Here is a 57,671-nt window from a genome sequence, read left to right as displayed (position 1 = left end):
GCGAGCCCGCGGTGGTGATCATCTCCCGCAGCAGCCAGGAGGGTGTGGTGGTCAACCTGCCGAGCCTGTGGGCGCCGGTCGACATCCCGCCGCCGGGCTGATCGCGCCGTTTCCACGTTCTGGGACGGGTCGTGTTCGCCGACCGGATATCGCACACTGGGTGGCCGTCCGCGCACTGCGGCTCTTCAGGAGGCGAACCCCATGACCGCGACCGATTCGCCCGTGGACAACGGTGTCAATGTCGAGGCTCTGCTCGGCGCCCGCACCGCCTTCGCCGACGCCCCGGAGATCGCGAACTTCCGGTGGCGCGCGGTGAACTCCTGGGTCAAGGGCACCCACAGCCGGTCCAGCGTGGAGACGTTCTATGGCTTCGGGGAGGAGCAGCGGCACAGGACGACGTTCGAGTACGACGCGGACCACCCGGAGGCCTTCGCCGCCGAGGACAACGGCGTGACCCCGGTGGAATACGTACTGGTCGCGCTGGGCAGCTGCCTCACCGCCGGGGTGGCGGCGGTCGCCCAGCAGCGCGGGATCCAACTCCGTGCGGTGCGGGCCACCATCGAGGCGGACCTGGACCTGCACGGCATCCTCGGCGCCGACCCGGACGTCCGGAACGGCTTCAGCGACGTGCGGGTGAACTACAGCATCGACGCCGACGCGACGCCCGACGAGATCAAGGCGCTCGTCGCGCAGTCCCAGAAGCGGTCGGCGGTGTTCGACATCCTCACCAACCCGACCAACGTCGCGGTGGAAGTCGACTGACCGCTCGTGCCGAAGGTGACGACGCTCGTCGTCGGCGCCGGCCATTGCGGGCTGGCCATGAGCCGCTGCCTCGCCGAACGTTCGATCGACCATGTGGTCCTCGAACGCGGCGAGCTGGCCGACTCGTGGCGTACCCGGCGCTCGGACGCGTTTCGGCTGCTCACCCCCAACTGGATGATCCGGTTGCCGGGCAAGGCGTACACCGGTGACGATCCCGACGGCTACCTGACGGCACCTGAACTGGTGCGGTTCATCGATGACTACGCCACGGTGAACGGCGCTCCGGTTCGGACGAACACCCCGGTGACGTCTGTGTCGCCCTGTGACACAGGATTTCTGGTCCGCACCAACCACGACGTGTGGGAGGCTCGCACGGTCGTGGTGGCGTCCGGTGCGTGTGCCGTCGCGCGGACACCTTCGTTCGCTGAGGCGATTCCGCCCGAGATCGTCACGCTGACCGCGCTGGACTATCGAACGCCGGATCAGCTGCCGGAGGGCGGCGTGCTTGTCGTTGGCGCGTCGTCGAGCGGTATCCAGATCGCCGACGAGCTACATCGTTCCGGCCGTCCGGTGACCCTGGCGGTGGGGGAGCACGTTCGGATGCCGCGGTGCTACCGGGGTCTGGACGTCCTGTGGTGGATGGACGCGGCCGGGCTGCTCGACGAACGGTACGACGAGGTGCCCGACCTGCTCAGGGCCCGGAACCTGCCGTCGATGCAACTCGTCGGGTCGCCCCAGCGGGTCACCCTGGACCTGAACGCGTTGAGCCGCGGGGGAGTGCGGCTGGTCGGTCGCGTCGCCGGCGTGCGGGACGGCCGGGCCCAGTTCTCCGGTTCGTTGCGGAACGTGTGCGCGCTCGCCGACCTGAAACTGGGTCGGCTGCTTGATTCCTTCGACGACTGGGCGGCGTCCGCGGGGTTCGACGACTGCGGGCCGGCTGAGCGCTTCGCCGAAACGGAGGTACCCGCGTCACCAGCGCTGACGCTCGACCTCGGCGAGATCAACAGCGTCGTGTGGGCCACCGGTTTCCGGCCGGACCTGACCTGGCTGGACGTCCCGGTGCTGGATCGCAAGGGCCAGGTCAGGCACGACGGTGGCGTGACCGCGTGGCCCGGCCTGTACATCATGGGAATGCCGTTCCTGCGGCGCCGCAAGTCGACCCTGATCGACGGTGCCGCGGCCGACGCCACCGAACTCGCCGACCACCTGGTCGGACACCTCGACTCGAGCACCAGGGACGCCCGTTGGGAACCCGCTGCGTCCGCAGGCCGACTTGACCGTCAACCGGAGGTCGGACTCCCCTAAGGGGAATGTCGGCCTGCCGTTGGATGTACGGGGAGGTGGCGGTCCACAAGACTTTCGCCATGATCACAGCATCACCGGCGATCGAGCCCGTCGCACGAGGACACGTCCGCCGTACGGTCTCGGTGCTCAGGCAGCGCGTGCCGTTCACCAGCACTGTTGTGCTCGCCATGCTGCTGCTGGCCGTCCTGACCGGGGCGCTTTGGAGCGCCGCCGCTGACCGCGTGGTCTACCCCTTCGTCGCCTACGGAGCGCCGTCGTTCGACGCGGGCCGGTGGTGGACGATGCTCACCGGACCGTTCTTCGCGGTCATCCCCTGGTATTACCTGCCGATGGTCGGCAGCTTCGCGCTCTGCGTGGGCTTCGCCGAGTGGCAGATGGGGACGCGGCGTGCGATGGCCGTCACGATCGGTGGTCAGATTGTCTCGGTGCTCGTCGCGACCGAGTTCCTCGCGTTGTGCCGCGACTCCGGCTGGTTGTGGGCCGAGCGGCTGGCGGGCAGCCTGGACGTCGGGTTCTCCGGCGGGGCGCTGGCCGCGGTCGCCGTCGCCAGTGCGACGCTGAGGCCGCCGTGGCGGTTGCGGTTGCGGGCCGGGCTCTGGGTGTACGCCGGGGTCGCGATCGTCTATGTCGGCACCCTCGCCGACCTCGTGCACTTCTTCGCGCTGCTGCTGGCGATCCCGGTGGGGGGATGGCTCGTGGGTGCGCGCCGGGCGAGGGAGACGGCGAGGCCGAACGTGCGGGAGTGGCGGCTGCTGACCGTCGCCGGCCTGCTGCTGCTCACCATCGCCGAGGTCGTCATGTACTTCGTGCCCGTCGCCGGCCCGTTCGGCTCCGCGGACGGGGTTTCGCTGTCCGGGCTGGAGTTGGTGGTCCTCGTCCTGCTGGTGGTCCCGATGCTCAACGGGCTGCGCAAGGGCAGTCGTGTCGCGTGGCGCTGGGCCGTCGCGCTCTCCGCCTTCGTGGCGCTTCAGGGCGTCGTGCTCGTCACGTTGATCGGGCTGACCAACGTGCTCGGCAGCGAATACGACACGGTGGGTCTGCCGCTGTACTTTATGGACAGTCTGTTGTGGATGGTTGAACTGGGCGCGCTGCTTGTCGTGCGGCACGCCTTCCGCGTGCCTTCGCGGCGCCGGTTGCGTCGCCGCACCGAGGAACCCGGGCAGGCGCTGGCCCGCACGCTCCTCGGGCAGCACGGCGGCAGCACGCTTTCGTGGATGACGACGTGGCCGGCCAACAGGTATTTCGTCAGCGAGGACGGCGGGTCCTACCTCGCCTATCGCCGCCACGCCGGTGTCGCCGTCGCGCTCGGCGACCCGATCGCGCCGGACGGCACCGCGGCCGCGACGATCACCGAGTTCACCACGATGTGCGAGAACTCCGGCCTGGTGCCGTGCGTGTTCTCGGCGACCGAAGCCACCGTCGCGGCGACGCGCGAACTGGGCTGGCAGCACGTCCAGGTGGCTGAGGACAACGTGCTCGACCTCGCCGACCTGGAGTTCCGCGGCAAGGCGTGGCAGGACGTCCGGACGGCGCTGAACAAGGCCGCCAAGCAGAACATCGAGTTCCGGCTGGTCCGCCTGGCCGACCAGCCCGAATCCATCCTCGCCCAGGTCCGGGCACTGTCGGAGGAGTGGATGTCCGGCAAGGGCATGCCGGAGATGGGCTTCACCCTCGGCGGGCTCGACGAGGCGATGGACCCGGCGACCCGGGTCGGTGTCGCGGTGGACGCCGAAGGCACGGTCCACGGCGTCACGTCATGGCTGCCGGTGCACACGGGCGCGGGCAAGGTCAGTGGGTGGACCCTGGACGTCATGCGCCGTAGCGCGCACGGCTTCCGTCCGGTGATGGAGTTCCTCATCGCGTCGGCCTGCTTGGCCTTCCGGGAAGAGGGTGCGCGGTTCGTGTCCCTTTCGGGCGCGCCGCTGGCCCGCAGCCGCGAATGCGGCCCAGGCCACGTGCTTGAGCGGGCACTGGAGTCGTTGGGCAAGCTCATGGAGCCGTACTACGGGTTCCGCTCACTGCACGCCTTCAAGGCGAAGTTCCAGCCCCGGCGCGTCCCGCTGTACCTGGCCTTCCGCGACGAGGCCGACCTGCCGCGGATCGGGCTGGCACTGAGCCGCGCGTACCTGCCCGACCTCCGGCTGCGCGAACTGACCAAGCTGGCCCGGAAGATGTCCAAAGGACCAGCGGTGTCCGGCCAAAGTCGGATGAGGACAGTGTTGGCCGGGCAGCCTCTGCCGACCACCGCCCACTGACCGCGGCCTTACATTCGGGATCTCAGCACGTCGATCTCGCAGCCTGGCGAGGACGGGTCGAAGCCGTGTTCGACCAGCCAGCGGAACGCCAGCAGGCTGCGCAACGACCACCACCCGCGGATCACGTCGAGGTCGACGTCGGTGCCGTAGCCGGCGACGACGTCGTCGAGGTGCTCCTCGTGGCCGAGGGTCAGGATGGCGAGGTCGAACAGGGCATCGCCTTGCGCCGCCTCGGACCAGTCGAGCACGCCGGTGATCTCGTCACCGTCGACGAACACGTGGGTGATCTGCAGGTCGCCATGGATGAACACCGGTGTCCACGGCCGGAGCGCGGCCTCGGCGACCTGGCGGTTGCGCGTGACCAGGTCGGTGGGGAGGACGCCGTTCGTGACGAGCCACTCGCACTCGCTGTCGAGATCCGATGCGATCTCGTCGACGCTCCGGCCGAGCCGCGGCGGCAGCGGCGCGTCGTGCAGCGTCCGTACGGCGGCGCCCGCCGCGGCCCAGGCCGCCGGCGACGCGGTCGACGGCTCGCCGAGGCGGCCGAGTGGCGTGCATGGGAGGGCGGCGAGCGCGAGCACGGGCGGCTTGCGCCACAGGATCTCCGGAGTCGGGATCGGCACCATGGCCATCGCCTCGACCTCGGCGTCGACGCGCGTCTGATCAGCGTCGATCTTCAGGAACACGTCGCCGACCCGAAGGGTCGCGCGCTCGTCATGGGCGACAACGACCTTGACCTCTTGCACGTCGACCATCATCGCCGGGAACGGCCACCGACGTCACCCGGTTTATCGGGCGCTGTCATCCTCATGCGCGAAGTCCGCCGGGTCCATCCGCATGCCGTTGTGGAACGCCACGATCTGCCCATCCCGGAAGACTTTGGTCTGCACGGCATGCCATTCCCCGGCCCGGGGCCCGTCGAGGACCCGCAGCGTCGACGCGGTGTGCGCCAGCACCAGGCCGTCGCCGATTGGGCGGCTGTCGGTCAGCCAGTACTCCAGCAGGCTTCCCCGGTAGATGGTGTCGAAGATCTTCTGGTGCTCCGCGGCGATCACGTCCCGCCCATGGTGGACGCGCCCCACCACGTCCACGAGGTCCGCGTCGGGCGCGAAACTGGCCGCCCACGCGACGCCGTCGCCCGCGTTCCACGCGCGCGCCATTTCGGCGAGGGTCTCCTCAATACTCACGATCCACCCCATGTTCTTGATACGCTAGATCAGCGTTACAGTAGTTGGAACAACGTTCTAAGTTGGAGCATACATGCCCGCGGACCTTCCTGGCATCGTCCGGCTGCGAGACCGGCGCGAGGCGATGACGCTGCGTGTGATCCTCACCGCCGCGCGCCGCCTGTTCGCCGAACGCGGCTACGCCCGCGCCCCCATCCGCCTGATCGCCCAGGAAGCCGGCGTCGCGCCACAGACCATCTACGCGCACTTCGGCTCGAAGGCGGGCGTGCTGGGCGGCCTGGTCGACCTGCTTGACGACGAGGCGGGCCTGCCCGACCTGATCGCCGCCGCGGAGCGGATGACCGACCCGGAAGCGCTACTCGGCCTGCTGGCCACCGCCAGCCGCCAGATCCAGGAACGCTGCGGCGACATCCTCGCCATCATGGGCTCCGGCGCCGCCGTCGACCCCGACATCGCGGCCACCCAGGCCGAAGGGGCCCGACGCAACCGGCTCGGCGTCGAGATGATCATCGAACGAGTCCGCGGCGTCGGCGGCCGCGTCACCCCCCACGCCGTCGACATCGCCGTCGCCCTGATGAGTGGCGGCGTCCACAACAGCCTCGTCACCGACGCCGGCTGGTCCCACGACGACTACGAGGCCTGGCTCAGACACACCCTCGCCACCACCGTCCTGAGCGCACCTACCACAGGGTGGACGGTCCCGTGAGGACCCAGCCGGCGTCGGTGGGCTTGATCCAGAAGCCCAGTGCCACCTCGATGATCCGCGCGCGATAGGTGACCTTGACGTAGAAACTGCCGCCAGCGTCGCCCCAGGCGAAGTCCGCGAGATCGAGTTCGCCGAGCCAGGACAAGTCCTGCTCCCACTCGTCGGCAGCACGTTCCTCGTCGCTGCTCGCCCCGACCGAGCCCTTCCACAGCGACTTGAGCACGTGCCGGACTGATGTGTGATCGACGAGTTGCTCGGCCTCAGGGAACCGCCCAGCCCGCAGCAGGCTGAAGTAGCGGCGAACGGTCACTTCGACGTCGGTCCTGTCCGGGTGCTCTGGCCAGATCTGCACTGTCGAGACTGTAAACGGTGAATGACGCCGCTGGGCATCGCGGGTGGTGCGGGCTGGAGGTTCGCCGGTTGGGCGAGCGGGAGAAACGGGCTACTGTCGTTGGGAACCCTGGTTCTGGGAGGACGCGATGGTGCGCCGGATCGCCTTGTTGGTGGTTGCCGTTCTGTTGGGTGGGGCGGTTTCGGTGTCGGCTGATCCGTATGGTGGGGGCCTTCGGGTGGAGGTGGTGTCGGGGCCCGCGCAGTACGTCAGTGGTGGTGCGGCGCGGATCCGGGTGACGCTGCCGCCGTGGGCGCCGGTCGCCGCGACGGTGACGGTGAACGGAAACGACGTCAGCAAAGCGTTCACGCCGGACGACCAAGTCCCGCACGCTCTGGAGGGCGTCGTACGGGATCTCCCGCTGGGTGTCAGCACAGTGGAGGCGCGATCGCGGCGATGGGACCGCGCCGAGGTGAAGCTCGTCAACCACCCGGTCACTGGCCCGATCTTCTCCGGTCCGCAGCAGCCTGACTTCTTCTGTTCCACACCCGCCCACCTCGCCGGATTCGACCTCACCGGCCCGTTCCTCGACGCCAACTGCTCGCTCGCCACCCAGGTCGGCTACTACTACCTGACCACCGGCGGAGCCTGGAAGCCCTACGACCGGGCCGCCCCGCGCCCGGCCGACATGACCCAGACGAGCACCGGCGTCGACTTCGTGATCCGCTGGGAACGCGGCACGATCAACCGGTTCATCTACTCGATCGCCGTGCTCGACCCGGACGGGAGCGGCCCGTCGTCGCTGCCGCGCTGGAACCGCAAGCTCATCTACTACTTCGGTGGCGGTGTCGCCATCGGCCACTACCAGGGTTCCAACAACGCGAGCGAATCCCGTTACATCTACGGTCTCGGGCAGGGTTACGCGATCGCGTGGTCGACCGGCACCAAGACCAACACGCACTACAACCTGGTGCTGGGCGGCGAAACGGCGCTGATGGTCAAGTCGCGGTTCGTGACCGAGTACGGCGACCCCAGGTTCACCATCGGCCTCGGTGGTTCGGGCGGTGGCATCCAGCAGTACGTGTACGGCCAGAACCACGCTGGTCTGCTTGACGGCGCGGTCCCGCAGTACTCGTTCCCGGACATGGTCACCCAGACGATCCATGTCGGCGACTGCGAGTTGCTGGAGCGCTGGATGGACCAGAAGGTGTTGGCGGACCCGGCGTCGAAGTGGCGGACGTGGACCAACCGGACCTTGGTGGAGGGTCTGGCGTCGTCGGACACCGTGGCCAACCCGTACCAGCCGTTGACGCCCTGGCTCGCGGCACCCGGCTCGACCGAGTGCGTCAAGGGCTGGCGCGGGTTGTCGCCGTTGGTGTTCAACCCGAAGTTCGGCACCGCGCCCGGGATCACCCCGGAGCAGCAGGCGAAGGTCGAGTGGACGCACTGGAACGACGCCGTCAACGTCTACGGTCGCGACCCGGTCACCGGCTTCGCCCGGTCCACCTGGGACAACGTCGGTGTCCAGTATGGGCTCAAGGCGTTGGTGGACAAGCAGATCACCTCGGCCGAGTTCCTGGACCTGAACGCACGGGTGGGCGGGTGGAAAGGCCCGGAGCAGGCCGTGCAGGAGGGCTGCCCGTACATCACCACCGCTTGTCCGTCCGATGTGGACGTGTGGAGTGCCCGCAACGCGACCGTGCCGGACGCCAACGGCGTGGCCCCGCGAACCGTGGGAAGTGTCGACGCGATGCGCGCGGCATACCGGTCCGGGCTGGTGTTCGACGGCCGCATCGACATCCCCATCCTCGACTGGCGGCACTACCTCGACGGCGAGCTGGACATGCACAACGCCCGCCAGTCGTTCGCGTCCCGCCAACGGATGGTTGACCGCAAGGGCAACGCGGCCAACCAGGTCGTCTGGTTCACCGACGCCCGCCCGGCGCGGACGTTCGACCAGACCCCGATGGCTCTGTCCGTAATGGACAAATGGCTGGAGAACCTCCGCGCGCACCCGTGGCTGGGCGTGGTGGGCGCCAAACCCGCGGAGGCCGTTGACAGTTGCTTCGCCACCGACGGATCACTGCTCTACCGAGGCGCCGACGCGTGGCGAGGCATCCTCGACCGCGCCCCGGCCGGCCCCTGCACAGAGCGGTTCCCGATTCACGGCACGTCCCGCACGGTCGCGGGTGGCCCGTTCGACGAACAGAACTACAAGTGCGCGCTGCAACCCGTCGAACTCGCCGTCGCCCGTGGCCTGTACGGATCGTGGCGCCCCAGCAAACCCGAGTTCGACCGCCTGCGCCAGATCTTCCCCACTGGCGTCTGCGACTACAGCCGACCGGACGTGGGACGGCCGCGCGGGTAAAGAGGTCTACTGGCGGAAGCCTTGAGTGCTCTCTCGGATCTTCAGGGTGAACGGGGCCTGAACGTCTTGGGGTTGGGCGGGTTGGGGGCCGCGTGGGCCGACTCGGCGGTCGGCGAGGCTGAGTGCCGACTCGGCGATCGCCGCCTTGTCCGGAGCGATGGTGGTCAACGAGGGGAAGCCGTAGGCGCCTTCGGCGATGTCGTCGAAGCCCGCGACGGCGACCTGGTTCGGGATCGCGACGCCGCGTTCCAGGCCGGCGCGGATGGCGCCGATCGCGAGGAGGTCGTTGCAGCAGAAGACCGCGTCGGGTGGTTCTGGCAGTCCTAGCAGGTGGGCCATGGCCGCGGCCCCGTCGCCTCGTTGGTAGTTCTCGGCGGGCACCACAAGCTCTGGGGCGCATGGCAGGCCGGCCTCGGCGAGGGCTTGGCGGTATCCGGCGACGCGGAGCGCGGCGGTGCCGCCTGCTTTGCCGGGCTGGTCGCCGATGAGGGCGACTCGGCGGCGGCCCAGGGTGATCAGGTGCTCGACGGCTGCCTTGGCCGCGGCGACGTTGTCGATCGCCACATGGTCCGCCGGGCCTGCGATGTCCCGTTCGCCGAGCAGCACCAGGGGGGTCGCGGGCGAGGCGTCCAAGAGGTCGTCGGGTTCCATCGTCAGCGGACTCAGGATCGCGGCGTCGATCCGCTGCGGCCCCATGGACGTGATGACGGCCCGCTCGCGGTCGCGCAGGCCGTGGGTCTGTTCGACGAGCACCGTCCAGTCGCGCTGGTGTGCCGCGGTGATGACGAGGCCGGTGAGTTCGGCGAAGTACGGGTTGTCCAACTCCGGGATGGCCAGGACGATGAATCCGGTGCGGCCCTTGCGCAGGTTGCGCGCGCCGACGTTGGGCTGGTATCCGGTTTCCTTGATCGCCCGCTCGACCCGCTCGCGGGTCTCCGGGGTGATGAACGGGTAGTCGTTGACGACGTTCGAGACCGTCTTGATCGAGACGCCGGCCAACTCCGCCACGTCCTTGAGCGTCGCCAACCCTCGCATCGACCACCCTCCCTGGTTCCGCGCCATCGGGACTTTACCTCTTTACAACGTTGAATACAACGATGTAGAACTAGGCAGGCCTGGTTTTGGCGTGTGTCGGGGGTCACATGGGCGTCACACGTCTGGCCGACGACAGAAGGCGAGGTGTCATGAAAGCGCACGTGAACGTGGCCCTGGCGGTGGTCGCCGCCGCCGGGCTGCTGGTGAGCTCGGGCTGCGGCAGTTCCGGTTCCGACGCCGGTTCGGGCCCGGTGAAGCTGACCCTGCTGACCGGGTTCACCGGTCCGGACGCCCCCGCGTACCAGGCGCTGGTCGACGACTTCAACAGTGCCCATCCGAGGATCCAGGTCACCATGGACGTCCAGCCGTGGGACGCGATCGGCCAGAAGCTGCCCGCCGCGTGGGCGACCGGTCAGGGCCCCGATCTCGCCACGCCGAACTTCGACCCTGGCGTCATCTTCAACTACATCAGGACCAACTCCGTCCTGGCACTGGAGCCCGCGGTCGGCGACGGCGACACGAAGATCAACGCGTCCGCGTTCCCCAGCGCTGTGGCCAAGGCGTTCACCGTCGACGGGCATCTGTACGCGGTGCCCGCGAACCTCGCGTCGGTCGCGCTCTACTACAACAAGGAGATGTTCAAGGCGGCCGGCATCGCCGAGCCGCCCAGGACCGCGGACGAGTTCGTCGCCGCCGCCAAGAAGCTGACGATCGGCGGGGCCAAGCCGACCCAGTACGGCATCTCGCTGGCCGACCACCAGACGATCCAGATGTGGCCGATCCTGCAGTGGATGGCCGGCGGCGACATCGCCGGGGCGGATGGCTGCGCGACGATCAACTCCAGCGCGAGCGTCCAAGCCCTGCGGACCTGGGCGGACCTGGTCGCGAACGACCACGTCAGCCCGGTCGGGCAGACCGGCTCCGACGCCGACACGCTGTTCTCGGCGAAGAAGGCCGCGATGGAGCTGAACGGCCCGTGGGCCGCCGCCGGATTCCGCAAGGCAGGCGTCGACGTGGGCATCGCGCCGGTTCCGGTGGGCTCCGCGGGACCTGTCACCGTCGCGTCGACGGTGCCGTTGATGGTCGCCAAGAACACCAAGCACCAGGCCGAGTCGCTGGAGTTCCTGAGCTGGTGGACGGGCAAGACCGCGCAGGCGACGTTCTCGAAGAAGTCCGGGTTCCCGCCCGCGCGCACCGACGTCACGGTCGCCGACCCCGCCGTCGAGGTCTTCGCCAGCGGGCTGCCCACGGCCCGGCCGTACCTCAGCGGGCTCGCCGCGGCCACCAAGATCGACACCGATGTCTACGCGCCACTCATCGGCGAGATCACGCGCGGGGCAGACGTGCGGAAGGCCGCGGACACGGCAGCCGCGGCGATCAACAAGCTTACTGGTTGCCGCGGCTGATGGTCACGCTCGACGAATCCGTGGCCAGCACATCGACACCGGTGCGCGCGCGGCGCCCGGTGCGGTTCAACCCGGCGTACCTGTTCGTCGCGCCCGCACTCGTGCTCGCGGTCGTCTTCATCCTGTGGCCGATCGTCCAATCAGGATGGATGAGCCTGCACGACTGGACGATCGGCGCGGACTCGCACGCGTGGCTGGGCTTCGGCAACTTCGTCGAACTGTGGCACGACGACCGGTTCTGGAACGCGCTTCGGGTGACGCTCGTGTACACCGTGTTCGTCGTCGCCGGCCAGATCCTGGTCGGCTTGGCGCTCGCGCAGTGGCTACGGCGGACCACCTGGTACACGATGCTGCTGCGGTCGGCGTTCTTCTTCCCGACGATCGCCTCGCTCGCGGTCACCGGCATTGTCTGGAAATTCCTGCTGGACCCGCAGATCGGCCTGGTCAACGGGTGGCTCGGCAACCTCGGCTTGGAAGGCACGGCGTGGCTGCAGGACACCGCGCTCGCGCTGCCCGCGCTGATCGCGGTCGGGATCTGGAAGAACTTCGGGTTCTCCATGATCGTCCTGCTTGCCGCGGTGCAGGGGGTGCGCGCCGATCTGGTGGAGGCCGCCAAGCTCGACGGGGCCAACGCCGTCCAGCGGTTCCGGCACGTGACCCTGCCCGCGGTGCGCCCGGCGTTGCTGTTCACGACGGTGATCGGCACGATCAACGCGCTGCAGCTGTTCGACCTGAACTACGTGATGACCGGCGGCGGGCCGGTGTTCCACACCGAGTCGATCGTCATGTACCTCTACCAGCGCGGGTTTGTCGACTTCCGGCTGGGCTACGCCAGCGCCATCGCGTGGGTGCTCTTCCTGCTCATCCTGGTTGTCTCCGTCGTCCAACTCCGAACCCTGAGGTATCGCGATGACGACTGACGTGCAGGCTCCACCGTGGGTCGGTCCGCTGCTGCGCAACGCGAGAATCGGCGGTCGGGTGCTCGCCTGGATCGTGCTGACGGTGGCCGCTGTCGCCACGATCGTCCCGTTCCTGTGGATGCTGGGCGTCGCCTTCCGCAGCCCGGCCGACCTGTACGCCGATCCCGCACGGCTGTGGCCGGACCACTGGACCGGCGCGGGCGTGGAGGCCGTGCTCACTCAGTTGCCGTTCGCTCGACTCGCGGTCAACAGCATCGTGTTCGCGGGCGGCACGACCGTCCTACTGCTGATCATCGACTCGCTGTGCGCCTACGCACTGGCCCGGCTACGGTTCCGCGGCCGCAACCTCGTCTTCTGGACCATCCTGGCCACCCTGATGGTGCCCTTCCAGGTCATGCTCATCCCGCTGTTCCTCACCGTGTTCGATCTGGACTGGCTCAACACGTTCCAGGGACTGATCGTCCCCAGGGCGGTGAGCGCGCTCGGGATCTTCATGCTGCGCCAGTTCTTCGTGAAGATCCCGCCGGAGCTGGACGAGGCGGCCCGGGTCGACGGGGCCGGACCGCTGCGGATCTACTGGCAGATCATCCTTCCGCTGGCCCGGCCGGCCCTGGCGTCGCTGTTCGTGCTCCAGTTCATGGCGCTGTGGAACGACTTCCTGTGGCCGCTGGTGATCTCGAGCACCACCGAGATGCGGACCCTGCCGGCCGCGTTGACCCTGTTCTCCAGCCAGTCGGGGGTCGACCACGCGGCGATGATGGCGGGCGCCGCGATCTCCCTGTCCCCGCTGGCGATCGCGTTCCTGGTCGCCCAACGCTTCTTCACCGAGGGCATCGCCACCACCGGCATCAAGTGACTCGAAAGGAAACCCTCTTGCCTACCGCACAGGTCACCCTCGACCCGGCCTTCCGGATCGCCCCGGTGGGACGCCGGCTCTTCGGCTCGTTCGTCGAGCACATGGGCCGCTGCGTCTACGGCGGCATCCACGAACCCGGGCACAGCGAGGCCGACGTCGACGGGAACCGGCTGGACGTCCTCAAACTCGTCCGCGACCTCGGCGTCAGCGTGGTGCGCTACCCGGGTGGCAACTTCGTGTCCGGCTACCGGTGGGAGGACGGTGTCGGGCCGGTCGGGAACCGGCCGCGGCGACTCGACCTGGCCTGGCGGTCGATCGAGACCAACGCCTTCGGCCTCAACGAGTTCATGGCCTGGTCGAAGCTCGCCAAGCTGGAGCCGATGCTCGCGGTGAACCTGGGCACCAGGGGCATCCAGGAGGCCTGCGACCTGCTGGAGTACACCAACCACCCGGGCGGCACGCGGCTGTCGGATCTCCGCCGGGCACACGGCGTCGCCGAGCCGCACAACGTCCGGCTCTGGTGCCTGGGCAACGAGATGGACGGCCCCTGGCAGATCGGTCACACGACCGCGGACGCCTACGGCCGGCTCGCCGCCGAGACGGCCAAGGCCATGCGGCAGGTCGATCCGACCATCGAACTGGTGGCGTGCGGCAGCTCCAACGCGGACATGCCGACCTTCGGATCGTGGGAGGCCACCGTGCTCGACCACACCTTCGAGCACGTCGACTACATCTCCCTGCACGCCTACTACGAGCAGAACGGCGACGACCGGGCGAGCTTCCTCGCGACCGCCGCGGGCATGGACCGGTTCATCGAAGGCATCGTCGCCACCGCCGACCACGTCGCGGCGAAGAAGAAGTCGCGCAAGCGGCTGATGCTCTCGTTCGACGAGTGGAACCTGTGGCAGCAGAGCCGCTTCGGTGGTCACACGAACCTGTCGTGGGAGCAGGCCCCCCGACTGATCGAGGACACCTACACCGTCCAGGACGCCGTCGTCTTCGGCAGCCTGTTGATGTCCCTGCTGCGACACGCCGACCGCGTCGCCATCGCGTGCCTGGCCCAGCTCGTCAACGTGATCGGGCCGATCCGCGCGGAATCCGACCGGCCGGCCTGGGCGCAGACGATTTTCCACCCGTTCGCGCTCACCGCGCAGCACGCCCGTGGCGACGTCCTGCGTGTGGCGACGACCACCGACCTGTACGACACTGCCGAGCACGGCGCCGTGCCGTTGGTGGATGTGGTCGCCACGCACGACAGCGAGAGCGGCCAGGTCACTGTGTTCGCGATCAACCGCCACACCAACGAACCCGCTCGGCTCGACATCGATCTCCGCGCGTTCGGCGACCTGGTCGTGGCCGAGCACCTCTACCTGGGCGGCGACGACCTGGACGCGGCCAACTCGATCGAGACGCCGGAACGGATCGCCCCGGTCCGCGCCACCGGACACACCATCGACGGCGGACACCTGCGGGCTTCAGCGCCGCCGGTGACGTGGAACATGCTCCGGCTCGTCCCCCGACCGGCGTGACCGTACGACAACGCCGCCCTCTGGTTCCGACGCGACGAGCCCGGTAGGAACTGTCCGATCGGGACAATCCCTGCCGGGCTCGTTGTTGTCGCCGGCCCTGGTCACGGGCCGGCTGATCCGGTACTGGCCTGTTTCCCGCCCTAGCGGGGCTTCCGCAGCAGGAACAGGTAGGAGCCAAGGTGGTCATGGAAGAAGTCGCGGATCAACGGCATCACCGGGTCGAACCCAGCGACGAGTTCGGCACCGTAGGCTTCGACGATCTGGTCCTTGTTCCTGGCGTAGAGGTGTCCCATCAGCTCGCCGATGAACGCGACGTTCTGGGTCATGTCCTCGACCTTGGTCAGCTCGAAGCCCGCGTTGGCCGCCAGCTCCATGATCTTCGCCGGCGTGGTCGGGTACACGGTGTGCCAGGTCTGCTGGTACGCGCTCATCTGCTCGGCGGAAGGAGTCCCGCGGAGAACGAAGTCGCTGACCAGGAACTGGCTGCCCGGCCGCAGTACCCGGAAGGCCTCGTCGTATCCCTTCTGGCGGTCGGACAGGTGGCAGAACACCTCGAGCGACAGAGCGGCGTCGAACGATTCGTCCGCGAATTCCATGGCCATGGCATCGCCGTAGGAGAACGCGGTGCGGTCGGCGACGCCCCCTTCCTTGGCCAGTTCGACAGCCTTGGCGATCTGGCTGTTGCTGACGTCGATCCCGGTGACCTGTGCGCCGGTCTGCTGGGCGAACCGGATCGCCGGGACACCTGAGCGACAGCCGATGTCCAGCAGGTGCTCGTTCGCCTTCAACCCCAGGGTGTTGATGTGGTACGCGATCGTCTTCTCTTGCGTCAGGTTGGCCAGTTCGAGGAGCGTGGTCGCGGGCCGACGTTCACCGGGCAGGGTGAACATACTCATGTGCAAGCTGACATCGCTGGCAATCAGTGAGTGGAGGTCGGCGAACTGGTCGTAGGCGATTCCGACGTCCTGGGGGTTTGGTGTGTATTCGCCGACAGCATCAGTTGTCGTCATTGTTGAAGCTCCCTACTCGTTCAAGAACTTGTCCCAGGTCAAGGCAGTTTAACAATTGCGGGCACAAGCCGGAAGAGAAACCTTCACGTTCTTGGGTATGACGAAATCATGTGAATTACGGTGGCAGTGCGAAATCGGTACTGCTAAATCGGCGGTGTTACCTCGGCGCGACTACCGGGGTTCGCGGCCCGAACATATTCTGTCCGGGCCGCGAACCCGGCCGTGGGTCTTCCGGTTCCCGGGGCTGTGGGTTGATCAGTCGACGACCGGCACGTCGACCACCGGTACCGCCGGTCCGGCGGGCTGGCTGCTGCTGTTGCCGCCGAGGTGGGACCGCAGCAACCTGGTGACAGGTACGCCAAGCAGCGCGACCACGGCGATGACCAGGAACGCGACTGTGGGCTGATCCACCAGGAATCCCACCACGGTCGCCACCACCAGACTGCCGACGTTGCCGCACAACCAGATCAGGCCAGTCGCGGTGCCCTGCGCCCCGCCGGCGCGCCGTTCGGTCAGCTCCAGCACGATCGGCAACGACGGCATCAGCAGGAACCCGATGACGAGCAGGGAAAGCATCCCGGTGGACGTTCCCGGCGCGAAAGCGAGCGTCACACACCCCAGCGCGGCCACCGCCACCCCGGCGACCAGCAAAGGCAGCTCGACCCCGCGACGCACCGCGATGATCGGCAGGATCATGCTGCCCGCCACCCCGGCGATCACGTTGACCAGCAGGATCCAGCTGGCACTCGATCCGCTCACGCCCGCGGGTTCGAGCAGCGGCTGGGTGAAGGTGGTCAGTGCGACGAACACCCCGAAGGTGCAGAACACCAACAGGCACAGCCGGCGAATGACTTTGTCATTCCAGGCCACCCGAAGTGCCGCCCGTCCAGGTGAGGAGACAGTCGCGGTTTCGCGCAGCATCGGCGTGCGGAGCGCGATGAGCAGGGCCACCGCGGTCACCACGGCGATCAGTGTGCTGATCGTGAGCAGCCTGTTCAGGTCTGCCTCTTCGGGCAGAACGGCGGTGAGAACGAAAACCACGGCGCTGCCGGCGAAGGTGCTCGCCGAGCTGATCGCGATCCCGGCGGGGCGGTGCCGCTCCACCAGGTAGCGGACAGCGATCACGGTGATGGCGTTGAGCACCAGTGGTTGAGCGATCGCGGCCACCGTCTGTCCGGCCAACACCCAGCCGAAGTTGTCGCCGACCAGACGCATCACCGCACCGAGCGCGGTCAGCACCGCGCCAACCGCGAGCCCGCCGCGGAAGTTACGGTCGAGCACCAGTCCGGCCGGAATCGCGAGCACCACATAGAGCAACGGGAACACTTGGGCAAGCCAGCCGACCGCGGTCTCGGAAACCCCATAATGTGCCGCAGCGGCAGTGCTGACTCCGGCGAAGTTCAGCCATATCACTTGGGTGGCCGCGACAAACAACGCGAAGACCACGATCACCGACCATCGACTGGATTGCTGCGACATAGATCGCTCCTTCGTTCGACACACCACAAACCGCTGGCACAAAGCCGGCGTGGGTGCCGACCCGCCCATCGATCACATCACTCGGCTCCGGTTGGACAATGCGGTCGCGCATTGCACCAACTTCCGCACAGCATGCCGATCGAATGGGCGAGCATTGGCACCACCTTGCCTTGGATGGGTATGGTAACTATTCAGGTTGTGGGTGGCGGTGGTGTCCAAGGGTTTCCGGTGACGGCGGAGCGGGATGGCGTCGATTGCGGTAAGGCCGTGTCCCTTTTGGCGGGTTTTCCGAGGCCGACCGGGCTGACGGACTACCCGTCGAGCTCACCAATGGCCAACGCGTCGATCAAGGTGTGCGGGTGCTCGTGTGGGCCGCTGGCGGCCACCCGTCCGGAGCGAAGCACGGTGGTCTGGTCGGCGATGTCGGTGACCAGGGCCGGTTGGGGTGCGGTGAGCAGGATCGCCAGGCCGTCTTCGGCGAGCGGCCGGATCAGGCCGAGGATCTGTCTGGTGACAGCCGGGGCGAGGCCCTCGGTCGGCTCGTCGAGCAGGAGCACGGTGGGTTGGCCGAGCAGGGCTCGCGCGATGGCCAGCATTTGCTGTTCGCCGCCGGACAGTTGGCCACCGCGGTGTGACCATCGTTCGCTGAGACGGGGCAGCAGGTCCTTCGTGCGTTGGGGAGTCCATTGGGCGGCGCGGCCTCGGGCCGGTCGGTAGGCCACTCGGAAGTGCTCGGCGACAGTCAACGATGCGAAGACGCGCCGTCCTTGTGGGACAAGGCGTACTCCGTTGCGGGCGACGTGATGTGGCGGCCGTCCGGTGAGATCACGCCCGTTCAGTTTGATCTTGCCGGACGTGGCTGGGACCAGGCCGGCGGCTGCGTTCAACAGGGTTGTCTTGCCGGCTCCGTTGTGTCCCAGGATCGCGTGCACGTGACCGGGTTCCACGGTGAGGGTCACGTCGTGCAGCACAGTGCCGCCGTCGTAGCCGCAGCTCAGCGCGGTGAGACTCAGCATGTTTGGCTCACCGGCTCCACGGAGCCGAAGTATGCCCGCCGTACCTCGGGATCTTTCTGGATCTGCGCCGGGGACCCGGTCCGCAGCACCCGCCCGGCGTGCAGCACGGTGACGGCACTGGCCAGCGCGGTCACCACGTCAAGATTGTGCTCGACCAGCAGCGTCGCGACCTCGGCCGGCAGTTGCCCGAACAGCGCCACCAGGTGTGCCACGTCTTCGTCGGTGAGTCCGGCGGCGGGCTCGTCGAGCAGCAGCAGTCGGGGACACCCGGACATGGCCGCGGCGATGTCGAGAAGGCGCCGCTGGCCATGGGAGAGCCGGCCGGCCGGGTGGTCGGCGAAGGGCGCGAGTCCGAATTCGCCGAGGCGCTGGCGGCACTGGTCAGTCAACCGGCCCAACCGCCTCGACCCCCAGGTCGCCCTCGCGTGGGCATGCCGCCAGGCCGCCAGCACCAGGTTGTCCAGCACGCTCAGTCCGGGCACCACGGCGGGCTGCTGGAAACTACGGCCAATGCCCAGCATGCATCGTCGCGCCGAGGTCGCCCTGGTGATGTCGGTTCCGTTGAAGCGGATCCGGCCACTGGTCGGCCGAATGCTCCCGGCGATGAGGTTCAGCAGGGTGGTCTTGCCCGCGCCGTTGGGGCCGATGAGCGCGTGGCGTGCCCCGAAGCCGAGCGTGAAGTCAACCCCGTCCACCGCGGTGAGGGCACCGTAGCCGCGGGTCAGCCCGTCGGTCTGCAGCAACTCGGTCATGTCTTCGCCTTCCTCAGTCCGGAAAGCCACGGGCCGACTCCCGCGATCCCTTGGGGCAGTAGGTAGACGGCGACGAGGAGCAGCGCGCCCAGGAGCATCGGGCCATGCCCCGGCCATTGGTCGGACAGCCAGTCCCGCCCGGTGACCACCACCGCGGTTCCGACCAGCGCGCCCGCTACGGACGTCGTCCCACCGATCACCACGGCCAGCAGGATGAGCGCCGAGGTGTCGAAGGCCACGTCGGACGGCGAGACATAACGCTGGGTGGTGGTCAGCAACGCGCCGCCGATCCCCGCCAGCGCGCCGGCCGCCACACAGGTGACGAACAGGTAGCGGGTCACCGGATGCCCGCTGGCGCGCATCCTGGCCTCGTAGTCGCGACTGCCGGCCAGCAGCCGACCCGCCGGGCCGCGCAGTACCACCACGGTGACGGTGATCGCGACCGACGCCACCACCAGCACGTACCAGTACGTGGCTCGGTCGCTGATCATGCCGGGAGCGCCCCAGAACGGCCGTACTGGTGGGATGGCCGCCAAGCCATCAGTGCCGCCGGTCAGCGACGTCCATTGCGCGGCGGCCGTGGTGGTGAGCTCGCCGATGGCCAAGGTGATCATCAGGACAGTGACACCCCTGGCCCAGACAATGGCAGGGGCGGTCGCCGCGGCGAAGATCGCGGAGGTGCCCGCGGCGGCCAGCACTTGGAGCGGGCCGACCGTCGTCCCGGCCATGGACAGCAGAGCCATGGTGTAGGAGCCGACCGCGAAGGGGCCGACCTGCCCGAGGGTCGGCAGGCCCAGGTGGCCGGTCAGCACGGACACGCTCACCGCGAGCACGCCGAGCGCGAACGTCCTGGCGGCCACGGACAGATAGAAGTCGGGGACGCCGAGCGGAGCGACGGCGAGCGCGACCAGGGTCGCGATGGTCACCGCGCGGGTGACCGCCGGACGGCCGACGGGAATCCTCATGCCGCCCTACTCGTGCCCAATGGTGAGCGACGGGCGCGCAGCACCAACGCCCCCGCCATGGCCAGGAAGAGCAGATAGGGCGCCAGCGCCGGGGCGACGGCCACGCCGAGGGTCTGGATCTCGCCGACCGCGACGCTGGCCAGCAGGGCCCCGCCGATCGAACCGAGGCCGCCAAGGACCACGATCACCAAGGACAACAGCAGGACGATGTCACTGGTGTGCGGGCTCGGCCCCAGGATCGGCGCGCCGAGCGACCCGGCGAGGCCGGCCAGTCCGCCGGCCGAGGTGAGGACCGCGAAGTGGATCAGGCGGGGGTTGCTGCCCAGCGCGGCGACCATGTCCGGGTCGTCCACCGCGGCGCGGACCAGGGCGCCCTGTCGCGTCCCGGTGAGCACCAACCGCCCCACGACCGCGATCGCCAACGCGACCACGATGAACACCAGCCGGTAGGCGGGGTAGCGGTGCCCGGCCAGGTCCACAGTGGAGTCCAGGGCGGCCGGAATGGCGACCGGGAGGTCGTTCGGCCCGAACAGGCTGATCATGAAGTCCCCGCAGACCAGGGCGAGCCCGGCGGTCAGCACCGCTTGCGCGAGATGCCCCCGCCGGGCCAGCGGCGCGGTGAGTGCGGCCACCAGCGCCCCGCCGCCGCAGCCCGCGACGCAACCTGCCGCCACAGCGATGGCCATGGCAGTCCAGGTTCCGTCGCTGAGCAGCGCGGCGGCGTAGGCGCCGAGGGCGTAGAGCATGCCGTGCGTGAGGTTGAGCACGCCGCCGGTTCCGAATGCCAGCGTGAGCCCGGCCGCCACGACGAACAGCAGCAGCCCATAGGCCACTCCGTCGACCGCCGGCACGAAATAGGCGTCCACGTGCGAGTGCTCAGTCGCCGATGGTGGCCAGGTCCTGGATCACCACATTGGACAGTGCGCGCCCGTCCTTGCGGACCTCCCGCATGTACCACTTCTGCACCGGCGTGTGCGTTTTTTCGCTGAACTGCCATTCGCCACGCGGGCTGTCGATCTTTCCGAGGCTGCCCAGGGCGCGGTTGATCGCCTCATAGCTCAGGTCGTTCCCGGCCGCCGCGAGCCCGAGGTCGAGCACCTTGGCCACGTCGTATGACTGAACCAGGTAACTGTCCGGCGTCACCCCAGGATGCTTCTTGTCCCATTCGGCGACGAACCTCCGGTTGGCCTCGTTGTCCAAGTTGGACGCGTAGTAGGCGTTGGTCCTGATCCCGGTGGCCGCATCGCCTTCCGCGGTGAGCAACGTGCCCTCGGTGAGCGCGGCGGCGCTGTACAGCGGCAGGTCGGCGGCGTCGGACTGGTGGTATTGCTTGACGAAGTCCACAGCCTGGTCACCCGCGTAGAAGCAGTAGACCGCCTTGGCCCCGGACGCCTTGATACCGGCGAGGTAGGGCAGGAAGTTCTTCATGTCCTTGGCCGGGGTCATGGTCGGCTTGTGGTCGGGGTTCGCCAGCTGGCCGCCGACCTGGCTGAACGCGTCCGTGAAGCCCTTCATGAGCGCCTGGCCGGCCGCGTAGTCGGCGGCCATCGCCCACACCGGGCCGTCGACCTGATCCTTGATGTACTTGGCGATCGAGCTGCCGAACTGTTGGGTGATGAAGCTGGTGGCCCACACGCCCTGGACGCTGTCGACGGCCGGCCGGCCGTTCGCGCCGATCATGGTGACCTTGGCTTCCTGGACTTTCGGCGTGAGGACCTGGTAGGTCGCGCTGCTCACGATCCCGGTCAGCACCTGCACCCGGTCCTGTTTGATCAGTTTCTCGGCCAGGGGCACCGCGGCGTCGCCGCCGGCCCCCTCGTCGGCGACGACCAACTCCACTTGGCGCCCGCCCAGTTTGCCACCGTGCGTGTCCAAGTAGAGCTGGAAGCCGTCGCGCAACTCCTCGCCGAGTACCTTGTACACACCGGACAGAGAAACCAGCAGGCCGATCTTGACGGTCCCGGGCCCGCCGCCAGAGCCGTTGCTACAAGCCGCGACAGCGGGAACGATCAACGCTCCGGCCGTCATAGCCGCGAGAAGACGTCTTGTCCTCGATCGCCTCGGCATGGTGCTCCTTGTCCTCATCTGATGGGTGTTCCCTCATTGGCTGGGTGGGAGTTCATGGTGATGTCGCGGTTGCGCGCGGCTGGGGTGAGCGCGGGGCCGACCTTGTTGATGAGCTCGGCCATCTCGTAGGAGACCTGGCCGATGTCGCAGTTGCGGCTGGCGGCCACCAACAGGGACGCGCCATCGCTGACCGCCATGGAGAGCAGGAAGATGTCCTTCAGTTCGGTGAGGTTGCTGACGACCGGGGCCGCGGCCAGCAGTCTGGCCGCCCCGGCCAGCAGGCCCACCAGCCCGGAGGCGATCGCGGCCAGTTGTTCCGCCCCGGCGACATCGAGGGACCGGGCCGCGGCGACCACGATGCCGTCGGCGGACACCCCGACCACGTGAGTGACTCCCGGTACGCGTTCTGCGAAGTCGTTGAGAAGCGAGTCGATGTCGAGTCCGGGTTGGGTCACTTCTGCTCCACGAGGTTGGCGTCGTCCTGGTTTGCTGTGCCGCGGTCATGGCCCGCTGGGACGGCTGGCGCCGATGCCCCGGGCGTATGCGGCCATCACGCCGGCCACCCGCGAGGCGTCGCGGTGGTCGGCGGTGGTGTTCTTCCGCTTCGGGGAAACCGGGCGGTGCGGCGGTGGTGTGGCAGACTCGGGGCTGAACCAGTCGAAGTGTCGCTCGTTCCGCTCCTCGGACAGCGCGCGCCGGTCGGCCGGCCGGTACGGCCGGATCACGGTGCTCGGCAGGACGACGGTGGCGACAGTGCCTCGGGTGGCGGCTGTCCGTGAGTTGTCCGACCGTAGCTCGACCCGGATTCCGTACCAGGCGGCGATCTGCGCGACCACGGTCAAGCCCATCGAGCGGACGGCGCGCACGTCGATTGTCGGCGAGGTCAGCTGGGCGTTGACCGTCTCGAGGGTCTCGGGGTCCATGCCGATCCCGTGGTCGGACACGGTCACCACGACATTGGTGCGGGTTACGCGCGCCTCGACCACCACCGGCAGGCCCCCTGCGGAGAAGGCGGTGGCGTTGTCGATGAGCTCGGCGAACAGGTGCGCCAAGTGGCCCGCCATTTCGGGGGACACGTGGAGTTCGGTGTTCAGGGCCTCGTCCAGAATCCTGATCTCCACCTGGGTGTAGCGCTCGACCTGCGCGGCGGCCGCCTGCAGGACGTCGCCGCAGACCATCGCCGTGCCGTCCATCCGCGCCGACGCCTCGCCACCGAGCACGAGCAGGCTGTTGTTGTTGCGCCGCATCCGGCTTGCCAGGTGGTCCAGTTTGAACAGCTGGGCCAGGCGATCCGGGTCCTCCTCGGTGCTCTCCGCCACGTCCACCTGGGCGATCAGCGACGCGGTGAGCCGCTCGGCCCGCCGGGCCAGTGCGACGAATATCGCGTCCACCTGGTCGCGCAACTCGGCCTGTTGCGCGGCCAGATGCAGCGCCGAATGGTGCACCTCGTTGAACGCGCTGGCCAGCTGGGCGATTTCGTCCTTGCCGGAGGCGGCCACAGCGGGCGGCACGCGGTCGGCGAACTCCTTTGGCGTGGCGGAGCCGAGCGCGCCGCGGGTGCTCAGCGCCGACACCGCCTCGGGCAGGCGTTTGTAGGCCACCGCGTGGGCCGCGCTGCGCAGCCGCCGCAGCCCCCGGATCATCGGCCGGCCCAGCCAGACCGCGATGGCGATCGTGCCGGCCAGGGTGACCAGCACGGCGGCGGTCTCGATGGTGGCCTGCCGTTTCTGGGAGTCCAGGACGGCGGTGACCGAGTCGAGGACGGCCTGGTCGGCCTGCTGTTGTACGTCACCCAGATCGGCGATCTGCAGATCCATCGCCGAGCGCCACGCCGCGGGGTCCAATTTCAACCGCAGGCCGACCGGAGTCCGCGAGATGCTGTCCTGCAGCACCTGCGCCGCGAGCGCGGCGTGTCCCGCCCGGGCGTGGTCCAACCAGGCCTGCCACTGCCCGGAGGCGACCCGCTTGAATTCCAGGCTGGACTCGGCGACGCCGGCCTCGGATTCCAGGATCTCCTGGGCGATGGCGGGGGTGTAATCGTCGTCCAGTGCGCGCAGCGCGTCAACCTCTGTCTGGCCGACACCCGCGATCAGTTGGGACAACAGTGCGGCCGCCCGGATCTGGTCGGCGACCTCAACCGGTGCCGCGATCGCCACGTTCTCGCGGTAAGTGAGGAGGTCGGCCGCGATGATGCGGTATTGGAAGATCACAGCCGACAGGCTGACGGTCTTCCCGGACGCCACCTGTGACCGCACTTTCGCCAGGCCATTGAGGTCGCTGTCGACCCGGTCGAGCAGTCCGGCCAAATGCTCCGGGGGAGCCTGGAAATCCGCGCGCTTCTGCTTGTACTCATCGACCGTGGCGTCGGTCGCCGCCACCTGTTCGGATATGGCGGACGAGTCGCCTGTGGCAAGGACGGTGATCGAGGCGACCCGCTCGGCTTGCAGGTCCAATGTCAACTTTCCCGCGGTGCCCGCGATATCTGCGGCGGACCGCAGGTCGCCCACGGTGAACACCGCCTGGGCGGTGGCGAACAGGGCCAAGGTCGCGTACGCGACCACGGCAATCAGCGGAAGGGAGACCAACAATCCGATCTTCCTTGCGAGGCTCATGACACCACCAGCACGTTCATCCACCCAAAGACTGAGCCACAAGTCGGTCGCCCCATGCGGGAACTCACGGACGCCTTCTTACCGGTACGGCCCACAACTGGCAAGATGTTCAGGGCTTGCGGATAATTGACATGTCGAATTGATCTCATCGACGAGCTGGGTCAACGGAATTGGGCAATACGGACTTGATCAGGCAACCGTGCTGGTCAGGGAGTTGCCCGGTGTGATCGAATATGCGGTACATGGTGCCGCGGCCGCGATTGACCAGCGCGGCCAGGGTGTCGTGGGGCGGGGACGATCACCGATGCGGGATTGGTGGCCACGACCTGAGCGGGAAATGCCGTGCACAGTTCGGCCGGTGAGTGTAGGTACGGGTCGGCCAAAGGAAGTGAATACCAGCGGTCCATCCGCGGTCGTCGTCGCTGGTTGCCCGCCCGGCCCGGCAACCGTGCGCGGTGATCACCTTTGACTTGACAAACCTGAACCGCTATAGGTGACTCAGTCACGTGTAGTCGGGAGGTGCCGATGCCAGGGTGACTGCCAGCCGTTGATTGCGATCAACTCGCCAACTGGCGAAAGGGGATTTGGCGCTGAATCCAGCGTTGTGCGGGGCGGGGCGATGTGCCGCCACCGTCCGGCCAGGGGTGTGGCTATCAGGGCAATCGCTCTAGTTGATCAGGTTGCCGGCTAACTGACGTCTGTGTGTTCGGGTAGCGAATCCGCATTGCGGGCCCGAATGCGGGTTTGGCACGCCCGCATGGCGGGCGTTCAGCCAGACACGTCCCTCGCACGGTGTGCCCAGCCATGGGCACAAGTCGAATACCTAGGGGAGTACGGGGGATATCGGGGTGCGATTAGCCGGAGGTGCCACGGGCGCGGCCGCGCCCTGCACCGGCGACAGCGAGCAGCGGCCTGGGCCGATGACCGGCCGTTCCGTGGACGAGGTGGAGCGGCGGCTGGTCCGCCTGTGGGAGCTGGTGCTGGCGGTGGGCGCGATCGGTGTCACCGACGATTTCTTTCAGCTCGGAGCCGACTCGTTGATCGCCGCCACGCTCGCGGCGGACATCAGCCGTGAGTTCGGCGTCGACTGCTCGGCGAGGACGGTCATGACAGCGCGCACGATCCGGCAGGTCGCCGCCATCGTGCGTGCCGGCGCGGCCGTCAGCGGGCCCGTCGTGCCGCCAGCGCCGACCGCCGACCGTTATCCGCTGTCCCCGCAACAGCGTCAGCTCTACGTCGAGCAGTTTCGCAACGCGGAGGCCACGCACTACAACCTGCCACTGTCGCTTGACCTCGGCGAGCAGGTGGACGCCAGCCGATTGGCGGACGCGTTCCGTCGGGTGATCGCCCGACATGAGGCCCTCCGCACGGACTTCACGCTGCTGGACGGGACGCCGATGCAGCGAGTGCACCCCGAGGTGGAGTTCCGGCTGGAACGTGGCCGGTGGCCGGGCCCGGCGGTCGCGGACTTCGTCCGGCCGTTCGACCTCGGCCATGCCCCGTTGTTGCGCGCCGGCCTGTTCACCGACAGCGAGGGGCACGCTCGCCTGCTGGTGGACATCCACCACAGCATCGCCGACGGAACGTCCTTGGGGATACTGCTGTCCGAGGTCCAAGCGGCCTACCGAGGCTCGGCCCTACCTCCGATCCCGTTGCAGTACAAGGACTACGCGCATTGGCTCAGCTTCGGCGAAGGCAGGCGCTGGCAGGCCGGGCAACTGAGCCACTGGCTGGCGCAGTTCAGCACCGCGCCCGCGGTGCTGGATCTGCCCACCGATTTCCCTCGTCCCGCCGTTCCACAGCTGGCCGGTGCCGTCGTCGAGTTCACGGTCGACGAGGTGGCCACCGCGGGCTTGCGTCGGCTCGCCGCCGACCAGGGCGCGACGCTGTTCCACGTCCTGCTGGCCACCTACACGGTGATGCTGAGCGGGCCCACCGGCCAACCTGACATCACTGTCGGCACACCGGCCGCGGGACGAAGCCTGCCAGGGTTCGACAAAACGATCGGTATGTTCGTCAACACCCTGTGCCTGCGCAACGAGGTGCGGGAGGACCAGCCCTTCGCCGAACTCCTGCGTACGGTCCGGGACCGGACGCTGGTCGCCTTCGCCCACCAGGACGTTCCCTTCCCCGAGCTGGTGTCGCAGGTCCTGGCCGGCCGTCGTACGGCCAACCGAAACCCGCTGTTCGACACATTGCTGGCGCTGCACCGCGGCTCGCTGATCGACGGCGACTTCCTGGGGGCCAGCGTCGAACTGGCCGTCAGCATGCCGGACCATGCCATGTTCGACCTCAACATGCAGGTGTTCGAGGTCGGCTCGGCGCTGCGGGTGTTCTGGGGGTACCGCACGGCACTGTTCACCGAGGCCACCGTGCGCGGGCTGTTCGAGTCCTTCCTCGCCGTCGCCAGGGCAGCGCTCGCCGATCCCACCGCGCGCATCCGCGACCTGCGTACCGACCGTCACGGCACCGGCGCGGTCGCCAATCTCGACATCGACTTCGACTTCTGACCCGAGGACCGTCCCATGAACGCACCCACAAGCGTCGGACAGCTCAAGATCGCCGCGGGCCGGTGGCCGGATCAGGCGGCCTACTGGCGTGGCCACCTCGCCGGCATGGGCGAGCCCGGCTGCTTTCCCGTGGATTTGCCGGCGACGCCGGACAATCAGACAGGTGGCCGCCACAGGGTCGGCGAATCCCTGGACGCGGAGCTGCTTGTCCAGTTGCGGCGGCTGGGCAAGGGCCAATCTCAGTCGCAGCACGCGATTGCGACGGCTGTCCTGGTGGCCCTGCTGAACAGGTACACCGGACAAGGGGAGGTGGTGGTCGGCCAGCCGACCATGGCGGGCCGAGCCGAGGACAACGCTGAGCTTGTGCTGCGCTGCCAAGTCGACCGCGCTGACAGTTTTCGCGACCTGTTGCTACGTCTGCGCGATCTGGTCGTGGCGGCCAATGACCGAGCGGACTACCCGGTCCGGCTGCTCGTCGCGGAGCTGGGCCGCCCGCGCCTCTACGACACCGCGGTGGTCTGGCACGGTTTGCATGAGCCACGGTTCGCCGAGCAGACCGAGGCAGTCATGCTGTTCGTCTTCACCGAGACCGAGCAGGGCATCGGGTTGTCCGTCGACTACGACGCCAACCTCTTCACCGACGCGACCGCACAGCGCGTGCTCGGCCATTACCTGGCCCTGATGCGCCAACTGTTGGCCGATCCTGGCGACCCCATCGACGACGCGACGCTGGTGACCGCCGAGGACCAGCGGTTCATTGCCCAGGTCAACGAGACTGTTGTGGCGTATGACGATCGGACGCGGATCGAGCGGCGGCTGGCGGCGCGGGCCAAGACCACACCCGACGCGGTGGCGGTCGTCGCGGACGGTGTTCGGCTCACCTACGCCCAGCTGGACAGCTGGGTCAATCAACTGGCGTGGACCTTGCGTTCCCGTGGGGTCAGCCGCGACGACATCGTGGCTGTGGTGGCCGACCGGTCGCCGGAGATGTTGGTCGCCATCTATGCCGTTCTGCGGGCGGGTGGCGCGTACCTGCCCATCGACCCGGGCTATCCCCGCGACCGGGTCGATTACCTGCTCGTCGACAGCAAGGCGAGGCTTGTCCTTGCGCAGCGGCGATTCCTCGGCGAGCTGCCCATCACAGCCGACATCCTCGACCTGGACGACGAGGACACCTATGACAGCTCGACCGCTCCGCCGCCGCCACCGACCGGGGACAGCCGCGACCTCGCCTGCGTCATCTACACCTCTGGATCCACCGGCAATCCCAAGGGGGTGCTCGTCGAGCACCATTCGGTCATCAATCGGATCGACTGGATGCAGCGCGCGTATCCGATCAACCAGGACGATCTGATCTTGCAGAAGACACCCATCTCCTTCGACGTGTCGGTGTGGGAGTTGTTCTGGTGGGCGTTCCAGGGCGCCGCCGTCTGCCTGCTGCCGCCCGAGGGGCACAAGGACCCCGACGTGATCATCGACACCGTCCAGCGGTACGGCGTCACCACGATGCATTTCGTGCCGTCGATGCTGTCCGCGTTCCTCGGCTACGTCGAGGAGACGGAGTCGGCCGGCCGGCTGGCCGCACTGCGCCGGGTGTTCGCCAGCGGCGAGGCCCTCGGGCCGCACCATGTGCGGCAGCTCCAGCGACTGCTCAACGCCGAACTGGTCAACCTGTACGGGCCGACGGAGGCTACCGTCGACGTGTCGCACTACTCCTGCCGCCGACCCGAAGGACGTCGCCGGATCCCGATCGGCACGCCGATCGACAACATCCGCCTGTACATCCTCGATGATCGGCTCCGCGTCCAGCCGGTCGGTGTGCCTGGCGAGCTCTGTATCGCCGGGGCCGGCGTTGCCCGAGGTTACCTGCGCAGACCGCAGCTCACGGCGGAGAAGTTCGTCCGTCGCCCATTCGACGGCGAGGAGCGCGTCTACCGGACCGGTGACCTCGCGCGGTTGCTGCCCGATGGCACGTTCGAATATCTGGGCAGGCTCGACCATCAGGTCAAGATCCGCGGATTTCGGGTCGAGTTGGGCGAGGTGGAGGAGGGACTGCGCGCCCATCCGGCCGTCTCCGAGGCAGTGGTCGTCGCGCGGGACGGCAGTGCGGGCAAATACCTGTGCGGGTACGTCGTGGCTGGTGGCCAGGTCGGCGAGGAGGAGTTCCGCGGTCACCTCGCCGAGCGGCTGCCGGAGTTCATGGTGCCGGGCCGGATTGTCACGCTGCCCGAGTTGCCGCTGTCGCCGAACGGCAAGCTGGACCGCAAGGCCTTGCCGGAGCCGGCGGAGTTGGCTGTCGCGTGCGTGGCGGTGGAGGCGGTGGAGGCTGCCGTCGCCGCCTGCTGGCGGACGGTGTTGAACAGACCAACGGTCGGCCGTGAGGACGACTTCTTCGCGTTGGGCGGCGACTCGATCCTGGGCATTCGGCTGATCACGGCCCTGCACCAGGTGGGCTACGCGGTCAGCATGAACGACCTGTTGGCCCATCCCCGTCTCGCCGATCTGGCCACGGTGGTGCGGGATGTCCGGTCGCCGGCCGCCCTCGCCCTCGACCCTGCCATCAGCCCACAGGCGGGAGCGGCGCACTACAGCAAGCTTGGCGCGGACCAACGAGTAGTCGACCGAGGCCCGCTGGGTGGGGCACCACAGGGAGAGCTGGAGTCCGCCATCGCCGCCTGCTGGCGAGCGGTGCTGAACACAGCAGCGGTCGGCCGTGCGGACGACTTCTTCGCGTTGGGTGGCGACTCGATCCTGGGCATCCAACTGATCACGGCCCTGGGCGAAGCCGGCTATGTGATCAGCATCAAAGACCTGTTCGGCTATCCGCGCCTCGCCGATCTGGCCACGGTGGCCAGGGAGATCCAGCCGCAGAATCAGCCTGAGGGGCCCGTTCTCGACTCGTGGCCGGCGTCCGCCCTGCAGACGGGAATGATCTACCACAGCGGGCTCGACCCGGATGGCACGGCCTACCACGACATCTTCTGCTACGAGTTCGAGGTGTCGCGAGTGGACAGCGCGGCGCTGCTGGACGCTTGGCGGACACTCGCCGCACGGCATGTCATCCTGCGCAGCCGGTTCGACCTGGAGCGGTGGGACGAACTTCGGATGGTGGTCGAGCCCGACCCCGCGCCGAGTATGGGAGTGCTGGACTGCTCGGCCGAGGCGGATCCGCGGGCCGTGGCGCGGGACTGGGTCGAGCGGGAGAAGCGCGCCTCGATCGACCCTTGCGCGGGGCCGCCGTACCGGGTCCAGTTCTTCGTCGTCGGCCAGGATCGGGTGGTCCTCGGGTTCAGCTTCCATCATGCGATTCTGGACGGCTGGAGCGTCGCCACGATCATCGCCGAGTGGACCGACCGCTACAGCGACCTGTTGGCGGGCAAGACGGCCACCGACCGCGGCGCTGTCGACTCGGTCCAGCACCGACACGTGGAACTGGAGCGCCGCGCGTTGGCCGACTCCGACCAGGCGGACTTCTGGCAGCAGAAGCTGGCGGGCTGCGAACCGCTGCGGCTGCCGCGGCTCGTGCCCGGTGGCTCGGAGCGGGTGCGCACGGTCGCTGCCGCCGTCCGGTCGCTGGACGAGACCGTGGCCGAGGCCATGCGGGCGGCCGCGCGGGACTGGGCCGTCCCGTTGAAGAGCGTCTTCTTGGCGGCGCACCTGCGCGTGCTCGGCCTGATCGCCAACTCCACCGATGTCCTGACCGGACTGGTGGCCAACGGGAGGCCGGAAGTACCGGGGGCCGACCAGGCGGTCGGGATGTTCCTGAACAGCATCCCGCTTCGGGTCCAGCTGACCGAGGCTCAAACCTGGCGGGAGCTGGCGATCGCGTGCTTCCGTGCCGAGCAGGCCGTCCAGCCCTACCGCTGGTACCCGTTGGCCGCCATCGAGCGCCAACTGGGCGGGGGCTCGCTGTTCGAGGTGATCTTCAACTTCACCAATTTCCATGTCTACCAACGCAAGCAGGTCGGCGCCGCGGCCAGGCTGCGCGACGGCCAGTACTTCGAGCACACGGCCATCCCACTCGTGGTGCACGTGTCACGGACTTTCACCGGCGGCTGGGCGTACGGGTTCGTCTATGACGTCGACCGGTTCAGCGGCGAGCAGATCGACCGATACCTCGGGTACTACCTGAGCTGTTTCCAGGCGCTCACCGAGCACCCGACGGCCAGGTGGGCGGACACGGCGGTGCTGGCGTCGGCCGAGCTCGCCGAACTGCTGCCCCCGGTCGCCGCACCCGCCTACTTCGGTGAAACGCCGGATCTCGCCGAAGCGTTCCGCGGGATGGCGGTCGCGCATGCCGACCGGACAGCGGTGAGTTGCGAGAACCAGCGGTTGTCCTACCGGGAGCTGGACCAGCGGTCCGACCGGCTGGCCACGCACCTGGTCCAGCGGGGCGTGCGGCCAGGAGACCTGGTCGGGATCGCGCTCGACCGCGGTGTGGACATGGTCGAGGCCATCCTGGCCACCGTCAAGGCCGGTGCGGCCTATGTGCCCATCGATCCACGCTCTCCGCGGGAGCGGATCCGGTACATCGTCGAGGACTCGGCTCCCGCGCTGCTCATCGGCACACCCGAGGTGTGCGTGGACCTACCCGGCCAGCCCTGCCTGGTCGCGGTGGGCGACTGGCCGCCGGACGACGGCCACGGCCCAGCCACAGCGCACCGGCTCAGCGCGGAGTCTCCCGCGTATGTCATCTACACCTCCGGTTCCACCGGAAAACCGAAAGGCGTGCTGGTGGCCCATGGCAACGTGCAGCGGCTGTTCGCGGCGACAGCACCTTGGTTCGGGTTCACCGAGGACGACACCTGGAGCCTGTTCCACTCCTTCGCCTTCGACTTCTCGGTCTGGGAGATGTGGGGAGCACTGCTGCACGGCGGCCACCTGGTGATCGTCCCCTTCTGGACGGCCCGCTCGCCCAAGGACACCGTCGACCTGCTGATCACCGAGCGGGTGACCGTACTCAGCCTCACGCCGTCGGCGTTCGGCCAGATGAAGCGGCCGCTCATGGACCGCTGTGGGCCCGATGACGTGCCGTTCCGCGTTGTGGTCTTCGGTGGTGAGGCGCTGGACTTCGCCGGCCTTGCCGACTGGTTCGGCCATTTCGGCGATGAACGGCCGGCGATGGTGAACATGTACGGGATCACCGAGACGACCGTGCACGTGAGCTATCGGCCGGTCCGCGCGGCGGACGTCCGCTCGGCCGGCAGCATGATCGGCCAGCCCATTGCGGACCTGGGCGTCTATCTTCTGGACGCGCGGCTGAGGCCAGTGCCACTCGGCACCCCGGGCGAGATCGCCGTCACCGGCGCCGGGGTCGCCAACGGGTACCTCAACCGGCCGGACGAGACCGCGCGCCGCTTCGTCGAGCACGACCTGCACGGCGACGGGTGCCCGGTGCGCCTGTACCTGTCCGGTGACCTGGCCCGGCGCCTGCCCGGGGGAGACATCGAATACCTTGGCCGGACAGACGACCAGGTCAAGGTCCGGGGATTCCGGATCGAGCCCGCCGAGGTGGAGTTCGCGCTCAGTTCCCATCCGGCCGTGGACTCCAGCGTGGTTGTGGCCTTCACCCGGCGCGCGGGCGGCAAGGCACTGGTGGGCTACTACGTGGTGGTCGCGGGCCAGTCGGTGAGTCCCGTCGAGTTGCGCGAGCACCTCGGCGGTCTGCTGCCCGCCCACATGGTGCCCGCGCTGCTGATCAGCCTGGATCGCTGGCCACTGACCGGCAACGGCAAGATCGACCGAGGGCGGCTGCCCCACCCTGAGAGGTCGGGAGTCTCCGGCAGCGGCCACCAGTTACCGCGTAACGACATCGAGGAGGTGATGGCCGCCACTTGGCGCGAGGTGCTCGGCGCCGCGGCGGTGAGCATCGACGACACCTACTACGAGCTGGGCGGAGACTCGATTCTGGCCATCCGGCTGGTCGGAGCGCTGCGGCAGAACGGTGTCGCGGTGTCGGTGCCGGAGCTGATGCGGCATCAGACGATCCGTGCCCTGGCCGACAGCCTGCGCGGCCGCCCTGTCGGCGAGGTCGGCCAGGATCGCCCGACCGAGCCGTTCTCGCTGTTGACGGCAAAGGACCGAGCGAGGCTACCGGAGTCCACTGTAGACGCCTACCCGGCGACTCAACTCCAGCTTGGCATGATCTTCCACACCGAGCTGGACCCCCGCCAGGCGACCTTCCACGACGTGTTCAGCTTCCGCGTCAACCTCGCCTTCGACCAGGCTGTCCTGGCCAAGCTGCTGGGCGGTGTCCTGCGCCGCCACGAAGTGCTGCGGACCTCCTTCGCGCTGGTCGGCTACTCCACGCCGATGCAACTGGTGCACGCTGACGCGCCGCCCAACCTCACCGTCCATGACCTGTCGTATGTGGAGAGCGCCCTGCAGGAGGAGATTCTTGACGCGTGGTTCGAGGCGGAGAAGCAGACCACTTTCGTCTTCACCGCGCCGACCCAGATGCGATTCTTCGCGCACGTCCGAGGCCCAGCCTGCTTCAACCTGTCCGTCAGCTTCCATCACGCGATCATCGACGGATGGAGTGTCTCCCGGTTGATCGCCGGTCTCCTGGGTGACTATCACCAACTGATCCGTGGTCAGGAGCCGGCTGCCGAGGAGCCCACCGCACTGTCCTACCGGGACTACGTCAAGCTGGAGCTCGCCGCCCAACACGACACCCGTGCCCGCGACTACTGGACGGCGCATCTGGCCGGGGCCGCGCGCCTCACACTGCCTCGGATCCCGGACGCGGACGTTCGCCGCCGGTGGTCCGAGACAGACCTGGTCGTCGACGAGCGGACGTACCAGCGGCTCGCGGCGCTCGCCAAGGACCACAGAGTCCCGCTCAAGCTGCTCTGCCTTGCCACGCACTACCGGGCGCTGTCCCTGATCACCGGCGAACGGGACGTCACCACGGGTGTGTTCGGCCACGGTCGGCCAGAACACGTCGACGCCGACCGGATGGTCGGCCTGTTCCTCAACATCCTCCCTCGCAGGCAGCGAGTGACCGGCGACTGGCCCGAGCTGATCGCCGGGATAGCCCGGACCGAGCACGAGCACCTGGCCCACCGGCGCTTCGGCTACGCCTCGATCCAGCGCGCGGTCGGCGGCCGGCGCCTGGTGGAGAGCTGCGTCAACTTCGTCAACTTCGGAGCTTACCGGGATCGGTTGGGAAATGAGGGAAAGCACATCGTCGGCGATGTCCGCTGGTTCGAGCACGCAGACTTCGCGTTGCTGGTGTCGTTCGGCGTGGACATGTTCGCCGACCGGTTGCACGTCAGGTTCAACGCCGCGGCACAGGTGCTGGGACAACGGCCGCTGGCGGCGATCGCGGCGGTGTACCGGGAAGTGCTCGACGACCTGCTTGCGGGGCCGGAGTTCGCGGCTGGTCCACTGAGGACGGCTTGGCCACTGTGGGACGCTGCCGAACTCTCGGTGCTCCCCACCGGCATCGAGCCGGACCGGTTGCGGGAGTTGCTGTCCGAACACTACCGGGAGAGCATGGGCCGGGCGCCGGCGGACCGGGCGGAGCTGATGGGTTTCCAGCCGGATTCGCTGGCCGCGCTGCGGATCAGCCACGCGCTGCGAGCACAGCTGGGCGCCACGGTTCCACTGCGGGCGCTGCTCGGCTCACAACCCATGCGCGGCCTGCTCCACCTGGCAGAGGACGACCGCGCGGAGACCACGCCGAGTGAGAGGGACTGACCGCATGTTCAAGAACTTGGCCGCGATCCTGGTTGGCTCCCTGGGGTCGATCATCATGTGGCTGCTGGTGGTGCCCTACCTCGACACACTGGACTCATCGGACGGACTCGTCGGGTTTCTGGGCCTGGAGCGGCAGTTCTTCGGCCTCCTGGGCACCGTGGCGGTCGGGGTGTGGGTCGACCGGGGCAGGGTGACCGGCAAATTCGCGTTGTTGCAGGGCGCGCAGTTGGCGCTGGGCCTGGTCCTCCTGGTGGCGCTGCTGCTGTCGCCCCGGTTGCCCGCGGAGTTCATCTTGGTGTGGGCCGGGCTGCGGTGCATCCTTTTCGGCGCCTGCGCCGTGTTGTCGTTCCGGATGCTCTCGGATCTCACCGGATCACGCTCTCGGGGGGCTGTCTACTCCATGGTGACCTCCGCCCAGGGGGCCATGGTGTTCGCCTCGGTCATCTGTGTGCTGGTCCCGTTGTGGAGCCGGCAGCCGTTCACCGTGACCGTGGTCATCGACTGCGTCAGCTCCGCTTTGCTCACCGGTTTCCTCCTCCGGCGTGATCGCGGCGGTGAACGGGAGTCCGGTTCCCTGGCGTTCCGCTGGCGCGAGCTGGGCCGATCGATGCGGACGGCGATCCAGGTCTACTGGATCCCTCAGCTGCGGCCATGGAACTGGATCCAGCTGTGCTTCCTGGCCAGCCTGTCCGGGATGATGGTGTACGCGCACGCGATCGCCGTGGCGCAGCGACACATCCCCTCCGCCATCGCGTTCGCCTCGGCCTGGTTCTTCTACGGCCTGGCCTTCTGGGTCACCGCGCCGTTGCTGCGCGATCCCGGCGGGGCTCGGCGCTGGGCCGTGCGGTCCGCCGTCCTGCTGGTGGCGTGCGGAGTGCTGGCCGGCCTGGTCGGACGGTCCGACGTGGACGTCCACGCGGCGCTCTACGTGGTGTTGGCCTTCGTCAACGCGTACTGGATCCACTACTCCAATGTGCAGATCGCTGAGCGCGCGCCCGCGGAGACGCTCGGCCAGGTCCGCGCCAGCATGCTCGTCTACCTTGGCCTGGTGTTCGGGGTGGGGGAGCAGGTCATCGGCCTGGGGCTGGCGACAGGGGGCGGCATGTCGGTCGTCGGCTGGACGAGGGCGCTGGGTGGACTGATCCTGCTGTTGGGTGTGTTGTGGGTAGGCAAGCGCTCCTCGCTCAAGGACCAGTTCGTCCCAGCGGGAGCACCCGGCTGACGGAGGGAAGACATGCCGCCAGAGGACATCGTCGCGGGCCAGTTGGCCGCCTACAACCGGCGCGACCTCGAGCAGTTCCTGAGCTACTACGCGGATCCGGTTCGGCTGTGCTCGTTCCCTTCCGGCGAGGAGCTGGCTGACCTGTCCGGACCTGCCTTCCGGCCGCGATACCAGGCCCTGTTCGAGTCGAGCCCGAACCTGCGCGCCACCGTGAGCTCCCGGATCACCTTGGGCGACATCGTGATCGACGAGGAGCTGGTGACCGGCTTCATGGGGGACAGGACTATCCAGGCCGTCGCCATCTACCAGGTGGGACCGGACAAGATCGAACGAGTCTGGTTCGTCGACCGGGGACTGGCGGCACGAGACCAGCGACGTGAGGAACAACAGTGACGACCCTCGACCACTCAGTCGGAGCCCAGTTCGATGGCGTCCTTGACGCCGCGTTGGCGATGCAGCCGCAGACCGTCGCGCTGCGCCGCGAGATCCACCGTCACCCCGAAATCGGTCTTCGGCTGCCGGCCACCCAGGCGGCGATCCTGCGGGCTCTGTCCGGACTGCCGTTGGCCTTGCACACCGGTGACGGCCTGGACTCGGTGATCGCGGTCCTGGCGGGCGCGCGGCCGGGCCCGACCGTGTTGCTGCGGGCCGACATGGACGCCCTGCCGCTGTCGGAGAACACCGGCCTGGACTTCGCCTCCGAGGTCGACGGAGCGATGCACGCGTGCGGGCACGACACCCATGTCGCCATGCTGGCCTCGGCCGCGCGGATGCTGTGCCAGTTCCGCGACCGCCTGGCCGGGACAGTGGTGTTCATGTTCCAGCCGGGCGAGGAGCTCTACTTCGGTGCGAAGTACATGCTGGCGGAGGGCCTGCTGGAGGTGACGGGGCAGCGGCCGGTGCGAGCGCTGGCCCTCCACGTCGACCCGAACCACGTCAGTGGCCGGCTGCGCTGTCGGCCGGGCCCGATGCTGGCCTCCGCCGACGAGCTGCACGTGCGGATCACTGGCCAAAGCGGACACGCCGCGATGCCGCATCGCGCACTGGACCCAGTGCCGGCCGCCGCCGCGATCGTGGGGGCCCTGCAGACCATGGTGACCCGCCAGGTGAACGTGTTCGAGCCGGCCGTGGTGACCATCGCGCACATCCAGGCAGGCGCCACCAACACCAACATCATCCCGGAGACCGCGCAACTGAGCGGCACCATCCGCGCGTTGTCCGAGCACACTCGCGCCGAACTGCACCGGCAGATCCCGCAGGTCTGCGAGCATGCCGCGGCCATGCACGGCTGTACCGCGGAGGTGACGCTGAAGCTCGGCTACGGGGTGACCGTCAATGACGACGCTGTGACCAACGCGGTGCTGGCGGTGACCGATGCCGTGCTCGGGACCGGGCGGGGCGTGCTGGCCAAGGAGCCGCTCATGGTCACCGAGGACTGGTCCTATGTGCTCAACGAGGTGCCTGGCGCGATGGCCTTCCTCGGGGCGTGCCCGCCGGAGGTCGAGCCCGCCGACGCGGCCCCGGGGCACTCCAATCGGGTGGTGTTCGACGAGGCGGCGCTGTCCAGCGGGGTTGCGATCTACACCGCCTTCGCGCTGGACGCCCTCCGCTAGTGTCCTGAGTTGTTGATTCGTTGAGTATTTAGTGTGGGATCCAGTGATGGCGCGTTCTGGCTGCCCGAAGGCGGGGCTTGTTCTGTCCGATGTGGAGCACGACACGCTACTGCGGTGGAGTCGTCGCGCGAAGACATCACAGGCATTGGCGCTGCGATCGAAGATCGTGCTGGCCTGTGCGGAAGGCTTGAACAACAAGGAAGTCGCCGCCAGGCTGGGAATCTGGCCGCAGACATGTCCAAATGGCGAGCCCGGTTCGTCACCAACCGGCTGGAAGGTTTGTCCGACGAGCCACGACCGGGCGCGGCGCGCACGATCACCGACGAGCAGGTCGAAGCGGTGATCGTCACGACCCTGGAGGAGGATCCCACCGGCGGTGACCCGCACTGGTCGACCCGGTCCATGGCCAGCACCAGCGCCGCCACCGGCATCAGGAATTCCTCCGGTTCCTCAAGACCATCGACAAGAACACCCCCGCCGACCTGGACCTGCACCTGATCTGCGACAACGACGCCACCCACAAAACCCCCGCGATCAAGACCTGGCTCGCCGCCCACCCGCGGTTCCAGCTGCACTTCACTCCCACCAGCGGATCCTGGTTGAACCTCGTCGAACGCTGGTTCGGCGAACTGACCAACGCAAACTCCGCCGATCCGCCCACCGCGGCGTCAAAGAACTCGAGACCGACGTGGAAGCCTGGATCGAATCGTGGAACGAGGATCCGAAACCGTTCGTGTGGGCCCAAACCGCAGACGAGATCCTGGACAACCTCGCCAGCTACTGCACACGACTTAGTCAACTGACCAACGGCTCAGGACGCTAGCCCGAGTTTCCAACGATCACGGTGTTTCGGGACATGATCACATGAAGGCGTCATGTATCCGTTCTGGTGACATGCAGTGTCGGTGCTTGATTCGGTTGGCTTTGAAGTGTACGACCTAAACCTGGGGTGAGTCTGAGGGGGCAGGGTAAACCCGCGCCGCTGCGCGCTACTATGTCGCGGGCAACCAGGCGATCAAGGACGAGGTTCACGATGATCAAAGCGGTGCTGGCAACGCTGAAGTACCAAGGCTTGGGCGGCCTGATGACTGCCGTGCACGAGCGCGTCTTTCCGGCCCAGATGGCCTATTATGACACCGCCCGTCAACTCTTCCTCGACAAGATCGGCCTGGAGATCGGCGGACCGACCCGCTGGTTCAAGCGCGGCAACCTGATCCCCGTCTATCCCGACGCCGCCCGGATCGATAATTGCAACTTCAGCGCCCAGACGATCTGGGAAGGCTCGATTGTCGAGGGAGCCACGTTCCACTACGACGGTCAGCACGAACCCGGTGTCCAGTATGTCGCCGAGGCGACTGATCTGAACATGATCGCCGACGGGACCTACGACTTCGTGCTCTCCTCGCACGCCATCGAGCACACCGCCAACCCCGTCCAGGCCCTGTCGGAATGGAAGCGCGTGCTCAAGGACCAGGGGATGCTGGTGCTCGTCGCCCCGCACCTGGAGGGGACCTTCGACCGGAACCGCCCGGTCACCACGCTGGCGCACATGATCACGGACTTCGAGCAGAAGATGCCGGAGACCGACACCACGCATCTACCGGAGACCCTGGCGCTGCACGACATGTCTCGCGATCCCGGGTTCGGCAGCCGGGCCGCCTTCGAGGAGCGGTGCGCCAACAACCTGGCTCTCCGCGGCCTGCATCACCACGTCTTCGACACCGCGCTGCTGGTCGAACTGGTGGACCACATGGGCCTGCAGATCACCGCCGTGGGAGCGTTCCGCCCGTTCAACATTGTCGTCGTGGCGCGCAAACCGGCCGACGGCGAGGCGGTCTCCAACCGACACTTCCGCGGCCCGGACAGCACCTGGTCGAGCCCATTCTCGGCGGACCGGCGGGGCATGGCGGCGGAATAGTTTCCGAGATTCCCTGATCGAGTGTGAGTTTTCCGCTGGTGTGAGTGGGTTTTCTGGCTTGTCCGGGTGTATGACCTGACTACGGGGAGCCCACTGGTCCAACTCGAAGATCTGGGCGAGTTGGTGTTGGTCGGGGTCGTGTTCGGTCAGCATCCGGCGGGCTTTGGGGCGCCCTCCCGTGGCGGGATAGATCAGGATGGTCTCCTCGATATCGGCAAGGCGCTCCAGCAACGCACGAACGCTGAGGGGCAGGACATGCGCGGTGACACCGGGAAAGCGTTGCTCATCAACCTTGTCGCGCCTGGACTTGGGCAGTGCGAGCAGGTCGGGGTGGTCGCTGGGCGAGACCGACCCGATGTAGTGCAGGTCGGTGGTGGCCAGATACATAGCGCTCGGAGATCATCTTCGGGGTGCCGTCCACGCGGGCCATCTCCCGCAGACACCAGTAGGTCTTCCCGCTGACCTTCTTCGGATACATGTCTGCGGCCAGATTCCCAGCCTGGCGGCGACTTCCTTGTTGTTCAAGCCTTCCGCGCAGGCCAGCACGATCTTCGATCGCAGCGCCAATGCCTGTGATGTCTTCGCGCGACGACTCCACCGCAGTAGCGTGTCGTGCTCCACATCGGCCAGAACGCGCCATCACTGGATTCCACACCAAGAGCGTGTCTCACGTGGTCATGATCGAGGTTCGGGCATGATCACTGGTTGTGGTTGATGAGCTGTCCCGAAACCGCGCCGGTGGATGACCGTGCCGTGTTTACGGCCATTGTGTTCGTGTTGACCAGCGGGTGCGCCTGGCGGTATCTGCCGCCGTCGTTCGGTGTCACGGTCCCACGGCACATCGCCGGTTCGCCGATTGGACCAGGGCCGGGCTCTGGCGGCGACTCCATCGGGCGGTGCTCGACGAACTCGGCAGCCAAGCCATGATCGACTGGTCGCGTGCGGTCGTGGACGGAGCGTCGGTCAGGGCCAAAAAAGGGGATCCATGACCGGACCGAACCCGGTCGATCGCGGCAAGGCCGGCTCGAAGATCCATGTGCTGTCCGACCGGAACGGTCTGCCACTGTCGGTGGCGGTGTCCGCCGCCAACACCAACGACTCCTACGCCCTCAAACCTTTGGTGATGGCGAACCCCGCGATCAAGTCCCGACGCGGCCCACGCCGCCGCAAACCAGCCAAGCTGCACGCCGACAAGGCCTACGACATCGCCGACCTACGAGACTGGGTGCGCGATCAGGGCATCACCATGCGGATCGCCCGCAAAGGCATCGAGTCGAGCGCGAAGCTCGGCAAACACCGTTGGGTGATCGAACGATCTGTCGCGTGGCTGTTCGGCTACCACTCAGGACACTAGCTCAGTCGTCGACGGCCTGTACGGCGGCGGCGATCGGCTCAAGCCCTGCGAGCAGTTCGTCGAGCTCGTTCGCACTGAGCACGTCGTACGGTGGCGTCGCCAGCTCGTCGGTGAGGGCCTCGATCCGCTCGTTGGTCGCCCGGCCGGCGTCGGTGAACCCGCCGGTGGCGTCGACAAGGCCGCGGCCGCGCAGCCTGTCGACGACAGCGGCCAGCTGTGCCTTGGGCAGGTGGTGGATCCGGCCGAACTGCTCCGCCTGCATGCCGAGGGACAGCGCGAGGAGGACGTGGGCCTCGGTGCCGCCGATGCCGTGGGCGACGAGGGCGGCGTTGTGGCCGTCCCCGCGGTGCTCCCGTAGCAGCGTCGCCGCGTGCCAGAGCCTGGCCACCGGCTCCTCGGGGACGTCGAGCGCCCGGAGCCCGGCGTACAGCGCTCGGCCCTCGGTCGGCGCGCTGACCGCTGCTCGGGTGGCGAGGTCGGCGATCCGCACCAAGCCGGGGGAGTCGGCGAGCTCGCCAATCCTCTGCCGCAGCGCGGTGGCGCTGCTCCGCTCGCGCACGGCGATCGCCTCCTGCGGGGTGATCTTCCCCCAGACCCACGGGATGTGGCGCGCCACCTCGCCGTCGGCGAAGTTGTAGAAGACCGCGTGCACCACTTCGGCCGGTGCCAGGCCCAGCGGCGCGGCACGGCCGGCGAAGTACCCGTCCCAGTAGTTGCGCATGCCGAGGGCCAGGAACGCCTCGTTCGGCACCTCGGAGAAGGTGATGGTGGCGATCGGCTCGACGAGCTCGAACATGTGGTGGACCTTGGCCTGTGGGTGCGACATCGGTCTGCATCTCCTGTGGTCGTGACCGCGCCCCTCGTGGGCGGCGTCTCATCCTGGCTACGAACAGCGGGGCCCGGATACGACAACTCCAGGCGATTTTTCTGGGCTCAATACCCGCGCACTCTGACACTCCATTCATGACTACGGAAACAGTTAATTATAAAGTGACAAAACTAAACCCCGAGCAGAGGACACATCGACAAGGCCGAGCGGGTGTGCGTCCGGGGCCCGGGGTGAACGGCGGCTGGTACTCGGCCTGTGGCTACGAGCATTACCGGAACTGGGCCAGGCTGATCGGCACCAGGCGCTTTGTAGTAGCCACCTGCCTGCAGTTCGCACCCTAGGCGGACTCGCTGCCGGGTAGAGACCTGTTCCCGGCGATCGCCCCCCGGTGCCCCTGCAGCCGCCTCCTTCTCGTTGCCAAGCGGTCCACAGTGGACATTCAGTTCCTGTTGGCGTCGCGGTGACAGCTCACCGGTGGGCGACGGTGGCGGCGAGGTGGCAGAACGCCTCGACGATGGGGCGGTGGTCGTTCTGACGGCGGGCGATCACGGCCTGGCTGGTGCCGGCTTCCGGGAGGTCCAGGAAGCGGAGTGGAGCGTTGGGCAGCGGGGACAGTTGCCGTGCGATCTCCGAGCACATCGCCACCACGGTCGGGGTGTGCACGAGGGTTTGGGCGATCTCCACGACGGTCCACGCCTCGCTGAGGTACAACGGGGGTGGTTCGCCGTTGCGGAAGTCGTTCAGCAGCCAATGGTCGTTGACTTCCGGTGCGGTCCTGGCCGGGTTGGCCGCCAGGATCGGCAGGGGCAGAACCTGGTCGAGGGTGGCTGTTGCGGCATCGGCGAGCGGGTGCTGAGTGTGCACGACCACCACGCGGCGTTCTTCGTACAGTGTGATCCACGCGTGCCGCAGTGGATGCAGGGGCAGCCGCGTGAACGCCACGTCCACCTCGCCGTCCAGCAGTGCCGTATACGCCTGGCCCACCGGTAGTTCCCCGCGGAAGTGGAGTCGCACGTCAGGGAAGGCGCGGGCGAAGGCGGACAGAATGGGCTGGGTCACCGAACCGGCGGCGCCGTAGATCATGCCCACTCGCAGTGGGCCGCTCGTCGAGCCGGCAATGTCACGGGCGGCGCGCAGGCCTTCGGCTACGGCTTCGAGCGCTCGGCGAGCGGGGTCGAGCAAGGCTTCCCCCGCAGGCGTGAGCCGCGCGCCACCAGGCTGGCGATCGAACAAGGCGCCGCCGACAGTGCGTTCCAGGACCTGGATCTGTTGGCTGAGCGTGGGCTGACTCACCTGGAGGCGGGCCGCGGCCCGGGTGAACCCGCCTTCCTCGACCACAGCGAGAAAGTACCGCAGACGACGCAGCTCCATCGGGGCCACCCTCGGTGTCCGACACATCACTTATGGTGACAACCGTAGTGGGTGAGCAGCGCCTATTGGCTCGGCCTATCGGCCGATTGTTGTTGCGACTTTGACGAGTCGGCCGGCACCGGTGGACGCTGGTCGTGGCTCGCGCCAGTACCGAAGCCGGCCAGCCGATCAGCGTAATGCGCTTCAGCACCGTTCAGATCTTGAAACTGCACGGAATCCCATCGGACAACCGTGACTCATGGCCACGGTGGGGCGGACTCGAAGCAGGGCGGGTCCGCCCCACCGCGCCGGGCGGGATCGATGTCAGCAGATGACACGACTTTGGCTGTCGACTCAAGAAAGGAACAGCGATGAGACGGCTGCCGCGAACACGCGGAAGAAAACGCCGGCTGGTGGGCGTGGCCATCATGGCGAGCATGCTGATGGCGGTAACACAGGCCGGAACGACGGAAAACGCGCCGCCGACCGCGGGCAATCTTCAAGCCTGGCAAACGAGGATCGCGAAAGCGGCGCATTCCTTGACCGGTGGCTGCTTTACGGCGAACTATCCTGCGACGGCGTGGCAGGAGACCGAATGCGTTGCCCCGCCGTCACCTCCGATGGCCCCGAAACCTCCGGACCCGGCTCCGCTGAACATCGGCTCGGGCCAAGGTGTCGTTGCGGAAATGCCCAGAGCGCAGCCCATCACGCAGGCGACCGGGTCGTTCGACACCAACGACACCACAGGCACGGTCAGCGTGAAGTCGCCCGTTCCCGGCAAGGGTGTGGTGGCCAACGCGTACACACTCCAGCTCAACACCGACTTCTTCGCGACTCCGCTGTGTCCGGTCGGATCGGACAACTGCGGCTGGCAGCAGTTTGTTTTCGCCAACGACGGCACCAGTGGAAAAGTCTATGTCGAATACTGGCTGCGGGCATACAGCGCTGATCCCCAAGCGAAGTGTCCAGACTCCCGGTACCCGGATCTACACTGGGACGGGACCACGATCAACGGTCTTCTCTACTGCGTCATGAAGGGTAAGGCAAAGGCTGTCCCGAACATGCCTTTCACGAGACCGGCCATGTCGAACTACAAGCTGATTGGCGACATCGAGAGCAACATCGCCATCTTCATGAACGGGACGCAAAGTTACGCGGCGTCGACCCCCGACGTCCTCGGTGCCACGCCAGTGTGGACCCAGGCCGAGTTCAACGTATTCGGCTATGGCGAGGGGTCAACAGCCGAATTCAACCTGGGCGCGGATTTTCGTGTCCGCACGGACATCGTCAACGGCGGCACGGCCGAACCCAAGTGCACGGAGACGGGCTTCAGCGCCGAGAGCAACAACCTCAACTTCGTGATCCCGAAACCGCCCAGGATCCAGCCGGGGCCGGCCATCCTGTTCCACCAGAAGATGATCAACCTTGACAATCCCGGTGACCGCAACCAGCTGACGGACGGCTGCAACGCGGCCGCGACCATCGGTGACACCCACCAGGTCACCTTCGCCGGTCTGCTCTACGATTTCCAGGCCACGGGTGACTTCGTCGACGCACAGGTCGGCAGCGCGTTCGAAGTGCAAACCCGCAAGGTGTCCGGGGCGCCGAGCTGGCCGAAGGCGTCCGTCAACCAGTCGGTCGCCACGAGAATGGGCACCACCCAGGTGGCGGTCTGCGAAGGGACACGCCTGGTGGTGGACGGACGCACCACCGCCCTTGCTCCCGGCGGGTCGCTGTCGCTACCGAGTGGGGTGAACATCCAGCGCGTCGGCGACAGCTACTTCGTCAAGGACAAGTCCGGCAACACCTTCCGGGCCGCCCCGAACCTGACCGCGAATCCGCGCCACATCAACCTGGACATCGGCCTCGCGACCTGGCCGACGACGGTACGCGGTCTGCTGGGGAACCCCGACAACGACCCCAATGTCCTCGAAGCCAAGGACGGCCGCACATTCCTCGTCCCGCCGTCGTTCAACGACCTCTACAACAAGTTCGCCCCAAGCTGGCGGGTCGCTCCCATCGCGTCTATGCTCCAACCCTGCAACCCGGTGGCGTCCGGCATTCCTGCGGCGCCGTTCTTCATCGACAGTCTCGACTACCCGACGTGGCAGCGGGCGAGCCAGACCTGCCTGAGCGCCTCGGTCGCGCCGGAGTGGCTGTACTCCTGTGCCCTGGATGTCGCGGTGCTCGGCCCGACCGCCGCAGCCGCCTTCGTCGGCCGACAGCGTCCGGCCGTTGACGGCAACCCGATGGTCCGGCCACCCTGCCCGTCGTCCGGCTGCGGCGGGTCTGGCCGCCAACCTCGGTAGGCCCCACACGGTATGGCCCCGAGTGTCCCTTGGGGCCATACCAAGTCAGCGGCCAGCAGCGCGCGGTGCCAGGTGATTACGCGATATAGGGTTGGCCGACGAGGTTGTAGTACGAGGCCACGGCCAGGAACGCGACCACGGCGAGAGTCACGACCGTGTAGATGATCCGTCCCGAGGGCCGCCACCACCGATGCCGCCACGCAAGTCCGGCGCACACCACGGATCCCCCCGCGAGCACCAGTCCGGCGTCCAGCAGCAACAGACTCGCGGTGAGCACGGGTGATCCGCCCGAGGTCAGCGCCACCCCGAACCCGCTGAGATCCGACAGCAGCACGGCGAATCCGGCCGTGAACAGCAGTACTGCGGACCCCGCGGCCCATGCCAGAACTATCGCCACCCTCGCACCACGCGGGTGGCGCGCCTTGTGGCGCCGCACGAATGCGGCAATCGGCCAGCCGAACGCCGCGGCCAGGAGCAAGAGCAACGCGATCGCGGCCACCCAGCCGTGGACTGTCGATGTCGCGTACCAGGACAGTTGCTCGAGGGTCACGTCGGCGTCGTCTCCGGTGAACAGCAGGTGCTTGCCGTCTCCGATGTCGCGGAACGCGATCTGTGTTTCCCCGCCCTGTTCGGTGAAAAGCCCTGGCGCGGTTTTAATCCAGTGCCGGGTGGTGCTGCCCAGACCGTTGGTGGTCAGCGATCCGTCCGGTTCCGCGGTGACGTCGACCGCGGTGGCGAGGGCACGGACCTTGGTGAAGCTGTCGAAGTCGAGCCGCGTCTCGCCGTACGTGCCGGCGAACGTGGCGCCGTCACCGATCGACGTGTGGGCCGGCGCGGGTGTCGCCGGGTGGAAGCGGTCCATGAACTTCTGGAGCAGCTCGGTGCCCAACTCGGCGGCGTCCCCGGACATCGAGCCGCCGTTGAACGCCACGAAGATCCCAACACCCTGCTCTGGCAGCAGCTCGATGTCCGCGAAATATCCCTGTGAGTCACCGCCCTTGGTCACCAGCCGCTGACCGTTGACGTACCGCTCCGAGAACCCCAAGCCCATCCCAGGCAGTCGCGGATCGTTGCGGAACGCGGCGCCGTGCATACGTTCCAACGTGTCCTGGCGGAGAATGCCTGGGCTCAGCTGGCCAAGCAGGTAGCGACCCATGTCCGTGGGAGTCGCGATGTTTCCGTCACCCGCCGGTGGTTCCGGGCCATAGTCCGCCGGTGGCACCACCTGTTTGTCGCCATCCCAGCGATAGCCGGTCGCCAGGGTGGCGTCGATCTGCGTGGGAGTTGGCTCGGCGACTGTGCTGTGCGTCATCCCCAACGGCGCGAACACATGCTGACGAACATAGTCCGCATAGGACACTCCGGAGGCGATCTCCACCAGGCGACCCACGAGGGCGAAGCCGTAGTTGGAGTAGACGGTGTACTCACCCGGCGGGTGCACGCGGGTCGGAATGTCCTCAGCCAGATGATCGGCGAGACTGGGCAGCTTCTCGGCCTTGGGGGTGAACGTGCCGTACACCTTGTCCTCGAACCCGGCAGTGTGGGTGAGCAGATTGTACAGCGTGATGGGCTTGTCGGGAAACGTGTCCGGGATCTTGAACGTGGTGAGATAGGTGTTGACGTCGGCGTTCAGGTCGAGCTTGCCCTGCTCGACGAGTTGCATGGCGGCCGTCGCGGCAACCGACTTACCCACCGAGTTGATCAGAAACCCGGTCCGTTCCGGATCAACCTTCGCCTGTGTGTCCGTGTTGGACACTCCGTAGCCGGACGCGAACACCTGCTTACCACCCGCGACCACAACCACAGCCGCGCCCGGAATATGGAAGTCAGCCAACCTGGCGGGCAACTCGGTGTCGAACACACGCGCCGCCTCCTGCGCGGCAGCCTGGCTCGAAACCGCGGCGGTCGACATCACGGGCTGGGCCACTCCCAGGGACAACACGGCGGAGATCAAGGCTGGAACGATCATGGGGAAACCGTAGAAAACCGCACATCCTGCGGCGATGGTGTTGGATCGCCTGTTCACCAGGGACCTAGGTCCACCTAACCGCCGGACTCCCCGATCGCGACTTCACCGCGACGACCACGGCAGTCGTAACCCGCGGGTCTCGAGGGAGGGGGAGGCGGCCTCGCGGACGGTCGGGAGGCGGTACAGGTCGATCAGGTCCAGTTCGAGGCCGAGACCGCGAAGCTCGGCCAGCACCTGCACGAGCGTCTTCGACGTGAAGCCGGCCTCGAAGAGGCTGGTGTCCAGGTCGATCGGCCGGAACCCGGCGAAGACCGCACGGACCTGCTCCGGGGTCACTGAGTGGCCTCGCGGAGCGCGTCGGCGATCTCCCGCTGTGCGTGCGCGAGCAGCCAGTGGCCGCCGGGCAGCGTGCGGATCCGGCACGGTTGAGGCGCCCCTCGGACCGAACCGAGGGTGGCGGCCGACGGCCTGGAGCACTGGAATGCCGCCTGGGGTATGTTCCTGGTCCCGGACGGGTATTCCGGCGTCTACGTGCGGCTGCTGCCGGCGGACACGGCGAGTGTCATAGGCGTGAACGCCGACATCCGCACCCGGGTGGCCGGTGTGTTCACGGTATGACCGGCGACCGATCGCGGTGAGTCCCTGATTTTCTCTTTCGCGTTCGTCTTTGGCTATTCCGGGGAACTGGATAAACGATTCACCGGGCGCCGGTCGTCATAGTCAGGGTAATGTCAGAACGGTGTGATATAAGCTGGCGTCAAGTCGGCTCCTGTGTCGGGTCCGTCGCGGGCGGTCACGATCGATCGGGGGTTGACGCAGGCAAGGGTTGGTCCACTTGGGGTGTCCGGTCGCGTCGGCTACCTCTGATGGCGGCATACCCAAGGTCACCCGATGCCGACATGTCCCGTGAAAGAGTTACGGCCGGGGTGTCAAGAACGGGCGGAACTATCGGCGAGCTACTGGCAGAATGAAAAAGGTGGCCGCTGTCTATTCGCGTTCTTCTGTGCGCTGCGACTGGGGTATGCGCGACAGGTTGGCCATCGTGCAACGGGTTCTCGGCGAACTCACGGGGCGAGCGTGAAAGGGGTCTGGGCGTGATCAGGGTTGACGTGTTGGATCAGTGCCCGGTTTTTCTGATGGGAGTGCAGCGGGTGTTCCTGGACGCCGGCTTCAAGGTGGTCGGTACCCGAACGTCGTCGGTGGAGCAGGCGTCCTGGCTGGCCGACGTGTTCATGATCGACCCGCTGGCGGTGGTGGACGAGGACCCGGTCGCGTTCGTCTCCGCGGCGTCGAAGCTGTCTCCCGTCCTGGTGCTCACCAGTGGTCGGTACCCGAATGTGAAGGCGTACGGGGAGGCAGGGGCGCTCGGCCTGGTCGACCGGAACAGTGAGACCCACGTGTTCATCACGGCGGTGCGGTCGGTCATGTCCGGCAACCGGTTCACCGGCGACACCCCCGAACCACCCTTGCCGGACAGAACGTCCGCGCCCGCGCAGACCGAGTTGTCCCCCCGGGAGGAACAGGTCCTGGCGCAGATCGCGCACGGCCTGACCCACAGCCAGATCGCCCGCAAGCTGGGCATCAGCCGGCACACCGTGGACACGTACGTGAAACGGATCCGGGCCAAGATCGACGCCGGCAACAAGGCGGAACTGACCAGGGCGGCCATCCTCGGCCAGTTCTCCGGAAGCGGTTCTTGGCCGGGGCGGCCGGTGCCGCGGCGGGCCCCAGTCGGCGAACGTGGCCGTGGCGACGGGCACGGCGAACAGAGCGAACGTGGCCGGCAGCCGGGGGCGCCGCGGGCATCGTACGGGCCGCTACCTTGCCCGACACCGTACCTGCCGATGACTGTTTCCGGACTGTTCTGGTGATCAGGTGATGAGGTGGAGGCTGATGAGGATCTGCTTCAGGTCCCGCTCCGAGTGGCTTCAGGCACCGGCCTTCCGTCCACTGTAGACGTCGGGTACGCCACCAGGTGGCCGACGACCATGTCGAGATACGTGTATCCCAAGTGGAACGGGAACTCCACGTCCACGCCGCCGGCGATCGCCATGTCGCAGTCTCCGGCTCGGATCGCCGTGCACGCCACATGCACCGCGACCAGGGACGTGGAGCAGGCGGTGAGCACGGTCATGCTCGGCCCACGCAGGCCGAGTTTGTATGAGACGAAGGTGGAGAGGTAGCCGGGCGCGCTGGCGATGTCCACGGTGAGATAACCGACAGAATCGACTATGTCCCAGCGTCTCTCGATGAAGTCGTAACGGTACCGATTGACGTTGGGCCCGGCGTGGACACCGACGGGCGATGCCGATGATCGCGATGGGATCCGGACCGCCCATTCGACGGACTCCTCGTGGGTGGGTTTGCTGGCAGGACTCGTTCGGCCGCACGACAAGGCAAAGGGGCACGGGGCGTCACGCCGCGCGAGCAGGATCATGCTGACTGCGCGGCGGCTGGCCGGACACGTCCCGCAAACCGGTGACATCCCAGGTCAAACGCCAGATGTTTCACTTGCCGGGCACACCAGGAGGAGATGAATGGCGGCTTTGCGGGGGTCTCATGAATCAGCCGCCGGCTGAGGACACGCCTCGCACGGCAACGCTGATCTGCGGGATCTTCGCCGATGTGCTGGGTGTCGCCGACATCGGCGCCGACGAGAACTTCTCCGCCCTGGGTGGCTGTTCGGTCCTGGCGATCCAGGTGAGTCGGGGACCGACGGCCCTGCGGTCGGGTCTGCGAATCGGGGGCCGTTGACTAGGAAAGGGGGTTCGATGACGACCTGGGGGTTGCGCAGACCCGGATGCGCGGGCGTGGTGCTGGCGGTGCCACCCGGACTGGTGGCGGCGCCGGTCGCGCAGGCTGATCTGGCGGACGGAGAAACCAGGACGGTGCGGCCTCCGCGCTGGTGGTGGCGCGGCGGTCGGGCGCCAGGGTGGAGATCACGGCGAAGCGGACCGAGGACGGTTCGGCTGGCGATACCGTCACGAGGCCACCACCTTCGGTTGCTGGCCGTACGTCAACAAAGTTCGCTCGCTCCAACGCTGGCTGGGGTCGGTTCACGATCAAACTGCGACCCATAGAACAGGTTGCCGTGAATAGTTGGCAAGTCTTCAGTCCAGGCCGAAAGGTTTGTGCCTGTAGCATGCATTTGGCATGCTGTCGCTATAGGTGGCCAGCATAAGAGGTTCGGCCTGGTGCGGTCCCGCGTCGCGGGATAGGGGCCTGCTGGTATCTGCTCGTGCTGGTTCGTGAAGTCGCGTTCGGCGCAGGATGGGGGACGTGGATCATGGTCGCGCCTGATTTCGACATGATGCCGTTGGCGCGAATGTCCATCGATTCGCTGCTGCCGGCGGATTCGCCGCGTCTTGCGGGGTTGGATCATGCGCACGTTCGTGTGCTTGCGGAGTCACCGGATGAATTGCCGCCGATAATCGTTCATCGTTCGACGGGGCGGGTCATTGATGGAATGCATCGGCTACAGGCTGCTGTGCTTCATGGTGAGACTGAGGTCGCCGTGCGGCTGTACGACGGTGACGAGCGGGAAGCGTTTGTTCTGGCTGTTCAGACCAATATTGTTCATGGGCTGCCGTTGTCGCTTGCCGATCGTAATGCGGCGGCTGCGCGTATCGTCACGCTGTATCCTGAGTGGTCTGATCGGGCGATTGCGTCATGCGTGGGTTTGGCGCCCAAGACGGTGGGTGCTGTCCGTCGTCGCTCTGGCGAACTGGGGTCGGATCCTGGTGTGCGACGTGGGCTGGACGGCCGGAAACGGCCGGTGAGCAGTCTGGAAGGCAGGCTAACGGCCAGCCGCCTGTTGCGGGAACGGCCGAACGCGTCGCTTCGGGAGATCGCGGAAGCCGCCGGGATCGCGCCGTCTACGGCGATGGACGTGCGTAATCGGCTGGCGTCTGGTCAGCATCCGGTGCCGAATCGACCCCGCGGTGCAGTGAACGACTCATCGTTGGCGCGTCCCAGGAACCAAGGCCACGAGCGGCCGAAACCGTCCGCGAAAACGTTGGAGGCGGCTTTGCGGGTGGTGCGGACGGACCCGTCGTTGCGGTTTAACGCTGCGGGGCGGCTGCTGCTGCGATGGTTGGGTGCGTATCCGCCCGGGCCGGTGGAGTGGAACCAGGTGGTCGGCAGTGTTCCCAGTCATTGTGTCGATCTTGTCGTGGACCTCGCGCGACGTAATGCGGACCTGCTGCACGAGTTTGCCAAGGAACTCGAAGAGCGTCAATGCGACCATAACGTACATATCGAACAATCACGCCGAGAGGTCAATCAATCCACGGAGTTCCAGAAGCGGGTCAGGTGACGTTCGAGTGTGTAAAGGTAACAGTCAAACACGTGGCCCGTTTCCGCCCGGTAGATCGTGCCGGATTCCGGACAAGGGTCAGCGGGTTTCGTGGAGTTCGGCGATGTGTATCGCGGTTCGCAGCAGAACTTGAGCGCCAGCCATAAGGTGGTCGGCGTCGGTCTCCTCTTCCGGGCAATGACTGACGCCGGCCCGACTGGGAACGAAGATCATCGCGATCGGTGCGACACCGGCGACCATCTGGGCATCGTGGCCGGCCCCGCTTGGCAAGGTGATGTGGTCGAAGCCGAGCTCTGCTGCGCTCTGCCTGATGGACGTACGCAGCTCGGCCGAGGTGGAGACCGGTGCGGAGCGGACCCGGGACACGACGGTGATCTCGGTGCCGGTCTGCTCGGCCAGCGATGCCATTGTGTCGCGGATGGCGGTTTCCGCTTCGCTCAGGCGCTTCGAATCGGTGTCCCGCAAGTCCGCGGTGAGCCGGACGACGCCGGCGATGGTGTTGGGCGAGTTCGGGTGGACGTCTATTCGCCCTACCGTGCTGACCCGGCAGACCTGCCGATCGCGCGAGAGGGACTCCACGGCAAGGACCACCCGACAGGCGGCGGTGACGGCATCGTGACGCGCGTCCATCGGAGTCGTTCCGGCGTGGGCAGCAGTGCCATGGATCTCCACGGTCAGTATGCAGCGGCCGGTGATGGCGTCCACGACCCCGATCTGGTGTCCGCCGTGCTCCAGGACGGGGCCTTGTTCGATGTGCAGTTCCAGGTAGGCGGCCACCGAGCCGGCCGGCCAGACCGCGCCGTCCAGGGTGGCGAGATCACCGCCGACCTGCTTCAGCGGCTCGCGCAACGAGTGGCCGTGGTGGTCCTGAGGTTCGGCGGGCAGGTCCGCGAGCCGGCCGGAAACCACCATGGAACCGAAGAACGGCTGAGGAAACAGCGCACCCTCTTCGTTGGCGAATGCGACAGCCATCAGTTCACAGGATCCGTGGAAATCGGATTCGGCGCATACCTGGAGTACCTCCAGTGCGGCCAGCACTCCGTAAGCGCCGTCCAGCCGCCCACCGTTCACGACGGTGTCGATGTGGGAACCCATCACGAGTGTTGGTCGCTGGCCTTGTCCGTCGGCCATGCCGATGAGGATGTTGCCCGCGGCGTCGACGCGCGAAACGAGCCCAGCCACGCGAGCCTCGTTGATCAGGTAGTCACGGCCCTCGCGGTCGGTCGCGCTGAACCCCGTTCGGGTAATGCCGCCCGTCGCTGAGTTACGCCCGATGAGCCCGAGTTCTCGGATGCGCCGAAGGAGCCGATCGGAGTTGATCTCCAGTGGCCACGGCAGAACTCGACGAGCGACGGAGCGGCTCATGGATCCTCCCAATCTCGCGATGTGCCCGACTTCGAGGAGTAACCGGAATTCGTGAACGCCCCGGAGGCGTAACATAGTTCGCTTGGCGCCACAGCGAAGCGGCTCCATTCGGCCGTCAGCGTAGCGCGCCTCAAGCGAAATTGAAGTTGCTGTACGGCGAACGGGCGGCGGGTTGACATCCGCATTCCAGCCGGTCCACTCTGAGGCGGGTGTTCAGTAGCCGAGGCGTGTGGCGGGAGAAGTCGTGGCTGACGACAATGAATCGGACGTGATGTACGACGTCGTGAAGAACGACGAGGACCAGTACTCGATCTGGCTCGTCGGGCCCGATATTCCGGAGGGATGGTCCGCGACGGGCTTCCGCGGCGTGCGGGCGGACTGCCTGGCCCATATCGACCAGGTCTGGACAGATATGCGGCCCAGGTCCCTGCGGGAACAGATGCAGGGCCCGCAAGCTCGGTAGACCGGCCGCCGTCGGGTCGGGTGTCCGCATGGTGGCGAGTCGCGAAAATTGGGGGCAATGTGGTTCACGTCCAGGAAAATGCCCTCGGTCGGGCCGCCGACGGGCGCACGGACGACTCCCCGACGCCGCTCAGTCATGCGCAAGAACGTGCGCATTGTCTCCGGAGGATCTTTCCCGAGCGTGGCCCTGGGCTTTTCGTCCGAGTTCTCCGGGTCACGGGCGAGCTGCACTGGCCGGCGCTGCGTGGGGCGTTGTCGAGTGTCGCCGAACGGCATCAGGCGTTACGTTCGAGGTACACTGGAACCGCTGAGACTCCGGCGCAGGTGTTTGACGGGAAACCGACGCCGGGTTTCGTCGACCTTTCCGACCAAGATTCGGATGCCGCTCTGGAAACGGCTCTTTCGATTGTCAGGTCGCAGGCGGGGACGCCACTGGACGATGAATCGGACCGCGGTCCGTGGCGCGCTGTTCTCATCAAGGTGAGATCTGACGTCCATATTTTCGCCCTCGTGTTCGACGAGGCAATAATGGACAGGTTCTCCTGGGACATCTTCTGGCGGGATCTGTCGGACTCGTACGCTGGTCGACCACTTTCCCCAATCATTTCTGATTTCAGGGAACACGTTCTCCGGGAGAGGTCGACCCAGTTCTGGGACGTTGGTAACGAACCAGTTCTGCGCCAGCCCACGGAATTGCCGTACGACCGCTCAGCGCCCGCGGTCCGGTCCGGCGTGAAGGGTGTTCGACGCTTCGATATTGATGACAAACTGACGCACCAGGTGCGGGAGTCGGCATCTTTGCTCAGGGTAGGGACCGAAATGGTCGGTCTTGCCGTGGTCGCGGTTCTGCTCGGGCGCTACTGTCGGACCGACAGCGTCGTTGTCGGCGTAACACCAAGCGATGCTGGACGGGACCACGCGCAGCCGCTTGGTGCTGTCCATGAACCGCTGCCCATCGCCCTGGACCTGAGCGGGTCGCCGACCTTCGAGCAGTTGGTCGTGCGCTGCGCCCGTGCCGTTCGGATGCCGGGGTGGAAGACACGACCGCCACTCGGGGCACTCATCGAGAGAGTAAGTCCGCCGCGGGACCTGACCCGGCCGACGCTCGTGCAGGTCTCCTACCAAGCCCACGAGCCCGCCCAGATGGGCTTTCCAGGCTGCGTGGTGGAGCAGGTGGAGTTGCCGGCCGGTGTGCTCCGGACGGATCTCGCCTTCGTGGTCGCGGATCGGGGCGGCAGATGGTCCTGGACGGTGGAGTACGACACGGAACTCTACGAGGACGAGACAGCCGACCGGCTCGTCCGTGAATTCCAGTGTTTGCTGGCGGACTGCGTGGGAAACCAGGGGATGCCGGTGATGTCGCTTGGTCGCGCGCCACAGCCGCCTGCGCCCAATCCAGTGCCCTCATCGCAGGCCATCACGGCCGCGTGGCGAGACACAGCCGTCCGTCAGCCCGATGCCTGTGCGGTTTCGCTGGGGGACGAGCGGCTGGACTACCGATTGCTGCACCAATGGTCCGACGAAGTCGCCCGCTGGCTAGGGGATCGTGGCGTGGGTCCGGAAGTGCCCGTGGGTGTCGTCGGCAAACGACGGACTGCCACGGTCGCCATGGTCCTGGGCATCCTGAAGTGCGGCGGTGTTTTCGTACCGTTGCCGGTGGACCTTCGCGACGCGTTCGCGGGCCTGCCCAGGCTCGACATCGTGCTGGACCCCGCGGACCCACCGGTGAGCCGCCCGACGGACGACACCGATCGGGACCCACCTTCGGTCGACATTGCTCCCGACAACCTGTTCGCCTACTACCGGACATCCGGCTCCACCGGCCGGCCCAAGGTCATCGCCACCACCCACCGCGGCATCCAGCACTACCGGGCCTACCTCCGGGACGTGATCGGGCTGTCCGCGGCGGACGTCGTGCTGCAGATCGCGCCACTGACCTTCGACGCCTCCATCCGCGACCTGCTGTGCCCGCTGGCAACAGGGGCACAGGTCAGGCTGCTGTCCGACGAGAACGCACGTGACCCGTTCGAGGTCTCGGCCGCGGTTCAGGACACTGGGGTGACGGCGATTCTGGCGATCGTCCCGTCGATGCTCGCGCAGGTGGTCGATACGGCTGAAGGGACCGCTCCGCGCCTGCGACTGATCCTGGTGAGTGGCGAGAAGCTGGACGCGGACCTCGCACTGCGGGTGCGCGGGTGGGCGCCCAACGCACGGATCGTGAACCAGTGCGGGGCCACCGAGTGCACCATGACATCCACGTACCACGAGGTCAGCGACGCCGACATAGCTCGCGGCGTGATCCCCATCGGACGAACCATCGCCACCGCACAGGGGTACGTGCTCGACGTCCACGGCATGCCCGTACCACCTGGTGCGCCGGGCGAACTGCACCTCGCTGGCCCTGGCTTGAACCGTGGCTACACGAGCCCGGCGCTGACGGCCTCGTCGTACGTCCCCAATCCGTTTGGTCCGCCAGGGTCCCGGATGTTCCGCACTGGCGACCTCGTCCGCGTGTCGACCTCTGGGGCGCTGCTGCACCAGGGCCGCACGGACCACCAGGTGAAGGTGCGCGGCATGCGGGTGGATCTTGAGGCGTGTGAAGCGGCCTTGCGGCGTTGCCCGGGTGTCCAGGCAGCGGCGGCGACGCTGCGTAACGGCGACCTGGTCGGTTACGTCGTGGGAAGCGCGGACGGGTCGGAGCTTCGCCGGCAATTGGCTGAACGTCTGCCTTCAGCGATGGTTCCGAACCGCTACGTACGACTGGCCGAGCTGCCTTTCACCGCTACCGGGAAGGTCGACCGTCGCGCACTTCCGGACCCGCGGGCGATGCGCGAGCGAGGGCCATCGGTCGGACCGAGGGACGCGGCCGAACTGCGCATGCGGGCCTGCTGGGAGGACGTGCTGGAACGTGAACGGATAGGGGTCCACGACGACTTCTTCGCGTTGGGAGGTACCTCGCTCGCCGTCGCCCGGCTGGTCCGGAACGTCAATCGGCTACCTGGGGTGGAGTTGAGCATGGCTCAGGTGTTCACGAGCCCGACGATCGAGGACCTGTGCGCGGCCGAACCACGGATGGCGTGCGCTGCCGCCGGCCACCTGTTGCGGCTGCGCAAAGGCCATCCCGGCGCGAGCCCGATCGTGGTTCTGCCGGACCTGACCGGAAGCGCCGCCAGGTACCAGCGGCTGGCCGACGAGTTCAGCGGCGAATCCACGATCCTGGCGATGGAAGCGGTGGGTCGTACGCCGGAAGAGCAGCCGCTGAGGACGATCGCTGACATGGCCGCGGCCTGTGTGTCCGAGCTAGGCCGTGTTTCAGATGTCCCGATCGCGATAGCCGGGCCGGATGCGGTCCCTGACGCCACCGGCGGAACGCCCAAAGACAACCAGTATTCGCGGCGTCCCGCCGGCGACGCCAGGAACCGCCCCGATCCCGGCTCTCATCGACCGGGACATCTGAAACACGACCTAGGCCAGCAGCCGGTGACCTTGTGTGGTTGGGGAGTGGGAGCACGGGTGGCGGTTGCCTTGGCCGTCTTGCTCGAACGGCTCGGCACCCCGCCCCGGCTCGTGGTCGCGGTCCATCCCGAGGCGGAACAGAGCGCGGACCTGAGCCCTGCCGGGCGCTACGCCACGGCCTGCGGACTGCCGGTAGTGGGCTCTCTCGACGACGATGCCGCCGTCGCCGCAACGCTCCGAAACCATAAGCGGCAAGGGCAACTCCCAGCATGCGCGACCCACGAGACAATGCGTCGGTTGATCGCTGTGTTCGTCGCGGCGGAGATGGCCCAGGAGGACGCGACCTCGGACAGCTTGCTGGCCACCGATCTGATCCATGTCCACAGTGGTGGTTCGCCGGACCCGGGCCGGTGTGCCTGGGTGCGTACTACCGGGCGGACCCGGCATGTCGGTACGTCCAGTCGGCTCGCAGCCGTACCCGGTCACGACGATCTCAGGGTGGTCGGTGGGTACCTCGGTCGAGAGTTGGGCCACGGGTAGTGCCTCATGGGAGCGAACGAGATGAGCGACTTGGCGGACGCGAACACTAAGGGGGACCTGGACATGCGCGACTCGGCTGGGGCAGCGGAACTGTCCACTGTAGAGCGGGATGTGGTGTTGGGTTTTGGTGGTGGTGTGGTGGGGGATGGGTTGGGGTTGGGTGTGGTGCATGGTTTGTTTGAGGGTTGGGTGGATTG

General features: G+C 67.3%; 43 protein-coding genes and 2 pseudogenes (1 of these 45 running past the window's edge). 26 read left to right on the top strand and 19 right to left on the bottom strand.

The window, feature by feature from the left end:
- The 4 genes from EV192_RS35855 to EV192_RS35840 all read left to right on the top strand — a co-directional run.
- Window positions 1-101 carry the end of a cupin domain-containing protein gene (locus EV192_RS35855; protein ID WP_132123070.1) on the top strand. Its footprint begins 331 nt before the window's first position, so 101 of the gene's 432 nt are visible here — the last part of the coding sequence; its start codon lies beyond the left edge, outside the window; it ends in the stop codon at window positions 99-101.
- Window positions 102-201: 100 nt separating this feature from the next.
- Window positions 202-762, top strand: coding sequence for an OsmC family protein (locus EV192_RS35850; protein ID WP_132123069.1), 561 nt, complete (start codon window positions 202-204; stop codon window positions 760-762).
- Between the two features lie 6 nt (window positions 763-768).
- Window positions 769-2,067 (top strand): flavin-containing monooxygenase, encoded by a 1,299-nt coding sequence (locus tag EV192_RS35845; RefSeq protein ID WP_132123068.1) that lies wholly within the window; start codon window positions 769-771, stop codon window positions 2,065-2,067.
- Window positions 2,068-2,126: 59 nt separating this feature from the next.
- Window positions 2,127-4,322 (top strand): bifunctional lysylphosphatidylglycerol flippase/synthetase MprF, encoded by a 2,196-nt coding sequence (locus EV192_RS35840; protein ID WP_207926429.1) that lies wholly within the window; start codon window positions 2,127-2,129, stop codon window positions 4,320-4,322.
- Between the two features lie 8 nt (window positions 4,323-4,330).
- On the opposite strand, the gene EV192_RS35835 is transcribed toward EV192_RS35840, so the two are convergent.
- Both EV192_RS35835 and EV192_RS35830 read right to left on the bottom strand, forming a co-directional pair.
- The gene (locus EV192_RS35835; protein ID WP_132123067.1) at window positions 4,331-5,068 is read right to left on the bottom strand and encodes a phosphotransferase; all 738 of its coding nucleotides are present in this window, start codon (window positions 5,066-5,068) and stop codon (window positions 4,331-4,333) included.
- Window positions 5,069-5,110: 42 nt separating this feature from the next.
- Window positions 5,111-5,509, bottom strand: coding sequence for an SgcJ/EcaC family oxidoreductase (locus EV192_RS35830; protein WP_165960808.1), 399 nt, complete (start codon window positions 5,507-5,509; stop codon window positions 5,111-5,113).
- A 73-nt stretch (window positions 5,510-5,582) separates the two neighbouring features.
- Between EV192_RS35830 and EV192_RS35825 the strand changes: the two genes are divergently transcribed.
- Entirely contained in the window at window positions 5,583-6,215 is a 633-nt protein-coding gene (locus EV192_RS35825) for a TetR/AcrR family transcriptional regulator (protein WP_132123065.1), read from the top strand.
- On the opposite strand, the gene EV192_RS35820 is transcribed toward EV192_RS35825, so the two are convergent.
- Window positions 6,190-6,567 (bottom strand): hypothetical protein, encoded by a 378-nt coding sequence (locus EV192_RS35820; protein WP_207926427.1) that lies wholly within the window; start codon window positions 6,565-6,567, stop codon window positions 6,190-6,192. The genes EV192_RS35825 and EV192_RS35820 overlap by 26 nt on opposite strands.
- A gap of 217 nt (window positions 6,568-6,784) precedes the next feature.
- On the opposite strand from EV192_RS35820, the gene EV192_RS35815 reads away from it, so the two are divergent.
- A complete protein-coding gene (locus tag EV192_RS35815) occupies window positions 6,785-8,914 on the top strand; it encodes a DUF6351 family protein (RefSeq protein ID WP_132123064.1) in 2,130 nt (709 codons plus the stop codon).
- 6 nt (window positions 8,915-8,920) lie between these two features.
- Here the strand turns inward: EV192_RS35815 and EV192_RS35810 are convergent, their stop codons facing one another.
- The gene (locus EV192_RS35810; protein WP_132123063.1) at window positions 8,921-9,949 is read right to left on the bottom strand and encodes a LacI family DNA-binding transcriptional regulator; all 1,029 of its coding nucleotides are present in this window, start codon (window positions 9,947-9,949) and stop codon (window positions 8,921-8,923) included.
- Between the two features lie 149 nt (window positions 9,950-10,098).
- Here EV192_RS35810 and EV192_RS35805 point away from each other — a divergent pair, with 149 nt between their 5' ends.
- From EV192_RS35805 to arfA, 4 genes are read left to right on the top strand one after another with little or no spacing between them, the layout of a single operon-like run.
- Complete coding sequence (locus tag EV192_RS35805; RefSeq protein WP_132123062.1) at window positions 10,099-11,355, top strand: ABC transporter substrate-binding protein; 1,257 nt, start codon at window positions 10,099-10,101, stop codon at window positions 11,353-11,355.
- Window positions 11,343-12,275, top strand: a complete 933-nt coding sequence (locus EV192_RS35800) for a carbohydrate ABC transporter permease (RefSeq protein WP_207926426.1) — start codon at window positions 11,343-11,345, stop codon at window positions 12,273-12,275. The genes EV192_RS35805 and EV192_RS35800 overlap by 13 nt, the downstream gene beginning before the upstream one ends.
- Entirely contained in the window at window positions 12,265-13,131 is an 867-nt protein-coding gene (locus EV192_RS35795) for a carbohydrate ABC transporter permease (protein ID WP_132123061.1), read from the top strand. Before EV192_RS35800 ends, EV192_RS35795 begins: the two co-directional genes overlap by 11 nt.
- Window positions 13,132-13,148: 17 nt before the next feature.
- Window positions 13,149-14,660, top strand: coding sequence for an arabinosylfuranosidase ArfA (arfA, locus tag EV192_RS35790; RefSeq protein WP_132123060.1), 1,512 nt, complete (start codon window positions 13,149-13,151; stop codon window positions 14,658-14,660).
- A gap of 140 nt (window positions 14,661-14,800) precedes the next feature.
- Here arfA and EV192_RS35785 read toward each other — a convergent pair whose 3' ends face one another.
- The 9 genes from EV192_RS35785 to EV192_RS35750 all read right to left on the bottom strand — a co-directional run bounded on the left by EV192_RS35785 (window position 14,801) and on the right by EV192_RS35750 (window position 24,561).
- Window positions 14,801-15,670, bottom strand: coding sequence for a class I SAM-dependent methyltransferase (locus EV192_RS35785; protein WP_132123059.1), 870 nt, complete (start codon window positions 15,668-15,670; stop codon window positions 14,801-14,803).
- 255 nt (window positions 15,671-15,925) lie between these two features.
- A complete protein-coding gene (locus EV192_RS35780; RefSeq protein WP_132123058.1) occupies window positions 15,926-17,149 on the bottom strand; it encodes an MFS transporter in 1,224 nt (407 codons plus the stop codon).
- Window positions 17,150-17,460: 311 nt separating this feature from the next.
- A complete protein-coding gene (locus tag EV192_RS35775; RefSeq protein WP_132123057.1) occupies window positions 17,461-18,165 on the bottom strand; it encodes an ABC transporter ATP-binding protein in 705 nt (234 codons plus the stop codon).
- Window positions 18,159-18,917, bottom strand: coding sequence for an ABC transporter ATP-binding protein (locus EV192_RS35770; protein ID WP_132123056.1), 759 nt, complete (start codon window positions 18,915-18,917; stop codon window positions 18,159-18,161). Before EV192_RS35770 ends, EV192_RS35775 begins: the two co-directional genes overlap by 7 nt.
- A complete protein-coding gene (locus EV192_RS55050; RefSeq protein WP_207926424.1) occupies window positions 18,914-19,882 on the bottom strand; it encodes a branched-chain amino acid ABC transporter permease in 969 nt (322 codons plus the stop codon). Before EV192_RS55050 ends, EV192_RS35770 begins: the two co-directional genes overlap by 4 nt.
- Window positions 19,879-20,748, bottom strand: coding sequence for a branched-chain amino acid ABC transporter permease (locus EV192_RS55045; protein WP_207926422.1), 870 nt, complete (start codon window positions 20,746-20,748; stop codon window positions 19,879-19,881). Before EV192_RS55045 ends, EV192_RS55050 begins: the two co-directional genes overlap by 4 nt.
- Before the next feature lie 10 nt (window positions 20,749-20,758).
- The gene (locus tag EV192_RS35760; protein ID WP_207926420.1) at window positions 20,759-21,910 is read right to left on the bottom strand and encodes an ABC transporter substrate-binding protein; all 1,152 of its coding nucleotides are present in this window, start codon (window positions 21,908-21,910) and stop codon (window positions 20,759-20,761) included.
- A 53-nt stretch (window positions 21,911-21,963) separates the two neighbouring features.
- A complete protein-coding gene (locus tag EV192_RS35755; RefSeq protein WP_132123054.1) occupies window positions 21,964-22,404 on the bottom strand; it encodes a roadblock/LC7 domain-containing protein in 441 nt (146 codons plus the stop codon).
- Window positions 22,405-22,449: 45 nt separating this feature from the next.
- Window positions 22,450-24,561 (bottom strand): sensor histidine kinase, encoded by a 2,112-nt coding sequence (locus EV192_RS35750; protein WP_132123053.1) that lies wholly within the window; start codon window positions 24,559-24,561, stop codon window positions 22,450-22,452.
- 848 nt (window positions 24,562-25,409) lie between these two features.
- Here EV192_RS35750 and EV192_RS35745 point away from each other — a divergent pair.
- The 9 genes and pseudogenes from EV192_RS35745 to EV192_RS35705 form a co-directional block, all read left to right on the top strand.
- Complete coding sequence (locus EV192_RS35745) at window positions 25,410-27,071, top strand: condensation domain-containing protein (RefSeq protein ID WP_132123052.1); 1,662 nt, start codon at window positions 25,410-25,412, stop codon at window positions 27,069-27,071.
- 15 nt (window positions 27,072-27,086) lie between these two features.
- Entirely contained in the window at window positions 27,087-34,772 is a 7,686-nt protein-coding gene (locus tag EV192_RS35740) for a non-ribosomal peptide synthetase (RefSeq protein ID WP_132123051.1), read from the top strand.
- 4 nt (window positions 34,773-34,776) lie between these two features.
- Window positions 34,777-35,994, top strand: a complete 1,218-nt coding sequence (locus EV192_RS35735) for a hypothetical protein (RefSeq protein ID WP_132123050.1) — start codon at window positions 34,777-34,779, stop codon at window positions 35,992-35,994.
- 12 nt (window positions 35,995-36,006) lie between these two features.
- On the top strand, window positions 36,007-36,387 hold the full coding sequence (locus EV192_RS35730) for a nuclear transport factor 2 family protein (RefSeq protein WP_132123049.1): 381 nt from the start codon (window positions 36,007-36,009) through the stop codon (window positions 36,385-36,387).
- A complete protein-coding gene (locus EV192_RS35725; RefSeq protein WP_243727293.1) occupies window positions 36,384-37,607 on the top strand; it encodes a M20 metallopeptidase family protein in 1,224 nt (407 codons plus the stop codon). Before EV192_RS35730 ends, EV192_RS35725 begins: the two co-directional genes overlap by 4 nt.
- Before the next feature lie 234 nt (window positions 37,608-37,841).
- The gene (locus EV192_RS56310) at window positions 37,842-38,105 is read left to right on the top strand and encodes a helix-turn-helix domain-containing protein (RefSeq protein WP_243727292.1); all 264 of its coding nucleotides are present in this window, start codon (window positions 37,842-37,844) and stop codon (window positions 38,103-38,105) included.
- A pseudogene (locus EV192_RS56305) lies at window positions 38,021-38,234 on the top strand (transposase); the annotation flags it as partial. The gene EV192_RS56310 and the pseudogene EV192_RS56305, both read left to right, overlap by 85 nt.
- Before the next feature lie 406 nt (window positions 38,235-38,640).
- Window positions 38,641-39,525 carry a methyltransferase domain-containing protein gene (locus tag EV192_RS35715; RefSeq protein ID WP_207926418.1) on the top strand — a complete coding sequence of 295 codons (885 nt, stop codon included), beginning with the start codon at window positions 38,641-38,643 and terminating at the stop codon, window positions 39,523-39,525.
- Between the two features lie 738 nt (window positions 39,526-40,263).
- Window positions 40,264-40,864: pseudogene (locus tag EV192_RS35705) on the top strand (IS5 family transposase); the annotation flags it as partial.
- A gap of 16 nt (window positions 40,865-40,880) precedes the next feature.
- Here EV192_RS35705 and EV192_RS35700 read toward each other — a convergent pair.
- Window positions 40,881-41,705, bottom strand: coding sequence for a MarR family transcriptional regulator (locus tag EV192_RS35700; RefSeq protein ID WP_207926416.1), 825 nt, complete (start codon window positions 41,703-41,705; stop codon window positions 40,881-40,883).
- A 471-nt stretch (window positions 41,706-42,176) separates the two neighbouring features.
- The gene (locus EV192_RS35695) at window positions 42,177-43,079 is read right to left on the bottom strand and encodes a LysR family transcriptional regulator (RefSeq protein WP_165960806.1); all 903 of its coding nucleotides are present in this window, start codon (window positions 43,077-43,079) and stop codon (window positions 42,177-42,179) included.
- 665 nt (window positions 43,080-43,744) lie between these two features.
- On the opposite strand from EV192_RS35695, the gene EV192_RS35690 reads away from it, so the two are divergent.
- Window positions 43,745-45,367, top strand: a complete 1,623-nt coding sequence (locus tag EV192_RS35690) for a hypothetical protein (protein WP_132123046.1) — start codon at window positions 43,745-43,747, stop codon at window positions 45,365-45,367.
- Between the two features lie 76 nt (window positions 45,368-45,443).
- On the opposite strand, the gene EV192_RS35685 is transcribed toward EV192_RS35690, so the two are convergent.
- Complete coding sequence (locus EV192_RS35685; protein ID WP_132123045.1) at window positions 45,444-47,336, bottom strand: serine hydrolase domain-containing protein; 1,893 nt, start codon at window positions 47,334-47,336, stop codon at window positions 45,444-45,446.
- Window positions 47,337-47,438: 102 nt separating this feature from the next.
- Window positions 47,439-47,672 carry an acyl carrier protein gene (locus tag EV192_RS54285; protein WP_165960805.1) on the bottom strand — a complete coding sequence of 78 codons (234 nt, stop codon included), beginning with the start codon at window positions 47,670-47,672 and terminating at the stop codon, window positions 47,439-47,441.
- A 117-nt stretch (window positions 47,673-47,789) separates the two neighbouring features.
- On the opposite strand from EV192_RS54285, the gene EV192_RS54280 reads away from it, so the two are divergent.
- Window positions 47,790-47,954: a hypothetical protein gene (locus EV192_RS54280; protein WP_165960804.1), complete on the top strand. Its 165-nt coding sequence runs from the start codon at window positions 47,790-47,792 to the stop codon at window positions 47,952-47,954.
- Window positions 47,955-48,430: 476 nt separating this feature from the next.
- Window positions 48,431-49,207 carry a response regulator transcription factor gene (locus EV192_RS56290; protein ID WP_132123043.1) on the top strand — a complete coding sequence of 259 codons (777 nt, stop codon included), beginning with the start codon at window positions 48,431-48,433 and terminating at the stop codon, window positions 49,205-49,207.
- A 35-nt stretch (window positions 49,208-49,242) separates the two neighbouring features.
- On the opposite strand, the gene EV192_RS35670 is transcribed toward EV192_RS56290, so the two are convergent.
- Complete coding sequence (locus EV192_RS35670; RefSeq protein WP_243727291.1) at window positions 49,243-49,773, bottom strand: beta-ketoacyl synthase N-terminal-like domain-containing protein; 531 nt, start codon at window positions 49,771-49,773, stop codon at window positions 49,243-49,245.
- A 122-nt stretch (window positions 49,774-49,895) separates the two neighbouring features.
- On the opposite strand from EV192_RS35670, the gene EV192_RS35665 reads away from it, so the two are divergent.
- Both EV192_RS35665 and EV192_RS35660 read left to right on the top strand, forming a co-directional pair.
- The gene (locus EV192_RS35665; protein WP_132123041.1) at window positions 49,896-50,090 is read left to right on the top strand and encodes a phosphopantetheine-binding protein; all 195 of its coding nucleotides are present in this window, start codon (window positions 49,896-49,898) and stop codon (window positions 50,088-50,090) included.
- A 484-nt stretch (window positions 50,091-50,574) separates the two neighbouring features.
- Window positions 50,575-51,651 carry a ParB/RepB/Spo0J family partition protein gene (locus tag EV192_RS35660; RefSeq protein WP_243727290.1) on the top strand — a complete coding sequence of 359 codons (1,077 nt, stop codon included), beginning with the start codon at window positions 50,575-50,577 and terminating at the stop codon, window positions 51,649-51,651.
- A 78-nt stretch (window positions 51,652-51,729) separates the two neighbouring features.
- Here the strand turns inward: EV192_RS35660 and EV192_RS35655 are convergent, their stop codons facing one another.
- Entirely contained in the window at window positions 51,730-53,016 is a 1,287-nt protein-coding gene (locus tag EV192_RS35655) for a M20 family metallo-hydrolase (protein ID WP_165960803.1), read from the bottom strand.
- Window positions 53,017-53,260: 244 nt separating this feature from the next.
- Here EV192_RS35655 and EV192_RS35650 point away from each other — a divergent pair, with 244 nt between their 5' ends.
- Both EV192_RS35650 and EV192_RS35645 read left to right on the top strand, forming a co-directional pair.
- On the top strand, window positions 53,261-53,479 hold the full coding sequence (locus EV192_RS35650; protein ID WP_341770943.1) for an MbtH family protein: 219 nt from the start codon (window positions 53,261-53,263) through the stop codon (window positions 53,477-53,479).
- Window positions 53,480-53,499: 20 nt separating this feature from the next.
- On the top strand, window positions 53,500-57,474 hold the full coding sequence (locus EV192_RS35645) for a non-ribosomal peptide synthetase (protein ID WP_243727289.1): 3,975 nt from the start codon (window positions 53,500-53,502) through the stop codon (window positions 57,472-57,474).
- Window positions 57,475-57,671 lie beyond the last annotated feature (197 nt).

Origin of the sequence: Actinocrispum wychmicini (assembly GCF_004345645.1) — a bacterium.
Lineage (GTDB): Bacteria > Actinomycetota > Actinomycetes > Mycobacteriales > Pseudonocardiaceae > Kibdelosporangium > Kibdelosporangium wychmicini.
This window is presented reverse-complemented; position numbering and strand designations above follow the sequence as displayed.

What these genes read in the sequence shown, in the direction of transcription:
- EV192_RS35750 (WP_132123053.1), bottom strand. Translation starts at nt 24,561, where the DNA reads ATGAGCCTCGCAAGGAAGATCGGATTGTTGGTCTCCCTTCCGCTGATT.
- EV192_RS35740 (WP_132123051.1), top strand. Translation starts at nt 27,087, where the DNA reads ATGAACGCACCCACAAGCGTCGGACAGCTCAAGATCGCCGCGGGCCGG.
- EV192_RS35730 (WP_132123049.1), top strand. Translation starts at nt 36,007, where the DNA reads ATGCCGCCAGAGGACATCGTCGCGGGCCAGTTGGCCGCCTACAACCGG.
- EV192_RS35775 (WP_132123057.1), bottom strand. Translation starts at nt 18,165, where the DNA reads ATGCTGAGTCTCACCGCGCTGAGCTGCGGCTACGACGGCGGCACTGTG.
- EV192_RS35850 (WP_132123069.1), top strand. Translation starts at nt 202, where the DNA reads ATGACCGCGACCGATTCGCCCGTGGACAACGGTGTCAATGTCGAGGCT.
- EV192_RS35785 (WP_132123059.1), bottom strand. Translation starts at nt 15,670, where the DNA reads ATGACGACAACTGATGCTGTCGGCGAATACACACCAAACCCCCAGGAC.
- EV192_RS35795 (WP_132123061.1), top strand. Translation starts at nt 12,265, where the DNA reads ATGACGACTGACGTGCAGGCTCCACCGTGGGTCGGTCCGCTGCTGCGC.
- EV192_RS35695 (WP_165960806.1), bottom strand. Translation starts at nt 43,079, where the DNA reads ATGGAGCTGCGTCGTCTGCGGTACTTTCTCGCTGTGGTCGAGGAAGGC.
- EV192_RS35685 (WP_132123045.1), bottom strand. Translation starts at nt 47,336, where the DNA reads ATGATCGTTCCAGCCTTGATCTCCGCCGTGTTGTCCCTGGGAGTGGCC.
- EV192_RS35655 (WP_165960803.1), bottom strand. Translation starts at nt 53,016, where the DNA reads ATGAGCCGCTCCGTCGCTCGTCGAGTTCTGCCGTGGCCACTGGAGATC.
- EV192_RS35840 (WP_207926429.1), top strand. Translation starts at nt 2,127, where the DNA reads ATGATCACAGCATCACCGGCGATCGAGCCCGTCGCACGAGGACACGTC.
- EV192_RS35715 (WP_207926418.1), top strand. Translation starts at nt 38,641, where the DNA reads ATGATCAAAGCGGTGCTGGCAACGCTGAAGTACCAAGGCTTGGGCGGC.
- EV192_RS35770 (WP_132123056.1), bottom strand. Translation starts at nt 18,917, where the DNA reads ATGACCGAGTTGCTGCAGACCGACGGGCTGACCCGCGGCTACGGTGCC.
- EV192_RS35760 (WP_207926420.1), bottom strand. Translation starts at nt 21,910, where the DNA reads ATGACGGCCGGAGCGTTGATCGTTCCCGCTGTCGCGGCTTGTAGCAAC.
- EV192_RS56310 (WP_243727292.1), top strand. Translation starts at nt 37,842, where the DNA reads ATGTCCAAATGGCGAGCCCGGTTCGTCACCAACCGGCTGGAAGGTTTG.
- EV192_RS55050 (WP_207926424.1), bottom strand. Translation starts at nt 19,882, where the DNA reads ATGAGGATTCCCGTCGGCCGTCCGGCGGTCACCCGCGCGGTGACCATC.
- EV192_RS35825 (WP_132123065.1), top strand. Translation starts at nt 5,583, where the DNA reads ATGCCCGCGGACCTTCCTGGCATCGTCCGGCTGCGAGACCGGCGCGAG.
- EV192_RS35670 (WP_243727291.1), bottom strand. Translation starts at nt 49,773, where the DNA reads ATGATCCTGCTCGCGCGGCGTGACGCCCCGTGCCCCTTTGCCTTGTCG.
- EV192_RS35690 (WP_132123046.1), top strand. Translation starts at nt 43,745, where the DNA reads ATGCCCAGAGCGCAGCCCATCACGCAGGCGACCGGGTCGTTCGACACC.
- EV192_RS35665 (WP_132123041.1), top strand. Translation starts at nt 49,896, where the DNA reads ATGAATCAGCCGCCGGCTGAGGACACGCCTCGCACGGCAACGCTGATC.
- EV192_RS35810 (WP_132123063.1), bottom strand. Translation starts at nt 9,949, where the DNA reads ATGCGAGGGTTGGCGACGCTCAAGGACGTGGCGGAGTTGGCCGGCGTC.
- EV192_RS35700 (WP_207926416.1), bottom strand. Translation starts at nt 41,705, where the DNA reads ATGTCGCACCCACAGGCCAAGGTCCACCACATGTTCGAGCTCGTCGAG.
- EV192_RS35805 (WP_132123062.1), top strand. Translation starts at nt 10,099, where the DNA reads ATGAAAGCGCACGTGAACGTGGCCCTGGCGGTGGTCGCCGCCGCCGGG.
- EV192_RS35780 (WP_132123058.1), bottom strand. Translation starts at nt 17,149, where the DNA reads ATGTCGCAGCAATCCAGTCGATGGTCGGTGATCGTGGTCTTCGCGTTG.
- EV192_RS35735 (WP_132123050.1), top strand. Translation starts at nt 34,777, where the DNA reads ATGTTCAAGAACTTGGCCGCGATCCTGGTTGGCTCCCTGGGGTCGATC.